Below are 56,347 nucleotides of genomic sequence, written 5' to 3' on the forward strand. Positions count from 1 at the left end.
ATCGCGGGGCCGTCGGGCCTGGTCATCTTCGGGGTCACCGGCGACCTGTCGCGCAAGAAGCTGATGCCGGCCATCTACGACCTGGCCAACCGCGGCCTGCTGCCGCCGGGCTTCTCGCTCGTCGGCTTCGCCCGCCGCGAGTGGGAGGACGAGGACTTCGCCAAGGAGGTCCACGACGCGGTCAAGCAGCACGCCCGCACCCCCTTCCGCGAGGAGGTCTGGCAGCAGCTCGCCAAGGGCATGCGCTTCGTGCAGGGCACCTTCGACGACGACGAGGCGTTCGAGCACCTGCGCAAGACCATCACCGAGCTGGACGAGGCGCAGGGTACCGGGGGCAACTTCGCCTTCTACCTGTCCGTCCCGCCCAGCGCCTTCCCGATCGTGGTGAAGCAGCTCAAGAAGCACGGGCTGGCCGACCCGCCGGCCGGCTCCTGGCGCCGCGCGGTGATCGAGAAGCCGTTCGGCCACGACCTGGCCAGCGCCCAGGAGTTGAACCGGATCGTCCACGAGGTCTTCCCCCGTGACGAGGTCTTCCGGATCGACCACTACCTCGGCAAGGAGACCGTCCAGAACATCCTGGCGCTCCGTTTCGCCAACTCGATGTTCGAGCCGATCTGGAACCGGTCCTACGTGGACCACGTGCAGATCACCATGGCCGAGGACATCGGCATCGGCGGCCGGGCCGGGTACTACGACGGCATCGGCTCCGCCCGTGACGTCATCCAGAACCACCTGCTCCAGCTGATGGCGCTCACCGCCATCGAGGAGCCGGCCTCCTTCCACCCCAAGGCGCTGGTGGCCGAGAAGCTCAAGGTGCTCAGCGCCGTCCGGCTCCCGGCCGAGCTGGGCGAGCACACCGTGCGCGGCCAGTACGCGGCCGGCTGGCAGGGCGGCGAGGAGGTGGTCGGCTACCTGGACGAGGACGGCATCAACCCCGAGTCCAAGACCGACACCTACGCCGCCATCAAGCTGGAGATCAACAACCGCCGCTGGGCCGGGGTGCCGTTCTACCTGCGCACCGGCAAGCGGCTGGGCCGCCGGGTCACCGAGATCGCGGTGGTCTTCCAGCGCGCCCCGTACCTGCCGTTCGACTCCTACGCGACCGAGGAGCTGGGGCAGAACGCCCTGGTCATCCGGGTCCAGCCGGACGAGGGCGTCACCGTGCGGTTCGGCTCCAAGGTGCCGGGCACCTCCTTCGAGGTCCGCGACGTCACGATGGACTTCGCCTACGGCGAGTCCTTCACCGAGTCCAGCCCGGAGGCGTACGAGCGGCTCATCCTGGACGTGCTGCTCGGTGACGCCAACCTGTTCCCGCGCCACCAGGAGGTCGAGCTCTCCTGGCAGATCCTCGACCCGATCGAGCAGTACTGGGACACCCACGGCAAGCCCGCCCAGTACCCCTCCGGCACCTGGGGCCCCGCTGAGGCGGACGAGATGCTCGCACGAGACGGCAGGAGCTGGCGCCGGCCATGAAGACCGACCTCACCAACACCACCTCCAGCAAGATCAACGCGGCCCTGATGGACGCCCGCCGGGAGAGCGGCTCCACCGCGGCCGGCATGGTCCTCACCCTGGTGATCGTGACCGACGAGGGCAGCGCGTACGACGCCCTCAAGGCCGCCAACGACGCCTCCCGCGAGCACCCCTCGCGCATCCTGGCCGTCATCAAGCGGGCCGGCCGCTCGCCGCGGGCCCGGGCCGAGACCAGGCTCGACGCGGAGATCCTGGTCGGCACCGACGCCGGCTCGGGCGAGACCGTCATCCTCCGGATGCACGGCGAACTCGCCTCGCACGCCCAGTCGGTGGTCCTCCCGCTGCTGCTGCCGGACGCCCCCGTGGTGCTCTGGTGGCCGGAGAACGCCCCGCTGCACCCCGCCCAGGACCCGCTCGGCGCGCTGGCCCAGCGTCGGATCACCGACGCCGTCACCGCCGAGTCCCCGGTCGGGCAGCTGGCCCAGCGGGCCGCCAGCTACACCCCCGGCGACACCGACCTGGCCTGGACCAGGATCACCGGCTGGCGCTCCATGCTGGCCGCCGCGCTGGACCAGCGGGTGGTCACCATCACCTCCGCCGTGGTCGAGGGCGAGTCGTACAACCCGAGCGTCGAGCTGCTCGGCCTCTGGCTGACGAACCGTCTGCGGGTGCCGGTGGAGCGGGTGGTGACGGCCGGTCCGGGCATCACCTCGGTGACCCTGCGGACCGAGGACGGCGACATCGTCCTGGACCGCCCGGACGGCCTGATGGGCACCCTGTCGATGCCCGGTGCGCCGGACCGTCAGGTCGCCCTCAAGCGGCGGGAGACGGCCGAGCTGATCGCCGAGGAGCTGCGCCGGCTCGACCCGGACGACATCTACGCGGCCGCCGTGAAGACGCCGATCGAGCGTCTGAAGGAGCCCAGGTCGGAGCAGGTGACGGCTGCTCCGGTCGTCGAGGCCGCCGTCGCCGCCCCGGCCCGGGTCACCGCCCGGGTCGAGGAGACGGCCGCGGCCCCGGAGGTCACTGCGGCCCCGGAGGTCTCGGAGGCGCCGAAGGCCCCGGCCCGCAAGGCCCCGGCCAAGAAGGCGGCCACCACCGCCAAGGCCCCGGCCAAGAAGGCCACCCCGGCCAAGGCCCCGGCCGCCAAGAAGGCCACCACCCGGAAGAAGGCCGGCTCGTGAGCACGGCCTCCACTCCCCAACTGGTGGTCCACGGCGACAAGGAGCTGATGGCCCAGGCCGCCGCGGCCCGGCTGATCACCCGGATCGTGGACGCCCAGGCCGCCCGCGGCACCGCCTCGGTGGTGCTCACCGGCGGCCGCAACGGCAACGCGCTGCTGGCCGCCATCGCCGCCTCCCCGGCCCGGGACGCGGTGGACTGGGCCCGGCTGGACATCTGGTGGGGCGACGAGCGCTACCTCCCCGCCGGTGACCCGGAGCGCAACGCCACCCAGGCCCGGGCCGAGCTGCTGGACTCCCTGCCGCTCGACCCGGCCCGGGTGCACGAGATGCCCGCCTCGGACGGCCCGGACGGTTCGGACGTCGAGTCCGCCGCCGAGCGGTACGCCGAGGAGCTGGCGAAGGCCGCCGGGCGCGGCCCGGTGCCGGAGTTCGACGTGCTGCTGCTCGGCGTCGGCCCGGACACCCACGTCGCCTCGCTGTTCCCCGAGCACCCCGGTGTGCGGGAGACCGAGCTGACCGTGGTCGGGGTCCGGGGCGCGCCCAAGCCCCCGCCCACCCGGGTCTCGCTGACCCTGCCCGCCATCCGCTCGGCCCGCGAGGTCTGGCTGCTGGCGGCCGGCGAGGACAAGGCCGGGGCCGTCGCCCTGGCCCTCTCCGGCCCGGGCGAGCTGCTGGCCCCGGCCTCGGCCGCCCAGGGCACCGTCCGCACCCTCTGGCTGCTGGACCGGGCGGCGGCGGCGAAGATCCCGCCGCAGCTGTACCCCCCGGCCTCGGCCTGATCCTGAGTACGCGTCAGGGCCCGGCTTCCGAAGGGAAGCCGGGCCCTGACGCGTACGCGCTGTGGTTGACGCCCGGTCAGACCGGGGGGATCAGATCTCGCCTCGGAGCTTGGCCAGCGCCTCGGCCAGGATGGCCTCGCCGTCGGCGTCGGTGCGACGCTCCCGGACGTAGGCGAGGTGGGTCTTGTAGGGCTCGTTCCGCGAGGGCGCGGGCGGGTTGTGCTCGTCCTGACCCGCCGGGAAGCCGCACCGCGGGCAGTCCCAGGTGTCCGGGATGACCGCCTCGGCGGCGAAGCTCGGCTTGGTCTCGTGCTTGTTCGCGCACCAGAAGGAGATCCGGTTGCGGGGGGCGGACTCGCCGCGCTCCGCCTCGCCCATCGGGCCGGCGCCGACTCTGCTACCACGAATGGCGTTGCCACTTGCCACGGTCTGACTCCCTGCGAAGGCTTACTGGTGCGTTGCGATCTAGGCCGCTGCCCGGGATAAGGAGCTGGAACGCCCACGCCCGGTGGCGAAGTCGTCCTAGTGTAAGCAGCGGTTAAGGATCTGTCCGCACCGCTCCCGGCTCTTCACCGCTTTCGAGCATAAGCCGCGATCCGACGCCACGTCAGGAGTCCGGCAGTACCCGCAGGACCCGAAGTACGGTGTCAGCTCTTGTACTTGAGCACCAGGCCGAGCACCACGATGCTGGCGAACCAGCCGAGGCCGACGATGATGGTGATCCGGTCGAGGTTGCGCTCGGCCACCGCGGAGCCGCCGCCGGTGGACATCGCGCCGCCACCGAACATGTCGGAGAGACCGCCGCCCTTCCCCTTGTGCAGCAGCACCAGGAGGATCATCAGCAGGCTGAAGACGATCAGGCTAATCGTGAACCCGAGAACCACAGCGGGACCAATCTCTCGTATCTTCGGCGAAGGGGCCGGGCCGCCCGAAGCGGTCCCGGCCCCAAAGCCTACGTTGCCGGTGGGGCGTTAGCCTACTGCCTGGTCACGGTAGCGCACGATCTTGACGAACTCGTCGGCGTCCAGCGAGGCACCGCCGATCAGCGCACCGTCCACGTCGGGCTTGGCCATCAGGCCGGCCGCGCTGGACGACTTCACCGAACCGCCGTACAGCACACGGACCTTGCCGGCCAGCTCGGCCGAGTACAGCTCGCCCATGCGGACCCGGATCGCCGCGCAGACCTCCTGCGCGTCCTCCGGGGTGGCCACCTCGCCGGTGCCGATCGCCCAGACCGGCTCGTACGCGACCACGACGGACTCGGCGTCAGAGGCCGGGACGCCGTCCAGCGCACCGTCCAGCTGGGCCAGGGTGTACTCGACGTGGGTGCCGGCCTTGCGGATGTCCAGTGGCTCGCCGACGCACAGGATCGGGGTGATCCCGTTCCGGTAGGCGGCCTTGACCTTGGCGTTGACGATCTCCTCGTTCTCGCCGTGGTACTGGCGGCGCTCCGAGTGGCCGATGGCCACGTAGGCGCACTTGAGCTTGGAGAGCATCGGGCCGGAGACCTCGCCGGTGTACGCACCGGAGTCGTGCGCCGAGAGGTCCTGGGCGCCGTACTTGAGCTTCAGCTTGTCGCCGTCCACCAGGGTCTGCACGGAGCGCAGGTCGGTGAAGGGCACCAGGACGGCGACCTCGACGGCCTCGTAGTCCTTGTCGGCCAGCGAGAACGCCAGCGCCTGGGTGTGGCGGATGGCCTCGAAGTGGTCGAGGTTCATCTTCCAGTTGCCCGCCATCAGCGGGAGACGGTCCGTCATGTGTCAGTCCTCCAGGGCGGCGAGACCGGGGAGGGTCTTGCCCTCCAGGTACTCGAGGCTGGCGCCACCGCCGGTCGAAATGTGCCCGAACTCGTTCTCGTCGAAGCCCAGGATGCGGACGGCGGCGGCGGAGTCGCCACCACCGACCACGGTGAACGCGTCACTGTCCAGCAGCGCCTGCGCGACGGCCTTGGTGCCCTCGGCGAAGGCCGGGTGCTCGAAGACGCCGACCGGGCCGTTCCAGAACACGGTCTTCGCGTCGGCCAGCTTCTCGGCGAACAGCTGCTGGGTCTTCGGGCCGATGTCCAGGCCCTCCTTGTCGGCGGGGATCTTGTCCGCGTCGACGATCTCGAAGTCCTCGACCGGGGCGTGCGTCTTGGTGTCCGGGAAGCTGGCGGAGATCGCCACGTCGACCGGGATCACGAACTCGACGCCGTTGGCCTTGCCCCGCTCCAGGTACTCCAGGACGGTCGGGATCTGGTCCTTCTGCAGCAGCGAGATGCCGACCTCGTGGCCCAGTGCCGCGAGGAAGGTGTACGCCATGCCGCCGCCGATCAGGATGCGGTCGGCCTTGCCCAGCAGGTTGTCGATGACGCCGACCTTGTCGGAGACCTTGGAGCCGCCGAGCACCACCACGTACGGGCGCTCCACCTCGTCGGTCAGGCGCTTGAGCACGCCGACCTCGGTGGCGATCAGGTCGCCGACCGCGTGCGGCAGGCGCTTGGGCAGGTCGTAGACCGAGGCGTGCTTGCGGTGCACCGCACCGAAGCCGTCGCCCACGTAGAGGTCGGCCAGCGCGGCGAGTTCGTCGGCGAAGGCGCCGCGCTCGGCGTCGTCCTTCGCGGTCTCGCCGGCGTTGAAGCGCAGGTTCTCCAGCAGCGTGACCTCGCCGTCGGCCAGGGCGGCGACGGTGGCCTTCGCGCTCTCGCCCACGGTGTCGGTGGCGAAGGCCACCGGCCGGCCGAGGATCTCACCGAGGCGCACGGCGACCGGGGCGAGCGAGAACTGCGGGTCGGGCTCGCCCTTGGGGCGGCCCAGGTGGGAAGCGACGATCACCTTGGCACCGGCCGCGACCAGCTTGGCGATGGTCGGGGCGACGGCGCGGATGCGGCCGTCGTCGGTGATGGCACCGTTGGACAGCGGCACGTTCAGGTCGGCGCGGACGAACACCCGCTGGCCGTTGACCTGGAGGTCTTCGATCTTCTTCACGGTGGACGGATCTCCTGGGAAGAGGAGGTGGAAGCGGCACGACGGCGGACCGCTCGGCAGTGGCTACCCGGGGGTCCCGACCCGGGTGTGGGACAGAGCAGGGACCCGAACGCCAGGCGTCCGGGCCCTTGCTCACATCACATCAGCTTCCGCTGGATCAGAGCTGGCCACCGACGAGGGTGGTGAGGTTGACCAGGCGGTTCGAGTAACCCCACTCGTTGTCGTACCAGCCGAAGACCTTGACCTGGTTGCCCTGGACCATGGTCATCAGCGAGTCGAAGATCGTGGAGAACGGCGAGTTCACGATGTCGGAGGAGACGATCGGGTCCTCGGTGTACTGCAGGATGCCCTTGAGGGAGCCCTCGGAGGCCTTCTGGAAGGCCTCGTTGACCTCCTCGACGGTGACCTCGCGCTCGAGGGTGACCACCAGGTCGGTGATCGAGCCGGTCGGGACCGGGACGCGCAGCGAGGTGCCGTCCAGCTTGCCCTTCAGCTCGGGCAGGACCAGGGCGGTGGCCTTGGCGGCACCCGTCGAGGTCGGGATGATGTTGATGGACGCGGCGCGCGCACGACGCAGGTCCTTGTGCGGGAAGTCCAGGGTGACCTGGTCGTTGGTGAACGCGTGCACCGTGGTCATCAGGCCCTTGACGATGCCGAAGTTCTCCTGGAGAACCTTGGCCATCGGCGCCACGCAGTTGGTGGTGCAGGAGGCGTTGGAGATGACGGTGTGGTTCGCCGCGTCGTACTTCTCGTCGTTGACGCCCATCACGATGGTGACGTCCTCGTCCGTCGCCGGCGCCGAGATGATGACCTTCTTCGCACCGGCGGTGACGTGCTTCTTTGCAGCGTCCGCCTTGGTGAAGATGCCGGTGGACTCGATGACGACGTCCACGCCCAGCTCACCCCAGGGGAGGTTGGCCGGGTCGCGCTCGGCGATCACCTTGAAGGTGTGGCCGTCGACGGTGATGCTGTCGGCGGTGTGCGACACCTCGGCCTGGAGGGTTCCGAGGATCGAGTCGTACTTGAGGAGGTGCGCCAGGGTCTTGGTGTCGGTCAGGTCGTTCACGCCGACGATCTCGATGTCCGCGCCCTGGGACTTAACCGCACGGAAGAAGTTGCGGCCGATGCGGCCGAATCCATTGATGCCTACCCGGATCGTCACGAACCGATCTCCTTAGTGGGTACGCCGGTCTCCCGACGCGATGGAAATGGGATGTCCCCGACCACCTATGACCCTACCCCTCCGGGGCCTGCCTGGGCACATCGCCTCACCGCCACGGGCCAGCCCTGACAGGCTTCCGGGACCTTCTCGGGGCCTACGTCCCGGCCCCGCAGGGCAGTTGGGCCCGGCCTCCGGGGCACCTGACGGGGCGTCGGGTGCCACGAAGGCCGGTGTCCACCATGTGGACACCGGCCGTTCGGTGAGTGGGCCGCTGAGGCTCCGTCAGTTCATCGCCATCTCGTCGGTGAGGCTGGCCTCGGTGCTCGGCAGGCCGAGCTCGGAGGCGCGCTTGTCGGCCATCGCCAGCAGCCGGCGGATCCGGCCGGCCACCGCGTCCTTGGTGAGCGGCGGGTCGGCGAGCGCGCCGAGCTCCTCCAGCGAGGCCTGCTTGTGCTGCATCCGCAGCTGGCCGGCGGCCGCCAGGTGCTCCGGCACCTCCTCGCCGAGGATCTCCAGCGCCCGCTGCACCCGGGCACCGGCCGCCACCGCGGCCCGGGCCGAGCGGCGCAGGTTGGCGTCGTCGAAGTTGGCCAGCCGGTTGGCGGTGGCCCGCACCTCGCGCCGCATCCGGCGCTCCTCCCAGGCCAGCACCGACTCGTGCGCGCCGAGCCGGGTGAGCAGCGCGCCGATCGCGTCGCCGTCCCGGATCACCACCCGGTCCACCCCGCGCACCTCGCGGGCCTTGGCCGGGATGCCCAGCCGGCGGGCCGCGCCGACCAGGGCCAGCGCCGCCTCGGAGCCGGGGCAGGTGATCTCCAGGGAGGAGGAGCGGCCCGGCTCGGTCAGCGAGCCGTGCGCCAGGAAGGCACCGCGCCAGGCGGCCTCCGCGTCACAGGTCGCGCCCGAGACCACCGCCGGGGGGAGCCCCCGGATCGGGCGCCCGCGCCCGTCCACCAGCCCGGTCTGCCGGGCCAGCAACTCACCGTCCTTCACCACCCGCACCACGTACCGGCTGCCGCGGCGCAGCCCGCCGGGGGCCATCACCACCAGGTCGGAGGAGTGCCCGAAGATCTCCAACAGGTCCTTGCGCAGCCTGCGGGCCGCAATGCCGGTGTCCAGCTCCGCCTCGATCACGATCCGGCCGCTCACGATGTGAAGCCCGCCCGCGAACCGGAGGATCGCCGAGACCTCTGCCTTGCGGCAGCAGGCCCGGGTGACGGGGAGCCGGCTGATTTCGTCCTTGACCGCTGCCGTCATCGCCATGGGCCGATCCTTCCATGTGTCCGGAAAATCCGGTCGTACGCAGCCGCCAACAGCTCCCGGTCGTGTCGCGGCGTCCCGTCCGCGGCGGCGACTTTGTCGAGCACCAGTGCGGCACCCATCCGTCCGGCGGCCTTCTCCAGTCCGGCCAGGTCCGCCTGGCCGAAGGCGCCACCGGTGACGGCGCGCTCGTCGACAAGGATCGCATCCACCGAGAGCCCCGGAGCGTGGTCCGCGAAGACCTCCAGGTGGCGCTGCGGGGTGAAGCCCTCGGTCTCGCCGGGCTGCGGGGCCAGGTTGAGGGTGAGCAGGCGGCGGGCCCGGGTGTCGGAGAGCGCCGCGGCCAGCTCGGGCACCAGCAGGTGGGGCAGCACGCTGGTGAACCAGGAGCCGGGGCCGAGCACCACCCAGTCCGCGTCCAGCACCGCCTTGACCGCCTCCGGGACGGCCGGGGGCTCCTCGGGCAGCAGACGGATGGACTCCACCGTGCCGGGGGTGACGGCCACGTGGGCCTGGCCCCGGACGGCGGTCATCCGGGCCGGGTGCGCCGGGTCGTGCCCGCGCACCTCGGCCTCGATGTCCAGCGGCACCGCCGACATGGGCAGCACCCGGCCCTGCACGTTGAGCAGCTTGCCGACCCAGTCCAGCGCGGCCACCGGATCGCCGAGCTTCTCCCAGAGGGCGACGATCAGCAGGTTGCCCACCGCGTGGCCGCCGAGCTCGCCGTCGCCGGTGAAGCGCTGCTGGATCACCTCGGACCAGGTCCGGCCCCACTCGTCGTCCCCGCAGAGCGCGGCCAGCGCCTTGCGCAGGTCGCCCGGCGGGAGCACGCCCAGCTCGGCCCGGAGCCGGCCGCTGGAGCCACCGTCGTCGGCGACGGTGACCACGGCGGTCAGCTCGGTGGTCAGCCGGCGCAGCGCGGAGAGCGAGGCGGACAACCCCTGGCCGCCGCCGAGCGCCGTGATCCTCGGCGCACGCCGCTGCCGCGCCGGTGCCTGCCCTGCCACCGAGTGCCCCACCACTGCCACGCCGACCCCAGTCCGTCGTTCCGCCATGCCTGTAGGAGCGACAGCGGGACCGGATCCGTCACTCCCCGGTGGTGAGAGCCCCGGTGGTCACTCCCTGCCCATGTCGCGGTGGACCAGCACCGTCTCGACGCCGTCCGCGATCAGACGCTTCGTCAGACGCTCGGACATCGCGACGCTGCGATGCTTCCCACCGGTGCAGCCTACGGCAAGGGTCATGTACCGCTTGCCCTCCCGGCGGTAGCCCTCCGTGACGATCTTGAGGAGCTCGGCGTAGCCGTTCAGGAACTCGTTCGACCCCGGCTGCTGGAAGACGTAGTCGGCCACGTCCGGGTCGGTGCCGGTGCGGGCCCGCAGCTCGGGGACCCAGTGCGGGTTCGGCAGGAAGCGGCAGTCCACCACCAGGTCGGCGTCGACCGGCAGGCCGTACTTGAAGCCGAAGGACATCACGGTGGCGCGCAGCTCGGGCTCGTCGTGGTCGGCGAACTGGGCGTCCAGCTTGGCCCGGAGCTGATGGACGTTCAGGTCGGAGGTGTCGATCACCAGGTCGGCCTCGCCGCGCAGCTCGCGCAGCAGGTCGCGCTCGCGCTCGATGCCGTCCACGATCCGCCCGTCGGCCTGCAGCGGGTGCGGGCGGCGGACCGACTCGAAGCGGCGCACCAGGGCGTCCTCGGAGGACTCCAGGAAGACCACCCGGAGGCGGACGCCGCGCTTCTCCAGCTCCTCCAGCGAGGTGAGCAGGTCGTCGAAGAACTTCCGCCCGCGGACGTCCACCACCACGCCGATCCGGGGCACCGCGCCCTGGGATCGCGCGCCGAGGTCGACCATGGTCGGGATGAGGGCCGGGGGGAGGTTGTCCACCACGAACCAGCCCAGGTCCTCCAGGCACTTGGCGGCGGTGCTCCGCCCCGCTCCGGACATGCCGGAGATGATCACCAGTTCCGGGGAGTTCTCTCCGCCACCCGTCTTCTGGGTGGTTCCCCCGTGGTCTGCCGCAGTCACTTCTGGTCCCCGCTCTCGGTACTTCCGTACTCGCTGCTGTCGTCGTCCATGCTGTCGTCAATGATCTCGCCGGTGGCGGTGTTCACCGCCGGAGCGGCCGGTGTACGGACGGCCAATGCCGCGACAACAGTCTCCGCCGTGTGCCGGCCGATGCCCGGCACCTCGCAGATCTCCGCCACGGTGGCGGCCCGCAGTTTCTTCAACGAGCCGAAGTGCTTGAGCAGCGCCTGGCGGCGAGTCTCGCCGAGGCCGGGGACGGAGTCCAGCTCCCCCGCCGTGAGCCGCTTGGCACGCTTGCCGCGCTGGTACGCGATGGCGAAACGGTGCGCCTCGTCGCGGACCCGCTGGAGCAGGTAGAGGCCCTCGCTGGAGCGCGGCAGCACCACCGGGTCGTCCTGGCCGGGCAGCCAGACCTCCTCCAGGCGCTTGGCCAGCCCGCAGACCGCCACGTCGTCGATGCCCAGCTCCTCCAACGCCCGCTGCGCGGCGGCCACCTGGGGCTGCCCGCCGTCGACCACCACCAGCTGCGGCGGGTAGGCGAAGCGCTTGGGGCGGCCGTCCTCGGTGCGCGGGCCGCTCGGCTCCTCGGCGTCCTCCTCGGGGACGGCCCACTCCCCCGTCTGCTCGCGCTCCTGGAGGTAGCGGCGGAACCGACGGGTGATCACCTCGTGCATCGAGCGGACGTCGTCCTGCCCCTCGAAGCCCTTGATCTGGAACCGCCGGTACTCGCCCTTGCGCACCAGGCCGTCCTCGAAGACCACCATCGAGGCGACCACGTCCTGGCCCTGGAGGTGGGAGATGTCGAAGCACTCGATCCGCAGCGGCACCGAGTCCAGCTCCAGCGCCTCGGAGATCTCCTGGAGCGCCCGGCTACGGGTCGTCAGGTCGGAGGCGCGCTTGGTCTTGTGCAGCACCAGCGACTGCTGGGCGTTCTTCTGCACGGTGGCCATCAGGTCCTTCTTGTCCCCGCGCTGCGGCACCCGCAGGTCCACCTGGGCGCCGCGCAGGCCGGTCAGCCACTCCTGCACCGGGCCGGCCGGCTCCGGCAGGGCCGGCACCAGCACCTCGCGCGGGACGGACTCCGCCCCGGAGCCGCCGCCGTAGAGCTGCTGGAGCGCGTGCTCCACCAGCCCGGCGGTGTCCACGTCCTCGACCTTGTCGGTGACCCAGCCGCGCTGGCCGCGGACCCGGCCGCCGCGGACGTGGAAGATCTGGACGGCCGCCTCCAGCTCGTCCTCGGCCAGCGCCAGCAGGTCGGCGTCGGTGCCGTCGCCGAGCACCACCGCGTTCTTCTCCATCGCGCGCCTGAGCGCGCCCAGGTCGTCGCGCAGCCGGGCGGCCTTCTCGTACTCCATCGCGGCGGCCGCCTGCTGCATCTCCTGCTCCAGCCGGCGCAGGTGGTTGCCCGTCCGGCCGGCCATGAAGTCGCAGAACTCCTCGGCCAGTTCGGCGTGGTCCTCGGCGGAGATCTTGCCGACGCAGGGCGCCGCGCACTTGCCGATGTAGCCGAGCAGGCAGGGGCGGCCGATCTGCCGGGCCCGCTTGAACACCCCGTTGGAACACGTCCGCACCGGGAAGACCCGGAGCATCAGGTCGACCGTCTCGCGGATCGCCCAGGCGTGCCCGTACGGACCGAAGTAGCGCACGCCCTTCTTGTGCGCCCCGCGCATCACCTGGACCCGCGGGTACTCGTCGTTCATGGTGACCGCGAGCTCCGGATAGCTCTTGTCGTCCCGGTACTTGACGTTGAACCGCGGGTCGAACTCCTTGATCCAGGAGTACTCCAGCTGCAGCGCCTCGACCTCGGTGGCCACCACCGTCCACTCCACCGAGGCGGCCGTGGTGACCATCGTCGCGGTGCGCGGGTGCAGGTTGGCCACGTCCTGGAAGTACGAGGAGAGCCGGGGCCGCAGGCTCTTGGCCTTCCCCACGTAGATGACCCGGCCGTGCCCGTCACGGAACTTGTAGACACCGGGCGAGGTCGGAATGGCCCCGGGAGCGGGCCGGTACGTGGAGGGGTCTGCCATAGTCCCCTACCGTACCGACCCGGACCGACACCCCGGGGCACTGTCCGTCAGCTAGTGCCGGGCCCGGCACTAGGCACCGATCGAGCTCAACACCTCCTGGGCGGCGCGGGCGCCCTCGGTGGCACCGCCCTCCATGTAGCCCTGGAAGTCGTAGGAGGTGTGCTCGCCGGCGAAGTGCAGGCGGCCCTGGGCGGTGCCCTCGTAGCCGGCGCAGGTGGTCAGGTAGCCGACCGGCCAGCAGGAGTAGGCGCCGAGGGTGGTGGGGTTGAGGTGCCAGGCGGAGAGGGTGGCCCTGCCGGTCCAGGCGGCCTTGGTGCCGGGCCAGAGGCGGTCGATCTGGGTGAGGCGGTCGGTGGCCATGGCCCGGGTGTAGGCGTTGGTGGCGTCGGTGAAGGGGGCGCCGGGGGTGAGCGAGCGGGCCGGGGTGCCGCCGTGGTACTGGACCAGGATGCCGCCGGGTCCGGGCTGACCCTTCGTCACGTCCCACGCCTGCTGGAAGGGCTGGTCGCTGAAGCACTCGCCGCCGGAGACCCCGGGCCACGGCCCGGTGCCGGTCCACGGGCGGCTGCCGGTCTGCATGTTGAGCTTGGTGCAGAAGCCCATGGTCATGTCGGTGAGCACCCGCCGCATCATCGGGTCCAGCCCGGCCCCGGTGAGGTCGACGCGCTGTTGGAGCACCGGCAGCGGCAGCGCCAGGACGGTGTGGTCGGCGGTGACGGCCTTGGTCCCGCCACCGTCGAGGCGGAAGGTGAGGGTCTGGCTGCCGTCGGCGTTGCGGGTGACGGCGAGCAGGGTGTGGCCGGGCTGCACGGTGCCGGCCGGGAGGGCGGCCCGGATCGCCTTCGGCACCTGGTCGTTGCCGCCGGTGACGTGGTAGCGCTCGTCGCTGCCGCCCCAGATGTTGAAGCTGCCGGGGTTGGCCTGCCAGGAGAGCATCAGCAGCAGGGCGTAGGAGGACTGGGCGGTGGTGTCGGCGCCGTACTCGACCGCGTAGGCGACGTCCAGCAGCGCGCCGAGCCGGCTGGAGGTGCCGCCGGGCACCCGGCTCTCGATCCAGTCCCGTACGGACATCCGGTCCAGGGCCACGGCGGCCTGGTTGTAGTCGGCCCAGGTCGGCCCGGAGCCGCCGGCCTGGATGTCGTTCTTGATGGTCTGCCAGATTCCCTTGAACTCGGCGTTGGCGGTCTCCCTCGGGTAGTAGCTCCCCTGGAACTGCAGGGTCTGCTCGCCGTCCGAGAAGTGCCGGATCGAGGTGGTGGCCAGGCCGAAGCGCTGGCAGAGCCGGAGCATCGTGTGGTGCCCGGTGTCGATCAACTCGGCGCCGTACTCGGAGACCTGGCCGCCGGCCCAGTCGCTCTTGGAGTACATCCGGCCGCCGACCCGGCCGGTCTCGGCCTCGTAGACGGTGGCCGCGATGCCCTTGTCGGCCAGGGTGAGGGCGGCGTTCAGGCCGGAGATGCCGGCGCCGACGACGGCGATCCGGGGCGGGGTGCCCTTGTACTTGGCGTCGGCGGTGGCGGCACGGGCCTTCGGGGCGGCGGCGACCCCGGCCACGCCGAGCCCGAGCGCGGCGGCGCGGGCCAGCAGGGCACGGCGGGACGGGCCGTCGGGCTCGGCCAGCGCCTCGTCGCGGAAGCCGGCGTACTCGTCGGCGGGCAGGCGCAGCCGGTCGGCGGCGGCCTGGTCGGCCAGGGCGGAGCGGAGCAGGCGGGTGTGGGGGGTGCGGGCCATGTGGGGGTTCCCTCCTGATGGGGAATCGGCCGGTGCAGGGGGTGGCCCGGCCGTGGGGGCGGCCCGGGCGGGTGGTGACGGCGGGTCGGACGGGGGGTCAGACGGTGACGGGCTCTTCCTCGGTGCGCTCCTGGGCGTCCTCGACCACCAGTCGGCCCATCAGCTCGTACTTGGCCGGGTGCCGGGCCCGCATGTACAGCGCGAGGCCCAGGCCGCCGAGGAAGACGGCGCCGACGATCCACGGGATCAGCTTGAAGAGCAGGGTCTGCGAGGCGGCCCCGGCGGCGGTGTCCAGGTTGGCCACCAGCAGGCCGATGGCGGCCAGCATGCCGAGCCCGCCGAGCAGCGGGGCGGTGAAGGTGCGGAACCAGTGCCGGCTCTCGGGGTGGTTGCGGCGGAAGTAGGCGATCACCGCGAAGGAGCAGAGCGTCTGCACCACCAGCAGGGCGAGCGTGCCGAGGATGGCCATCAGGGTGTACAGCCCGGCGTACGGGTCCTGCCCGGCGATCCAGAAGCCGCCGACCACGGCCAGCGCGATCCCGGTCTGGGTGAAGGAGGCGACGTACGGCGAGCCGTGCCGGGGGTGGGTGCGGCCCAGCGCCGGGTGCAGGAAGCCCTCGCGGCCGATCGCGTAGAGGTAGCGGGAGGCGCACTGGTGGAAGGCCATGCCGCAGGCGAAGGCGCTGGTCACCATCAGCCACTGGAACGCGGTGACGGCCCAACCGCCCAGGTAGGTACGGGCGGGAGCGAGGAAGAGGTCCAGCGGGCTGCTGCTGGTGGCCAGGCCGACGGCCGCGTCCGGGGTGTCGGCGGCCAGCACCATCCAGGTGACGAAGGTGTACAGCACGCCGAGCGCCAGCACCGCGACCAGGGTGGCGCGCGGGATGATCCGGCGCGGGTCGCGGGACTCCTCGCCGTACATCGCGGTGGACTCGAAGCCGATCCAGGACCAGAAGCAGAAGAACAGGCCGACACCCGCGTTCACCCCGGCGAAGGCACCGGTCGGGTCGAGGGTGCCGAGGTGCAGCCCGGACGGGCCGCCGCCGTGCAGCAGGATCGAGGCGGCCAGCAGCACCAGCATCACCACCTCGCCGACCAGGAACAGCCCGAGCAGCTTGGATGCCACCTCCAGGTCGAAGTAGGAGAGCAGCGCGGTGACCGCCAGCATCGCCAGCGCATAGACCTGCCACGGGAGTTCGACGCCGAACTGGGCCTCGACGGTCTGCTGCCCGAAGTAGGCGAAGATCCCGACGATGGAGGCCTCGAAGACCACGTAGGCCAGCACCGCGAGCAGCCCGGAGGCCATCCCGGCGATCCGGCCGAGCCCGTGCGAGACGAAGCCGTAGAACGCCCCGGCGGTGGTGATGTGCCGGGCCATCGCCACGTACCCGACGGTGAAGACGGTGAGCACCACCGTCACGAAGACGAAGCCGGCGGGGGCGTGCACGCCGTTCCCGCCACCGACCACCACCGGCAGGTTGCCGGTCATCGCGGTGATCGGCGCCGCGGTGGCCAGCGCCATGAAGACCACGCCCGCCAGACCCACCGAGTTGGCTCTGAGCCGCTGCACGGTGGGCGGCGCGCTCTGCTGTTCGACTGCGGACACGGTGAACTCCACTGGGAGGCGGGGGGAGATGGGCCCGCCCAGTGTGGTGGCGATCACAGCACCGGGGCTCCGGTCAGGTTGTAGCCGCCCTCATCAAAGGATTGACGGCCTGTCACCTGGACGGCTGGGCCACCCGTGCGCGTGGTTGACGCCGTCCGGGCGCCTCACGCCCCCGTCCGGTTCAGCAGGTCCGTCCCCAGCGGCGTGATCGTGTGCAGCACCGCGCCGCCCCGTCGCTGGGTGGTGATCAGGTTGGCGTTGCGCAGCACCGTCGCGTGCTGGCTGGCCGAGGCCGCCGAGACGTTGAGGCGGCGGGCCAGTTCGGTGGTGGTGCAGCCGTCCGTCACCACGTCCAGGGCGGCGGCCCGGGTGCGGCCGAGCAGGGCGGTGAGGGAGTGCCGGGCCGTCGGGTCCGGGCTGAAGATCCCGGCTCCGGTCAGCGGGTCCCGCACGGTGGGGAAGGCGAGCACGTGGGCGGCGTCCGGGTCCATGGTGTCGGTCAGCAGCACCGGCGGGTCCCCCAGGAAGACCATCGGCGCCAGCACCAGGCCGCGCCCGCCCAAGGGGATGTCCAGGTCCCTCGGGTAGGTGACCTCCAGCACGGGGGCGCGCCAGCGGATGACGGGGCTGCAGAAGGTGTCGAGCAGCTGCTCCACGCCGCCGTCCAGCAGGGTGCGGGCCAGGTCGGCCCGGACGGCGTCCAGGTGGGCGCGGATCCGGCCCCAGTACGGGCCGACGGTGGCGTCGTGGGTGGCCCGCAGCGAGTCGGCCAGCCGCTGACGGGCACTCAGGTCGCCCTCCAGCAGGGCGCGGACCCACCGCTGGTCGGCCTGCGGGGTGGCGACGTGCCCGAGTTCGAGCCGGACCAGCTCGTCCGGGGCGCCGAGCAGCCGCTCGATGCCGGCCTCCACCGAGGGGTCGCTGCCGGTGAGCGCCCCGAGGTCCAGCCGCGGCCCGGGCCCGTTGACCAGCGAGGCCAGTGGCCGCAGCTCCTCGGCCAGCTGCCCGCCGAACTGCCGCCGCCAGGGCCGGAACTGGGTACAGCTGGTGGCCCCGGTGAGCTTCGCCAGCCCGTGGAAGGTCTCCGCCAACGGGCCCATGGTGGGCGCCACCCGCACGCGCGCCAGGTCGTCCGCCGTCAGATGGATACGCAGCACCTTTAAGCCTCCCCCGAAACCCCTGGTCAGTACCCCCGCCGACCCCGCAGGATCTCCCTTGTCGCCGCTGCCCGGTACGGGGGTACGGACAGCGGAGCGGCCCGGTCACGCCGTCCTCCACCGGCGCGGCCGGGCCCCCACGCGCCCTCTGCCGCCGGCTACTTGGTGACCTGGAAGGCCCCGTCCTTGACCGCGACCTGGTACTGCGGGAGCGGGCTGGGCGCCGGACCGTCCTTGACCGCGCCGTCGGCGATCGCGAACTTGCTGTAGTGGCAGGGGCAGTTGACGGTGCCGTCCTTGACCTCGTCCACCACGCAGCCCGCGTGGGTGCACTTGGCGCTGAAGGCCTTGTACTGCCCCTCGACCGGCTGCGTGACCACGATCTTCTGCTCGCGGTAGACCTTCCCGCCGCCCACCGGCACGTCGGCCACCGCACCGACCTGCACCGGCCCGGCCGCCGCGGCCGGCTGCTCCGAGGAGGCCGCGGAGCCGCAGGCCGTCACGGCGCCCGCTCCCCCGGCGGCGAGCACCGCGCCGCAGAGCAGGGTGCGGCGGCTGGGCCCGGCGGACGTGGTCTCGGTCATCGGTGAAGCTCCCTCGGCGAAGTGGGCTCGGCCCGGCTCGGATCAGCTCGGATCGGCTCGGCCCGGCCCGGCTCGGATCAGCTCGGATCGGCTCGGCCCGGCCCGGCTCGGATCAGCTCGCCGAAGTCTATGCCGGGACGACGGAAGGGCCGCCCCGTGGGGCGGCCCTTCTCGTACCGCTGTGCCTACTTCTTCGCCGCGACCCGCTTCCGGGGAGCGGCGGCCTTCTTCGCCGTCTTGGTGGCCTGGGCCGGCACTGGGGCGGCCGGGAGCAGGATGTCCCGGAGGAACTTGCCGGTGTGACTGGCCGTCACGGCGGCCACCTCCTCCGGGGTGCCCTCGGCGACCACCATGCCGCCGCCGGATCCGCCCTCGGGGCCCATGTCGACCAGCCAGTCGGCGGTCTTGATGACGTCGAGGTTGTGCTCGATGACGATGACCGTGTTCCCCTTCTCCACCAGACCGTCGAGGACCTTGATCAGCTTGCTGATGTCCTCGAAGTGCAGGCCGGTGGTGGGCTCGTCCAGCACGTAGACCGTGCGGCCGGTGGAGCGCTTCTGCAGCTCGGAGGCGAGCTTGACGCGCTGCGCCTCACCGCCGGAGAGGGTCGGCGCGGACTGGCCGAGCCGGACGTAGCCGAGGCCGACGTCGTTCAGCGTGCGCAGGTGGCGGGCGATCGAGGGGACGGCCTCGAAGAAGTGCATGGCCTCCTCGATCGGCATGTCCAGCACCTCGGCGATGGACTTCCCCTTGTAGTGCACCTCCAGCGTCTCCCGGTTGTACCGGGCGCCGTGGCAGACCTCGCACGGCACGTAGACGTCGGGCAGGAAGTTCATCTCGATCTTGATGGTGCCGTCGCCGGAGCAGTGCTCGCAGCGGCCGCCCTTCACGTTGAAGGAGAACCGGCCCTGGAGGTAGCCCCGGACCTTGGCCTCCTGGGTCTCCGCGAACAGCTTGCGGACGTTGTCGAAGACGCCGGTGTAGGTGGCCGGGTTGGACCGCGGGGTGCGGCCGATCGGCGACTGGTCGACGTGCACCACCTTGTCCACCAGCTCGGTGCCGGTGATCCGGGTGTGCCGGCCGGGGACGCTGCGCGCCCCGTTCAGCTCCCGGGCGAGGTGGGTGTAGAGGATGTCGTTGACCAGGGTGGACTTGCCGGAGCCGGAGACGCCGGTGATCGCGGTGAAGGTGCCGAGCGGGAAGCCGACCGTGACGTCCTGGAGGTTGTGCTCGCGGGCACCGTGCACCACCAGCTGGCGCTTCTTGTCCCGCGGGCGGCGGACCACCGGGGTCGGGATGGAGCGGCGGCCGGACAGGTACTGCCCGGTGATCGACTCCTCGTTCTCCAGCAGCTCCTTCATCGAGCCGGAGTGCACCACCTTGCCGCCGTGCTCACCGGCGCCGGGGCCGATGTCGACCACCCAGTCGGCGGTCTTGATGGTGTCCTCGTCGTGCTCGACGACGATCAGCGTGTTCCCGATGTCGCGGAGGCGGACCAGGGTCTCGATCAGGCGGTGGTTGTCCCGCTGGTGGAGGCCGATGGAGGGCTCGTCCAGCACGTAGAGCACGCCGACCAGGCCGGAGCCGATCTGGGTGGCCAGCCGGATGCGCTGGGCCTCGCCGCCGGAGAGGGTGCCGGCCGCGCGGTTGAGCGAGAGGTAGTCCAGGCCGACGTCGACCAGGAAGCGGAGCCGCTCGTTGACCTCCTTGAGCACCCGCTCGGCGATCTGCTTGTCCCGGGCGTTGAGCTTCATGCCGCCGAGGAACTCGGCGCAGTCGGCGATCGACATCCCGGAGACGTCCGCGATCGACTTGTCGAGGATGGTGACCGCCAGGATCACCGGCTTGAGCCGGGTGCCGTGGCAGGACGGGCAGGGCACCTCGCGCATGTAGCCCTCGAAGCGCTCGCGGCTGCTGTCGCTCTCCGACTCGGAGTGACGGCGCGTCACGAACGGGATCGCGCCCTCGAACGGCGCGGTGTACGAACGCTCGCGCCCGTAGCGGTTGTTGTACCGGACCTCGACCTGGGTCTTGTGGCCGTACAGCAGCGCCTTCTTGGCCCGCTGCGGCAGCCCGGCCCACGGCAGGTCGGTGCGGAAGCCGAGCTCGCCGGCCAGCGCGTCGGTGAGCCGGGAGAAGTACTCCTTGGTGTGGCCCTGGGACCACGGGTGGATCGCGCCCTCGTCGAGCGACTTCTCGTCGTCCGGGACGACCAGCTCCGGGTCGACCTCCATCCGGCTGCCCAGGCCCGAGCAGTCCGGGCAGGCGCCGAACGGCGAGTTGAAGGAGAACGAGCGGGGCTCCAGCTCCTCGAACGACACGTCGTCGTACGGGCAGTAGAGGTGCTCGGAGTACATCCGCTCGCGCTCCGGGTCGTCCTCCGCGAGGTCGACGAAGTCGAGCACCACCATGCCGCCGCCGAGCCGCAGCGCCGTCTCCACCGAGTCGGTGAGCCGGCGCTTGGCGGTGGACTTCACGGTGAGGCGGTCGACGACCACCTCGATGGTGTGCTTCTCCTGCTTCTTGAGCGTCGGCGGCTCGGTGAGCTGGACGGTGGCGCCGTCCACCCGGGCGCGGGCGTAGCCCTTGGACTGCAGGTCGGCGAAGAGGTCGACGAACTCGCCCTTGCGCTCCCGGACCACCGGGCTGAGCACCTGGAAGCGGGTGCCCTCGGGCAGCTCCAGCACCCGGTCGACGATGGCCTGCGGGGACTGCTTGGCGATCGGGCGCGAGCAGTGCGGGCAGTGCGGCTTGCCGATCCGGGCGAACAGCAGGCGGAGGTAGTCGTACACCTCGGTGATGGTGCCGACGGTGGAGCGCGGATTCCGGTTGGTGGACTTCTGGTCGATCGAGACGGCCGGGGAGAGGCCCTCGATGAAGTCCACGTCGGGCTTGTCCATCTGGCCCAGGAACTGGCGGGCGTAGGAGGACAGCGACTCGACGTAGCGGCGCTGGCCCTCCGCGAAGATCGTGTCGAAGGCCAGCGAGGACTTGCCGGAGCCGGAGAGGCCGGTGAAGACGATGAGTGAGTCGCGCGGGAGGTCGAGCGAGACGTTCTTGAGGTTGTGCTCGCGAGCACCGCGGACGATGAGGCGGTCGGCCACTGCTTCTGGCGCCTTTCTCCGAGGGAGGGTGGCTGGGAAGGGCTGCGTGGCCCACTGCTGGGGACCAACAAGCGCAATCGGGTGAATTCTTCCAGTGTGCGCCCGTCAGCCTACTAGCTCATGCGTTCGAATAACGACCGTGTCCAGCCAGGTCCACCCGAACGAGTGACGACCGGGCCGGGCCCAGGATCCGAGTCTGCGGAAAACCCGCTGCTCAAGCCCGTGGCCGCCGGTAGCGTCCACCGTGTCAACGAGGCGCAGCCCCTCCGGGCAACGCCCGCGACCACCGGAACCGGGAGTCCTCACACCACCATGACCGACACCACTGACAACGCCGACGCCGCTGCCGCCGCCGCCCGCGCGGCCGCCGACCTCAGGACCGTCGAGGCGTCCACCGCGACCCTGCTCCGGGTCGCCGCCGAACTCGGCCCCGAGCAGGTCCGGGAGCCCTCCGCCCTGCCGGACTGGACCAGGGGCCACGTCCTGACCCACCTCGCCCGCAACGCCGACTCACTGGTCAACCTGCTGGACACCGCCTCCACCGGCCGCGACATCCCGCAGTACGCCAGCCCCGAGGCCCGGGACCTGGACATCGAGGCCGGCGCCCCGCGCCCGCTGGCCGAGCAGTGGGACGACCTGCGGGCCAGCCACCGGCGCTTCACCGAGGCCGCCGCCCGGCTCGCCGAGCAGGACTGGAGCACCCCGCTCAAGCACCGCTCCGGCTACCTCTTCCCGGCCCAGGAGCTGCCCTGGAAGCGCCTGATGGAGGTCGAGTACCACCTGGTCGACCTCGCCGCCGGCTACACCCCGGCGGACTGGCCGCTCACCTTCGCCTCCGGCGAACTGCCCCGCCTGGCACGGCAGTTCGAGAACTCCGGCAGCCTGCCCGCCCTCCGGCTGACCGCCACCGACACCGGAGCGGCGGCCACCGTGGCCGGCGCCGGCGAGCCGCCGGTCACCGTCGAGGGCCCGCTGCGCGACCTGGTCGCCTGGCTCTCCGGACGCGGCGACGGTTCGACGTTGTCCGCCTCCGCCCCGCTGCCCACCGTCCCGCCGATGAGCTGATACCGCATGATGGTGCATCAGTTGGCGACCGAGGAGCGAGGAGCGGTAGCAGGATGACGTACCACGGAGCAGTGAAGGTCGGCGGCCCGCCGGACGTGCGGGAGCTGGCCCACCTGATCATCACCAAGGTCGCGGTCGGCCCCCACGACAACAACGCCTACCTTCTGCGCTGCCGGGCCACCGACGAGCAGTTGCTGATCGACGCGGCGGCCGACGCCGAGGTCCTGCTGGAGTCCGTCGGCCCCCAGCTGGCCACCGTCGTCACCACCCACCGCCACCACGACCACTGGGGCGCCCTGGCCGCCGTGGCCGAGGCCACCGGCGCCCGCACCGCGGCCGGCCGGATCGACACCAAGGCCATCGACGTCCCCACCGCCCTCCCCCTCGACGACGGCGACGTCCTCCGCGTGGGCCAGGTCGAACTGACCGTCCGCCAGCTCACCGGCCACACCCCCGGCGCCATCGTCCTCGTCTACGACGACCCCCAGGGCCACCCCCACGTCTTCACCGGCGACTGCCTCTTCCCCGGCGGCGTCGGCAACACCTGGGGCGACCCGGCCGCCTTCGACACCCTCTACCGCGACGTCACCGAGAAGCTCTTCGACGTCCTCCCCGACGAGACCTGGATCTACCCCGGCCACGGCGGCGACACCACCCTCGGCACCGAACGCCCCCACCTCCCGGAGTGGCGCACCCGCGGCTGGTGACACCCGGCCGGGCCGCCCCGCGCGGGGCGGCCCGGCCCACCGTCCACCCGGCTAGGCGGAGACCGGTCCGGCCTCGACGCCCGAGATCCGGCCGAGCGCGTCGAAGGTGACCACCGCCGTGCCACCGCCCGGTAGCTGGGCGGTGATCCGGTCGGCCTCCTCCCTCGCCCGGACCCCGTGCAGGGCGAACCAGCCGTTGACCACCCGCCGCGGCGAGCGGGCGAAGAGCTGCGCGCCGGTGAGCAGGTGGCGCGGCATGGCGACCGGGTCGAATCCCGCCGGCCGGAGCTGCGGGTCCTGCGGCACGAAGTAGACCCGCGTCCCGGGGCCGGCCTCCTGGCCGATGTAGCCGGGCGCGCCGAGCACCGCCGCGCCGAGGAAGGCCAGCGACTCCGCGGCCAGGCGCGGATCGGCGAAACCGCCCAGGTCCACGCCCTCGTGCTCCAGCTCCGCGATGCCGTGGTGGCGGCCGAACTCGGCGATCCGGGCACTGGCCTCGACCACCGCGCCACCCCGCAGCCCGGGGTTGGCCCAGCCCCACAGCCAGGTCCGCCCGTCCGTGTCGTAGCTGCCCAGCAGCCCGACCCTCAGGGTCCGGCCGCCGGACTCGTAGCGGCACTCGTCGAGGTCCGCCGTCCAGGGTCCGGCCGGGACGGCCTCGCCGATCCGTTCGAGCTGCTGGGCGCCCCACGCCGCGTGGTACTCGGCGGCGTCCAGGAAGGCGTCGGAGAAGGCAGTGATCATCCGGGCAGCCTAAGGGCCGTCGGCCGCGGACACGGAGCAGGGCCCCGGCCTGAGGTGGGTTGGCCGGGGCCCTGCCGTTCATGGGGTGGTGGAGCGTCAGGCGTCGATCTCGTCCTTGGACTCCGCCCGCTCGGCGTTCTCCTGCTTCCGGGAGGCCATCAGCGAGGTGATGGTGGTGATCACCAGGACGCCGCAGATGACGCCGAGGGAGACCGGGATGCTGATCTCGGGGACGTGGACGCCGCTCTCGTGCAGGGCGTGCAGCACCAGCTTGACGCCGATGAAGCCGAGGATCACCGAGAGGCCGTAGCTCAGGTGGACCAGCTTCTTGAGCAGCCCGCCGATCAGGAAGTACAGCTGGCGCAGGCCCATCAGGGCGAAGGCGTTGGCGGTGAAGACGATGTACGGGTCCTGGGTCAGGCCGAAGATGGCCGGGATCGAGTCCAGGGCGAACAGGACGTCGGTGGTGCCGATCGCGAGCATCACGATCAGCATCGGCGTCATCAGCCGCTTGCCGTTCTCACGGATCGTCAGCTTGGTGCCGTGGTACTTGTCGGTCGAGGGGAAGCGCTTCTCGATCGACTTGAGCAGGCGGTTCTCCTCGAACTCCTCGTCCTCGTCGGGACCCATGGCGTCCTTGACCAGCTTGTACGCGGTCCAGACGAGGAAGGCGCCGAAGATGTAGAAGACCCAGGAGAACTCGGAGACCAGGGCGGCGCCGCCGGCGATGAAGACCGCCCGGAGCACCAGCGCGATGATCACGCCGACCATCAGCACGCGCTGCTGGTAGATCCTGGGCACCGCGAACTTGCCCATGATCAGGATGAAGACGAAGAGATTGTCGACGCTCAACGACTTCTCGGTGATGTACCCGGCGAAGAACTCGCCCGCCGGCTTCGAGCCGCCGTACCACCAGAGGAAGGCGCCGAACAGGACCGCCAGCACGACCCAGACGGTGGTCCAGATCCCGGCCTCCTTGATGGAGACCTCGTGCGGCTTTCGGCCACCGATGAAGAAGTCGGCCACGACCAGGGCGACCAGCACCCCGATCGTCCCGACCCAGAGACCCACGGAAACGTCCACTTAGCTGCTCCTCCGGCAGGTAGGCGAGAGACAGTCATCGTCACTGCCGGAGGTCTCTTCCGCCCGTCGGCCGGCTCCGCCTGGCCCACGGACCAGCGCCCCGGGCCACCGACTTCGGCGACCGTGATGACGGGGACACTGCGGGGGAATACTCCCCTCCGTTCCACCGAGACTAACAGAAAACCCAAGAGAAGGTAAAGAAGGTAAAGAGCTCCCCCTGACGGCCCGTCAGAGGAACGGCTCGATGGCCGGCAGCATGTCCTGGAAAGTGCGCGCCTTGGCCGGAGCGCCGATCGCCTGCATGCCCCAGCCGCCGCTGCCGTCCCGGTAGACCTTGGCCATGATCTGGCCGGTGTGCGGGCCGCCGCCGGTCAGCTCGTACCGGGCCAGCTCCTGGCCGGTGGACTCGTCCACCAGGCGGCAGTGCGCCTGCTGCACCTCGGCGAAGCTCTGGCCGGTGTAGGAGGAGACGGTGAAGATCACCTGGGTGATGTGCACCGGGACCTGGGCGAGGTCCACCAGGATCGACTCGTCGTCCTCCGAGCCGACCCCGCCGACCAGGTTGTCCCCGGTGTGGCGGACGGAGCCGTCGTTGCTCACCAGGTGGTGGAAGAAGACCACGTCGGACGGGGTTCGCTCGGCGTACAGCAGCGCGGAGGCGTCCAGGTCGATCTGACGGGTGCGGCTGCCGAACAGTCCGCGCTTGGGTGCGGCCTTCCACCCCAGGCCCATCCGGACCACCGTCAGCGACTCGCCCGAGCTCTTCTGCAGGGTCACCCGTTGGCCCTTGGCCAGGTTCACCGACACGGCAATGCCCTCTCTCATCGGCCCGGCCCACCCACCGGACCGGTGCAACGGCGGAACACCCTTGCCGTCCCCCGGCCGAGGCCCCCTGCGTGGGCACGGAGCCCACGGCTCCCCAACCCTATGGCCTGCGGGCATCCGCCCCGTGCAAGGGGAGTACCCCGTGGCGCCACCGCCGACGCGGAGCTGCCACGGGGTACGGGCATCTGGCGGCCACCGCCCCCCGTCCCTACCATCGCGGGGAGCGGGAGCGGGAGCGGGAGCAGGACCGAGGGGGCGCGCATGCGGGAGCGGGGACCGGCCGCGGCCGCGGTCCGGGTACTGGTCGAGTCCGCCGCCGGGGGCGGAGCGGCGACGGGGGCCGAGGCCCAGGTGATCGCGCTGGTGCGGGAACGGCTCGGCCGGTCTGAGCCCGGCAGCGCGGCGCTGCTGCGGCTCGACACCGAGCGGAGCGCCGAGGCCGAGGCGGTCGCCGCGGCGGCGCTGGCCAGCGAGATGGCCGCGGACGCCGTGTTCGGTCAGCTGATCCGGACCGCGCTGGACGGCCGGGCGCCCCGTCCGGCCGGAGTTCCTCCCGTGCCGCCACCGCCACCGCCGCCGTACCCCCCGTCCCCACCGTCGACGGGCCACCCCTGGCCCGTCGGTCCGGCCGCTGCCCGGCCCCGGCCGGACCCCCGCCGGGTCGCCGCCGTGTGGCTGCTCGGCATCCCCCAGGTGCTGGTGGCCTTCATCGCCGGGAACCTGGCCGCCGGACTGGGCGCGCCCTCCCCGCTGGTCGGGGCCGTCTTCACCGCCTCGGCGGTGCTGCTCGCCCTCGGCATCAGGATCGGTGCCGCCGCCCTGCGCCGGACACCCGGCCCGATGCTGATGGTGGGCGTCGCGGTCGACGCGCTGCTGATGGTGCGCGTGTTCCTCCGGGTCATCGGGATCTGACCCACCGACCGCGACGCCCGACCGCGACGCCCGACCGCGACACCGGGGCGCTACGCCATGCCGGCCTCGCGCATCTGTCGGAGCTCCTTCTTCAGCTCGCCGATCTCGTCGCGCAGCCGGGCCGCCAGCTCGAACTGGAGGTCGGTGGCGGCGGCGTGCATGCGGTCGGTGAACTGCTGGATGAGGTCGGCGAGTTCGGCGGCCGGGAGGCTCTTGGCGGGCTTGCGGTCGGCGCCCAGGGCGGGGACCGGGGCCTTGCCCTTGCCGCCCTGGCGGTAGCCGGTGGAGAGCAACTCCTCGGTGTCCAGGTCCTCGCGGTTGAGGGTGTCCAGGATGTCGCCGATCTTCTTGCGGAGCGGCTGCGGGTCGATGCCGTGCTCGGTGTTGTAGGCCTGCTGGACCTCGCGGCGGCGGTTGGTCTCCTCGATCGCCAGCTCCATCGAGGGGGTGATCCGGTCCGCGTACATGTGGACCTGGCCGGAGACGTTACGGGCGGCGCGGCCGATGGTCTGGATCAGCGAGGTGCCGGAGCGCAGGAAGCCCTCCTTGTCGGCGTCCAGGATGGCCACCAGGGAGACCTCGGGGAGGTCGAGGCCCTCGCGGAGCAGGTTGATGCCGACCAGGACGTCGAACTTTCCGGCCCGCAGCTCGCGGAGCAGCTCGACCCGGCGCAGGGTGTCGACGTCGCTGTGCAGGTACTCGACCCGGATGTCGAGACCGAGCAGGTAGTCCGTCAGGTCCTCGGACATCTTCTTGGTGAGGGTGGTGACCAGGACCCGCTCGTCCTTCTCGATCCGCTTGCGGATCTCGTGCACCAGGTCGTCGATCTGACCCTCCGTCGGCTTGACGATCACCTCGGGGTCGATCAGGCCGGTCGGGCGGATGATCTGCTGCACCGCGCCGTCGCCCCGGGCCAGCTCGTACTTGCCGGGGGTGGCCGAGAGGTAGACCGTCTGCCCGATCCGCTCCTGGAACTCCTCCCACTTGAGCGGGCGGTTGTCCAGCGCGGAGGGCAGCCGGAAGCCGTGGTCGACCAGCGAGCGCTTGCGGGAGGCGTCGCCCTCGTACATCGCGCCGATCTGCGGGACCGTCACGTGCGACTCGTCGATGACCAGCAGGAAGTCGTCGGGGAAGTAGTCCAGCAGCGTGTTCGGCGGGGAGCCGGGCTCGCGGCCGTCGAAGTGCATCGAGTAGTTCTCGATGCCGGAGCAGCTGCCGATCTGACGGAGCATCTCGATGTCGTAGGTGGTGCGCATGCGCAGCCGCTGGGCCTCCAGCAGCTTGCCCTGCTTCTCCAGGACGGCGAGCCGCTCCTCCAGCTCCTTCTCGATGTCGTTCACCGCGCGCTCCAGGCGCTCGGGGCCGGCCACGTAGTGCGAGGCGGGGAAGACGTACATCGACTCGTTCTGGCTGATGATCTCGCCGGTGAGCGGGTGCAGCGTGTAGAGCGCCTCGATCTCGTCGCCGAACATCTCGATCCGCAGCGCCAGCTCCTCGTAGACCGGGAAGATCTCGATGGTGTCGCCGCGGACCCGGAAGGTGCCGCGGGCGAACGCGAGGTCGTTCCGGGTGTACTGCATCTCGACGAAGCGGCGCAGCAGCGCGTCCCGGTCGACCTCCTCGCCGACGTGCAGCTGGGCCATCCGGTCCACGTACTCCTGCGGCGTGCCGAGGCCGTAGATGCAGGAGACCGAGGCGACCACGATCACGTCGCGGCGGGTGAGCAGCGAGTTGGTCGCCGAGTGGCGCAGGCGCTCGACCTCCTCGTTGATCGAGGAGTCCTTCTCGATGTAGGTGTCCGTCTGCGGGACGTAGGCCTCGGGCTGGTAGTAGTCGTAGTACGAGACGAAGTACTCGACCGCGTTGTTCGGCAGCAGCTCGCGGAACTCGTTGGCCAGCTGGGCGGCGAGCGTCTTGTTCGGCGCCATCACCAGGGTGGGGCGCTGGAGCTTCTCGATCATCCACGCGGTGGTCGCGGACTTGCCGGTGCCGGTGGCACCGAGCAGCACGATGTCCTTCTCTCCCGCACGGACGCGGCGCTCCAGCTCGGCGATGGCCGCCGGCTGGTCACCGTTGGGCTGGTAGGGGCTGACGACCTCGAAGGGCGCCACGGAACGCTCGATCTTCGTGATGGGACGCACGCCACCACGGTACGGCCAGCCACCGACAATCCCGGAGCGCCCCTGGTCAGGACTCGGCGGCGAGGGACAGGCCCACTGCGTTGCGGACCAGCAGCCGGCCGGCGTGCCGGAAGGAGCGGGGGTGCGAGTCGACCTCGTGGATCCGCAGGCGGCGCAACACCACCGTGGCGGCGGTCATCCGGACACCCTGGGAGCTGACGTCCGGTCAGGCCATCCAGAAGAAGACCGCCGTCATCCGCTTCTCCTCCAGGGTGGTGCCCCAGTACTCGGTGGCGGTGTGGATGAGGTTGGCGGTGTAGAGCAACAGGCGGTTGTGGCGGTGCGGGACGGCGAGGTCCTCGGTGAAGGAGTCGGCCGGGACGTAGCGGGTTCCGAGGGCGTCGACCAGGCTGTTGTGCGGGGCGGTCACCTGGTTCCCGCCGAGGCGGCCGCCGGGGAGGCTCTGGCGGTGGAAGCTGGTGCCGCAGCGGGCGGGCACGGTGGGGTTGAGGTAGAGCACGGCGGCGTACCGGCAGAGCGCGCGGGAGTCGGTGTGCGGCCGGGGCTCGCTCTCCCCCGCGCCGACCACCTGGACGCAGTTGTGGTTGAAGGTGCCGCCCTCGGCCTCGCTCAGCGCCCAGATCCGGGAGGCGCCGGTGGCCCTGCGGACCTTGGCCTCGACCAGGGCCAGCTCGTCCGGCAGCAGGGCCGGCATGGAGCGCAGACCGGGCCAGGCCTCGGGCTTGTGCGGGTAGCCCTCCTCCCACTCCTCGACGGCCAGGCAGCGGGCGCGGACCTCGTCCGCGTTGGGCAGCACGTCGTCCAGGACCCAGTAGTCGCGGCCCTTGGTGGGCTTGCGGTACGGGAGGACGGGCAGCACGGGTTGGCCGGGCGCGGGCCGGCGCAGCTGAGGGGGCATACGGCCGACCCTAGGAGCGGGTCCGCCCACGCTTCTCCCGCAGAGTGGTCAACTCTTGGCCACGGACCGTCAACTTTTGGTCTGGTCCCGTTCGTTCACGACCGACGGCCGGATGGTCCGCTCGGCGCACCCGGGTCGTACGCGGATTCCCCACTCCCTAAGCTGGCCGCGATGAACGCCGACCGCCGCACCCTGCTGCGCTCCGCCGCAGGCCTGGCCACCGCCGCCGCCCTCGGGACCCTGTCCGCCTGCTCGGGCTCCGAGCCCCTGGCGGCCGAGGGCCCGGCCTCACCGCCGCCCGCGCCGTCGGCCACCCCTTCGCCCTCACCCTCCGTGACGGCCACGCCCTCCCCCGCCGCCAGCCGGCCGCCGGTCGCCCCGGCCTTCGCCCCGCTGGCACCGGGCACCCCGGTGGAGGTCGTGAACGGGCCGCGCAACCGCTCCGAGGTCGCCCTGACCTTCCACGGCGAGGGCGACCCGGCCCAGGCCACCGCCCTGCTCGAACGGGCCGAACAGCACGGCGTGAAGCTCACCGTGCTGGCCGTCGGCCGCTGGCTGGACCAGCAGCCCCAGATGGCCGAACGGATACTCCGGGGCGGCCACGAACTCGGCAACCACACCCAGAACCACCGGGACCTCAACGCGCTGACGCCGGATCAGGTGCACGCCGAGATCGCCGAGTGCGCGGAGCGGCTGCGCCGGCTGACCGGCTCGATCGGGCGGTGGTTCCGGCCCTCGGCGGCGCAGTACGCCAGCGCGGTGGTCCGGGAACAGGCCCGGCTGGTCGGCTACGAGCACTGCCTGTCCTTCGACGTGGACCCGCACGACTACACCGACCCGGGCGCCGACCTGCTCCAACGGCGGCTGCTCCGCTCCGTCCGCGGCGGCTCCGTCGTCGCCCTCCACATGGGCCACCAGGGCACCGTCGACGCCCTCCCCGGCCTCCTCGACGGCCTCCACCACCTCGGCCTCCAGCCGGTGACGGCCAGTCAGCTCTGCGCCTGACGCTCCGCGGGGGCGGCCCTGGGCAGGTGGGCCACCAGGCAGCGACCCAGGGGCGCGAGGAACTGCGCGCAGGGGAACGGCAGCACGTGCAACCGGCTCGCCTGCCCCGATCCAACGCTGGGCCGCCTTCCGGACTCGCGCAGGTCCCCGCGCCCCCGGAGGCGTAGCCACCTACGCGGCGCTGTCGCGGGCCAGCGCGACGAGGCGGGAGATCGCCCGGAGGTACTTCTTGCGGTAGCCGCCGCGCAGCAGCTCCTCCGGGAAGACCTGGTCGAACGGCAGGCCGGAGGCCGTGATCGGCAGCTCGCGGTCGTACATCCGGTCGGCGAGGACCACCAGCCGCAGGGCGGTGGACTGGTCGTCGACCTGGTGCACGCCGCGCAGGAAGACCGCCTGGACGTCGTCGAGCAGCGCGCCGTAGCGGCTGGGGTGGACGGCCTTCAGGTGCTCCAGCAGCGCGTCGAAGTCGTCCAGCGCCGCGCCCTCGGTCTCCGCGGCACGCGCGGAGACGGCCTCGTCGGTGTAGGGCGGCGGGGCGTCCGGGAGGCCGCGGTGGCGGTAGTCCTGGCCGTCGATCCGCAGCGGGCGGAAGTGCGAGGAGAGGCCCTGGATCTCGCGGAGGAAGTCCGCGGCGGCGAAGCGGCCCTCGCCGAGCTTCTCAGGCAGGGTGTTGGAGGTGGCGCAGAGCTTGACGCCGTTCTCGACCAGGCGGCTGAGCAGGGTGGAGACCAGCACCGTGTCGCCCGGGTCGTCGAGCTCGAACTCGTCGATGCAGAGCAGCCGGTGGCTCGACAGGGTCTGCACCGCGGTCTGGAAGCCGAGCGCGCCGACCAGGTTGGTCAGCTCGACGAAGGTGCCGAAAGCTTTCGGCCCGGGGGTGGCGTGCCAGAGCGAGGCGAGCAGGTGGGTCTTGCCGACGCCGTAGCCGCCGTCGAGGTAGACGCCGGCCGGGCCGGTGGGCGCGGGGGCGGAGCGGCGGAACCAGCTCTTCTTCGCGGGGGCGCTCGCGGCCTGGATGCCCGCGGCGAACTCCTCCAGGACCTGGACGGCCTCGTACTGGCTGGGCTGCGTCGGGTCCGGGTCGTAGCTGCCGAAGCTGACGCCGGCGAAGCGCGGCGGCGGCACCATCTCGGCGACCAGGCGCTCGGCTGGGACGACCGGCCGGCGGGAGGTGAGCGCGATCGGGGTGGCGGTCGGCTCGGCGGTCGGAGCGGCGGTCGCTATGGCATCGGGGCGGGAGGCTGCGGGCACGTTAGTAGAGGGTACCGGCCGTGGAAGACTCGACCTCATGCAGCAGCTGATCAGTCCGAACGGCGTCAGGTACGCGGACCTCCACTCGCTGGAGGCGCTCGCCGAGGTCTACGCGTACCCCGACCAGGTGAACCACGGCCGCCCCTGGCTGCGGGCGAACATGGTCTCCGGCCTGGACGGCGGGGCGAGGCTGGAGGGGCTCTCCGAGGGGCTGTCCGGGGACGCCGACAAGCGGATCTTCGGGGTGCTGCGGGCGCTCAGCGACGTGGTGCTGGTGGGGGCCGAGACGGTCCGCTCCGAGGGGTACCGGCCGGCCCGGGCGCGCAAGGAGTTCGCGGCGGCCCGGGCAGCGGCCGGACAGGCGCCCGCCCCGGTGATCGCGATCGTCAGCCGGAGCCTGGGCCTGGCACTCTCCGCCCCGCTGTTCACCGAGCCACTGGTCCGCACGGTGGTGATCACCACCGAGGACTCCCCCGCCGAGGCCCGCGAGGCGGTGGCGGAGGTGGCCGACCTGATCGTGGCCGGGAAGGGCGACGTGGACCTGACGCTGGCTCAGCGGGAGCTGGCCGACCGGGGCTGGACCAGGCAGCTCACCGAGGGCGGTCCCCGGCTGCTCGGTCAGCTCACCGCGGCGGGGTTGGTGGACGAACTCTGCCTCTCGCTGGCCCCCCTGCTCACCGGCGGCGACGCGCCACGAATCCTCCACAATGCGGAAATGTCTGACACGCAGTCGATGCGACTGCTCTCATTGATCGAGGAGAAAGGTTTCCTCTTCAGCCGCTACCTGCGACTGGAAGGCCCCGCCCCCACCCCACTGTGATCCGAATCGCACCGTGGCCCATGTGGCGCGTGTGCAGCGTGAGGAAAGCATCCTCCGGGCACTATGGGAGTCGGGAAGGGACACCGCCCGGGGGCCTGCACCTGCGAAGGGACGCACGTGTTCAAGACCGTACTGATGATCGAAAAGGCGCTCTCCGACGCCGACGTGGAGCTGGTGACCACGCTCCACGGCGAGGAGGAGGTCTCCTTCGTCGTCCTGATCCAGCCGCGCGGCAAGCAGGGCGAACTGCTCCGCGCCCTCGACGACGTGGCCCTGGGCCATCTCGACAAGGCGGTGCACGAGCGGGACGAGGAGGAGGCCCCCACCCTGGCGGGCGAATCGCTCCAGCACAGCCTGCGCCACCTCCAGCGGGCCGGGGCCGAGGCGGTCGGCGAGGTGGTAGAGGAGGATCCGCTGGACCGGCTGCGCGAGGTGGTCGAGGAGCACGTGGCGGACGAGGTGCTGGTCCTGACGTCGCCTCACTTCGTGGAGGAGTTCTTCCACCGCGACTGGGCCTCGCAGGCCCGGCACAAGGTGGGCGTGCCGGTGCTCAAGCTGTTCGCCAGCGACTCCTGAGGCCGGACCGGACGCCCCTTGAGTTAGGGCAGAATCGTCCTTGCCCCTGACAGCACCGAGGTACGACGGAGCACTCCTTGAACGACGCCGCGCACGACCTGCACGCCCCGCACTTCATCGGCATCGGTGGCGCGGGGATGTCCGGCCTGGCGAAGATCCTCGCGGTGCGCGGCGCCCGGGTCTCCGGCAGCGATTCCAAGGACTCCGAGACCGTGCGGGCGCTGCGCGCGCTCGGCGCCTCGGTGGCGGTCGGCCACGCGGCCGAGAACCTGCCCGCCGGGGTGAGCAGCGTGGTGGTCTCCAGCGCGATCCGGGCCGACAACCCGGAGCTGGCGGCCGCCCGTGAGCGCGGCATCCCGGTGGTGCACCGCTCCGACGCGCTGGCCGCCCTGATGGGCGGCCGCCGCGCGCTGGCGGTGGCCGGCACCCACGGCAAGACCACCACCACCTCGATGCTCGCGGTCTCGCTCGGCGAGCTCGGCCTGGAGCCCTCGTACGCGATCGGCGGCGACCTGGACGCCCCGGGCTCCAACGCCCACCACGGCGCCGGCGAGATCTTCGTCGCCGAGGCCGACGAGAGCGACCGCAGCTTCCACAAGTACGCCCCCGAGGTCGCGATCGTCCTCAACGTGGAGCTGGACCACCACGCCAACTACGCCTCGATGGACGAGATCCACGAGTCCTTCGAGACCTTCGTCGGCCGGATCGTGCCCGGCGGCACCCTGGTGGTCTCGGCCGACCAGGAGGGCGCCCGCGAGCTCACCGGCCGGGTCCGCGGCCGCGACGGCCTGCGGGTGGTCACCTACGGCGAGTCCGAGCAGGCCGACGTCCGGGTGCTGGCCGTCAAGGCGCACGGCATGACCAGCGAGGTGACGGTCCGTCTGGACGGCACCGAGCTGACCTTCACCGTCTCCGTCCCCGGCCGCCACTACGCGCACAACGCGGTGGCCGCGCTGGCCGCCGGCGTCGCCCTCGGCGTCCCGGCCGCCGACCTGGCCAAGGCGCTCGGCGCCTACACCGGCGTCAAGCGCCGCCTCCAGCTCAAGGGCGAGGCCGGCGGAGTGCAGGTGATCGACTCCTACGCCCACCACCCGACCGAGATGACCGCCGACCTGGAGGCGATCCGGGAGGCCGCCGAGGGGCGGGTGCTGGTGGTCTTCCAGCCGCACCTGTTCTCCCGCACCCAGCAGCTCTCCGAGGAGATGGGACAGGCGCTGGCGCTGGCCGACGCCTCCGTCGTCCTCGACATCTACCCCGCCCGCGAGGACCCGGTCCCCGGCGTCACCAGCGAGCTGATCATCGACGCGGCCCGCCGGGCCGGGGCCGACGTCCGGGCCGAGCACGTCTTCGCGGACGCTCCCGCCGTGCTCGCCTCGCTGGCGCGGCCGGGCGACCTGGTGCTCACCATGGGCGCGGGCGACGTGACCGACCTCGGGCCGGAGATCGTCTCCCGGCTCGCCGGTGTTGCACCCTCTGCCTGACACCTGAGGAGGTCCCGCGATGGGCTACGAGATCGAGAAGACCGACGCCGAGTGGCGCGAGCAGCTCAGCCCCGAGGAGTACCACGTGCTCCGCGAGGCCGGCACCGAGCGCCCGTTCGTCGGCGAGTACACCGACACCAAGACGGTCGGCGTGTACGCCTGCCGCGCCTGCGGCAGCGAACTGTTCAGCAGCGAGACCAAGTTCGACAGCCACTGCGGCTGGCCCTCGTACTTCGCCCCGCTGGCCGAGGACCGCGTCCAGTACATCGAGGACACCACGATGGGCATGAAGCGCGTCGAGGTCCGCTGCGCCACCTGCGGCGGCCACCTCGGCCACGTCTTCGAGGGCGAGGGCTACGGCACCCCGACCGACCAGCGCTACTGCATCAACAGCATCTCGCTGACCCTCCGCCCCGCGGAGTAGCCGAGCGCGCACCGGAACCCCTGCGGGGAGCTCGTACACCGACGCTCCCCGCAGGGGTTCCGGCATGCCAGACTTGATCGTTCGGGTCGGCGGGGAGGGGACGGGAATGGCCAGGCGAGGCGGCTCCGGGATGTTGGCGATGATCGCGGAGGCGCAGCGGCAGCAGGCCCGCCGGCAGGAGGAGCAGCGGCGGGCGGCGCTGGCCACGCAGCGGCGGTACGAGCGGGAGCAGCGCGAGGCGCAGCGGGCCGCCGCGCAGGGGGAGCGGGAGGCGCTGAAGGCGTACCAGCAGGGGCGGGAGGCGGACGCCGCGCGGCGGACGGCCGAGCTGGACGAGCAGGTGGCCGGGCTGCGCGGGGTGCTGGCGCAGGGGCTGGCGGGGCGGGCGTTCCGGCTGACGGACGCCCAGGGGGCGTTCCGGCCGCCGCCGTTCGATCCGGGGCAGCTGGGGCGGCCGGTGCCGATGCCGGATCAGAACCACTACCTGGTACCGCCGTTGACGGGGCCGCAGGCCTTCAACCCGGCGGCCCGCGCGCAGTGGGACGCGCAGGCCGCGAACGCCCGGGCCCGGTTCGAGTACGACTGGCACGCCGCCCAGCGGGCCGAGGGCGAGCGGCTGCACCACCTGGCCGGGTACCGGGCGCAGTACGAGGCCTGGGTGGCGGAGAACCACCGGCTCGCCGCCGACCGGGCGGGCCAGGCGGCGCGGCTGGCAACGGAGTTGGAGACCGGCTCGCCGGAGGCGGTGGCGGACCTGTTCGAGACCGCGCTGCGCAGCCGTGCGGACTGGCCGGAGGGCTTCCCGCAGGAGTGCGAGGTGGCCTGGGACGCCGGGGCTCGCCAGCTGGTGGTGGACTGGGAGCTGCCGGGCTTCGAGGTGGTCCCGGCGGTGGCCCGGGTGCGGTACGTGAAGGGCGAGGACCGGGAGTCCGAGACGGCCCGGTCGGCCACCGAACGGAAGGCGCTCTACCGGGAGTTGCTGGCGCAGTGCGTGCTGCGGGTGCTGGCCGAGGTGTTCGGGGCCGACCAGCGCGGGCTGCTGGCCTCGGTGGTGGTGAACGGCTACGTGGAGGGGACCGATCCGGCCAGCGGCCGGGAGGAGCCCCGGTACCTGGCCGCGCTGACGGTCCGCCAGGAGGACTTCCGGGCGGTCGCGCTGGACCGGGTGGAGCCGCTGGACTGCCTGCTGGACGGGCTGCGCGGGCGGCTGTCGGCCAAGCCGGAGAAGCTGGAGCAGGTGCGCACCGAGCGGGTGGCCGGGCAGGTCGGCACGTACCAGGGGCCGCCCGCCGGGGAGGCCGGCCCGGACCTGTTCACGATGGACCCGCTGGACTTCGAGAAGCTGGTCGCCGAGCTGTTCCGGCGGCGGGGCTTCACCACCCGGACCACCGCGCGCAGCGGGGACCAGGGCGTGGACGTGGTCGTCGAGGACCCGGATCCGGTGACCGGCGGGCTGATCGTGATCCAGGCCAAGCGCTACCGCCGCACGGTGGACCCGACGGCCGTCCGGGACCTGGACGCGACCCGGGTCCACCACGGGGCGAAGAAGGGGATCCTGGTCACCACGGCCGGGTTCGGCCCGGACTCGTACCGCTGGGTGGAGGGCAAGCCGCTGACCCTGGTGGACGGGCCGATGCTGCTCGCGCTGCTGCACCAGCACGGCCTGCCCGGCCGCCTCGGCGGTGACGAGCCGCCGGGGCCGGCGATCCCGCCCCGCCCGGCGCACCCGCCGGTGCCCGCGGCCTCCGAGGACGCCACCCAGGTGCTGCCCCGGGAGGAGCTGACCAGGGTGATGCCGCCGCCGCGGGCGGCCGTGCTGACCCCGGGTCAGAACGTGCCGCTGCCCGCCGCCGGGCTGTCCGAGCTCTCGGTGCGGTTCGCCTCCACCGGCGCGGAGGCGGACCTGACGCTGCTGCTGCTCACCGAGGACGGCACCGTCCGCACCGACGAGGACTTCGTCTTCTACCACCAGCCCACCGCCGAGGACGGCGCGGTGACGCTCCGCCAGAAGGAGCGGCGGGCCGGCGGCCTGCTGAGCGAGACGGCGCTGGTCCGGCTGCCGGGCCTGCCGGCGGCGGTGCACCGGGTCGCGGTCTCGGTGAACATGGACGCCGACTCCACCGCCACCTGCGCCGAGCTGGGCCGGGCCGAGCTGGAGGTGCGGGCGGCGGACGGCAGCTCCTGGTCCTTCGAGCCGCCGGCCGACCCGGGCGTCTCGGCGATGCTGGTCGCCGAGTTCTACCGCCACCGGGGCGGGTGGAAGCTGCGCGCCGTGGGGCAGGGCTGGTCCGACGGACTGGCCGGACTGGCCCGGGCCCACGGCGTGGACGTCGGCTGAGCGGGGCTCAGATCTCCTCGGTCCGGAGGTCCTTGGTTCAGAGGTCCTTGGTGTAGAGCCACTCACCGGCGCAACGGCGGTAGCCGAGCCAGTCGTTGACGGCCAGCATCGGCGCGTTGGTCGCGTCGTTGTTGGTGTACGCGTCGGTGAGGCCGGCCGCCAGGGCGCGGTGCAGCGAGTCGGTCTTGGCCAGCTTGGCCAGGCCCCGGCCGCGGTGGGTGGCCAGCACGGTGGTGAAGCTGGACCAGTAGCGGGCGCCGGTGCTGTGCACGGCGCTGAAGCCGACCGGGCGGCCGTCCGCGAGCACCACGGTGGTGAGGCCGAGGTTCAGGTCCGGCGCGCGCCAGACCTCCTCCAGCCACTCCTCGTAGCCGATGTCGGAGAAGTCCACGTCCCCCGGCTCGTCCTCGGTGCCCGCCACGTCCACCTCGAAGAGCGGGCGCGGGTCGTCCCGGTAGTCGGCGGCGGTGCGCAGCTCGACGCCCTCGGGCAGCGGCGGCACCGGGCGGGCCAGGGTGCGCAGGTCGAGGTGGGCGAAGTACACCGAGCGGCCCTGCTGGTAGCCGTGCTTCTCGGCGAAGGCGGTGGAGGCCTCCTCGTCGTCGGCCCAGGCGCGGATCTGCCGCGCCCCGTGCTCGGCGAGGTGCTGCTCGGCGACCGCGAGCATCGCGGTGGCCACGCCCCGGCGCCGGGCCTCGGGGTTGACGCTCAGGTTGGCGAAGCCCTGGCCCTTGGTGGCGGAGTGGGCGTGCAGGCCGACCCGGCCGGAGGCCACCACCTCGCCGTCCAGCTCGGCGACCAGCAGGCGGTAGTGCTGCTCCGGGGCGGCGCTGTCGACCAGGTGGCGGACCGCCTTCGGGGACATCAGGAGGTGCGGGCGGCCGGCGCTGTAGGAGGCGGCGGCCGCCTCGGCGTCGGAGGGGCGGAAGTCACGGATGATCATCGTCATAGGGCGCCGACGCTATCCTGCTGGTCACCGGGGGTCCACTGAAATTCCCCCCGGCGGCGGAAAGCTCAAGTTCAGCTCTGAGAATGCCGGGCGCGGGTTGGCAGCGGCCCCGGGGGGATACATCCTCAGGCAGCGGGACGGCGCGCGAAGAAGCCGCCGGACCGACCGAATCCACAACGCCGCCGGTTCTCGGCGCGGCCCTCCGAAGGGGGCGGATCACAGATGACTTCCACCACGGCAGCGCTCCCCCGGCTCGGGGTCGGCGTGGGCTGGCGGCCCGAGATCGACACGGTGGTCGAGCGGCTGCCCGGCCTGGACTGGGTCGAGGTGGTGGCGGAGAACCTCTGCCCGGACGAGCTCCGGGCCGGGGAGCTGCCACCCTCCCTGACGGCACTGCGCGAGCGCGGCGTCCGGGTGGTGCCGCACGGCGTGGCACTGGGCCTGGGCGGGGCGGACCTGCCGGACCGCGCCCGGCTGGAGCGGCTGGCGCTGACCGCCGAGGCGCTCGGCTCACCGCTGGTCACCGAGCACCTGGCGTTCGTCCGGGCCGGTGGCCGGGAGGCCGGGCACCTGCTGCCGGTGCCGCGCTCCCGGGACGCGCTGCGGGTGATCGCGGAGAACGTCCGGATCGCCCAGCAGGAGCTTCCGGTGCCGCTGGCGCTGGAGAACATCGCGGCCCATCTGGCTTGGCCGGACGACGAGTTGAGCGAGGGTGAGTTCCTGGCCGAGCTGGTCGAGCGGACCGGGGTGCGGCTGCTGGTCGACGTGGCCAACCTGCACACCAACCGGGTCAACCTGGGCCTGGACGTGGCCGCCGAGCTCGACCGGCTGCCGCTGGAGGCGCTGGCCTACGTGCACGTGGCGGGCGGGATCGAGCGGGACGGGGTCTGGCACGACACCCACGCCCACCCGGTGACCGCCCCGGTGCTGGAGGTGCTGGCCGAGCTGCGGGCCCGGGCGGTACCGCCGGGCGTGCTGCTGGAGCGGGACGAGAACTTCCCGCCGCCCGCCGAGCTGGCGGGTGAACTCGACGCGATCCGTAGGGTGTTGGAGGGGGAACCACACCATGTCTGAGCACTACGAGTACCTGGTCAGGCCCGAGGTCGCACCGGCACCCGGGGGCACCCCGGAGCCGGACACCGATCCGGCGCTGGTGCTGGCCCGGGCCGAACTCGCCCGGAAGCAGGCCGCGTTGCTGGACGCGTTGCTGGCCGGGGCACCCGTGCCGCCCGGTTTCGACCAGGGCCAGGTCCGCACCCAGGCCCGCGGCCTGCTGCACAAGCGGCGGGACACGGTGGCCCGGGTGGAGCCGGAGCTGGAGCGGGCGCTCGGCCACGAGTACGGCCGGCTCTTCCTCCGGTACGCCGAGGGCCGCCCGATGACCGGCGGCTACCGGGCCGACGCCCGGGCCTTCGCGGAGTGGGCGCTGGCCGCCGAACCGCGGGCCGCCTGGCGGCCCGCCCTGGAACGCCTGCTCCGGCCCACCGGGCCGTCCCGCCGCCGCTGGTGGCGTTGAGCAACTCCCTTGCCCCGCACGGGCATCGGTAAGAACAGCAGGACCCGGCCGGCCCCACACCCGGCCCTCGCAGCCCGCCGCCCCGAGTGCGGCCGCTGCCCGTCACACGCTCCACTTCACGTACGGGGGACCTCACCATGTGGCACACCGAGTTCGGCATCGCCGCCGCAGCCCAGCTGCTCGCGGGGTGCAACGCCCAGATCGCCCTGCGCCGGATGCGCCGGGTGCCGCAGCCCATGGGCCTGCCCGGCCGGGGCCAGCCGCTGCTGGACGCCGCCTTCCTGGCCGGTGGCCCGGCCCGGGTGGTCGACACCGTGATCGTCCGGATGCAGCAGGAGGGACGGCTGATCGTCTCCCGCGCCGGCAAGGTCACGGTCACCGACCGGAACGCCCGGGACGCGGTCGAGGCCGTCCTGATCACCGTGGCCGGCTCCTCCGGCCGCACCGACCTCTCGACCGTGCGCCGCGAGCTGGCCCGTAGCGAGCACGTCCAGCGGATCGGCGACGGACTGGCCGCCCGCGGCCTGATGCGGCGGCCCGACCTGTTCCGGAAGGCGATGTCCGCGCGGCGGCTGTTCTGGTTCGTCCAGCTGCTGGTGATCGGCCTCGGGGTGCTGGCCGCGATCGACTGGTTCGGGCTCTCGGCGGCCGAGCAGGTCGACCGCGTCGCGCCGTTCTTCCCCTTCCTCGCCGTGCTGATGATGGGTCTGTTCTGGGTGGTCGCCAGCAAGCCGGAGCGGGCCAGGATCACCCCGGCCGGGGTCCGCCAGCTGGAGCTGATCCGCACCGGCAGCCCCTGGCAGCCGCACGACGCCGCATTCGCCGGGGCAGCCGTGCTGCTCGGCGCGGTCGCGGTGGAGGGCCTGGACTCGCTGGAGGACGCGCAGCTGCGGCAGGCCCTGGCGGCCCAGCAGGTGATGACCAGGACCTCGTCCACCTCCTCGGGCTCCTCCTCCGACTCCGGTGCCTACGTCTGGTGCTCCGGCTCCACCCCGGACTCCTCCTCGTCCAGCTGCGGCTCGTCCTCCTCCAGCTGCGGGTCCTCCTCCAGCAGCTGCGGCTCCTCCTCGTCCTCCAGCTGCGGATCCTCCTCCGGCAGCAGCTGTGGGAGCAGCAGCAGCTGCGGTGGCGGCGGCGGATGCGGCGGTAGCTGAGATGGCCGGGCCGCTGCCGTACGCCGAACTGCTGGCCGCCACCGCCCTGGTGGCGGCCACCGGCCTGCGGGCCACCCTGGCCGGGCTCCGGCTGGCGCGCCGGCGCGCTCCGGTCCGGCGGATGAAGGAACTCTCCGAGCTGGAGCTGGCCCACCTGGCCGGCGGGCCCGGCCTGGTGGCCGACACGGTGATCATCCGGATGCGGGACGACGGACGGCTGGTGATCTCCCGGGACGGACAGCTCACCCTGGTCCGCCGGCACTCGGCGGACCCGGTCGAGGCCGAGCTGGTCCGGCAGGCCGGGCCGCGCGGACGGGCCCACGCGGCCCCCGTGCGGAAGGCCCTGACGGCCAGTTGGGCGGTGCGGCGGGTCGGCGCCCGGCTGGTCGAGCGCGGCCTGCTGCACGACCCCCGGCCGCTGCGGGCCGCCCTCCGGGCCCGGCGGGCACTGTCGGCCGTGCTGGCCCTGACCGCCCTGCTCGGGGTGGCCGCCTGGGTCCGGCTGCTGGTGGTCCACCACCCCGTACTGCCCACCCTGGGCGGCTTCGCCCTGCTGCTCGCCCTCGGCGCCCTCTGGCGCCGGGCCACCGCCCCGGGCCCGTCCGCGCTCACCCCCTCGGGACGCTCCCTGCTGGAGCGGCTGCGCGGCCTCGCCGGCCCGGCCGTGGCGGCCGGCGGCGCGGGGATGGGGGCCACTCAGCTCGGTTACGCGGTGGGCGAGTTGATGCTCTACGACTGGTACACGGCCGATCCCCCCACCGACTCCTCGGGCACCGCGGACGGCTCGTGGTCGGACCACGGCGCCGGCCACGGCTCCTGGGCGGACGCGGGCTCCTGGTCCGACCACGGCGGCGGCCACGACGCCTCGGGCGGCTCGTGGGGCGGTGACCACTCCTCGGGTGCGGGCTACGGCGGCGGCGACTGACGGAACGTCACCATCCGTTCGTGAAGGGTGAACCGGGATCCCCCGGACCCTTGCCACCCTATGGTTTGTGATGCAAACCTGATGGCATGGCAGACTCCGCGGCGCCCTCGAACGGCGCCCCACACGACGTCCTCGCCGCCCTCGGCGACCTCACCCGGCGCGTCCGGGCCGCCCAGCGCGGCACCTGGTTCCCGCTCCTCCTGCTCGGGCTGCTGGTGCTCGGCGGGACCGTGACCGACCGCCTCACCCAGACCGTGCGGACCGTGCCCTGCGCGCCGGACGGCGCCGGGCCCGGTGGTGACTGCACCCTGGTCTCCCAGGGCTCGCCCGCCTACTGGCTGGCCGGGCTCGCCCTCGCCTACACCGCCACTGCCTTCTTCTACGCCCGCCGGGCCCGTCGACGCGGTGTCGGCACCCCCGTCCTGCCGTACGTCCTCACCGGAGCCGCCCTGCTCGCGCTGGTCGGCGCCACCGAGCTCTGGAGCACCCGGCACGGGATCCCGGCCCCCGGCGGGACGGTCGACCTCTGGGGGCTGCGCCTCGCCCCCGGCTCCGGCGCGGCCGAGCTGCTCGTCCGGCTCACCGGGACCGCCGTCACCATCGGGCTCCCCCTGCTGGTGCTCTGCCGGGTGGAGCGCAGCCGCGCCCTGCTGCTGTTCACCGCGGTCTACCTGGCCGTCGAGCTGGCGCCGCCGGACACCGGCTGGGCCGGCATCGCGGCCACCTCCCCGTGGGCCTCCGTCCCCCGGTTCGCCGTCCCGGGGCTGCTCCTGCTGCTCGGCGCACTCGGCTTCGGTCTGGCCGAACGGCGCCGCGGGCCGGGCACCGCGTGACCGACCGCGCCGAGCAGCACCCCGTCACCGCCCTGGACGACGTCGTGCACCAGCGCGTCCGCCTGGGCATCCTCACCGTCGCCCACCAGGCCCGCCGGGTCGAGTTCGGCTTCCTGCGCACCGCGCTCGGCCTCACCGCCGGCAACCTCAGCCAGCACCTGACCGTGCTGGAGAAGGCCGGGCTGGTCGAGATCGAGAAGGGCTACGAGGGCCGGCGGGGCCGCACCTGGCTCAGCCTCACCCCCGCCGGCACCCGCGCCCTCCAGGACGAGGTCACCCAGCTCAAACGCCTGATCCAGCAGATCGAGCACGGCGGCCCCGGGGCGCGGCCATGAGACCGCTCACCACTGACGGGCCGTCATCACACAGCGGTGACCTGCGGTTGCTCCGTGCAGGCGGTGTGCGCGGGTGGTGAAACCGACGCAGTGTCACAGTTCGGTATCGCGATCCGGAAACCCGTTCCGCCGGCGGCGGGGCGAGGTCTAGAACGAGAACCATGTGGTTGCTCCTGCTCCTCCCCGCCCTGCTCGCGGCCGTGCTCTCCTGCCTGCGGCTGGTCAGGGCCGCAGCCACCGCGGACTCACTGGCCGGGCCCGCCCGGCCGCACACCGCCGAGCCCCCCGGGATCGGCCTGTACGAGACCGCGTACCTGGCCGGCGGCCCGACCAGGGTGGTGGAGCTCGCCCTGGTGCTGATGGCCGCGCGCGGACGGCTGCACCTGGCGCACACCGGCTGGACCTCGGTGGCCGACCCGCACGGACGGACCAGACTGGAGCGGGCCCTGATCGAGGAGATCGGCCCGGAGGGACAGTGCCCGACCGGGAGGCTGCGCGGCGGGCTGGCCCGCCACCCGGCGGTGCTGGAGATCGGCGGCCGGCTGGTGCAGGCCGGCCTGGCCACCCCGGCGGTGGTGCGGGAGAGCACCACGCTGGCGGTGCGTCAGGTGCGGCAGGCGCTGGTGCTCTCGGTGGTGCTGCTGGGCGGCGCGCTGGCGCTGTCCGCGCCCGGGACCGGGGACGCCGGCTCGGCGGTGGCCTGGTTCTCGCTACCGCTGATCCTCACCAGCGGCACCCTGCTGATGGCCCGGGTCGACGTCCACCCGTACACCCGCTGGGCCACCCCGGCCGGGCAGGGCGTGCTGGACGCGGTGCACATCCCGCGCCAGGCGCTGGGCGCCACCTCCACCGACGACGCGGTGCTCACCGCCGTCGCGGTGGTCGGCCCGGCCGCCCTGCCGGACGCCCGGCTGCGGGCGGCGCTGCGGTACTGACGGTACGTCGGAGGGGCCCCGGGGTGCCCGGGGCCCCTCCGGCATGCCGTGCGGCTCAGGCCAGACCGTTGAGCAGCTCCGCGATCGGCTTGCGGCGCCCGGTGTAGAACGGCACCTCCTCGCGGACGTGCAGCCGGGCCCGGGACGGGCGCAGGTCGCGCATCAGGTCCACGATCCGGTGCAGCTCGTCCGCCTCGAAGGCGAGCAGCCACTCGTAGTCGCCGAGGGCGAAGGAGGCCACCGTGTTGGCCCGGACGTCCGGGTAGCCACGGGCCATCTTGCCGTGCTCGGCGAGCATGCCCCGGCGCTCCTCGTCGGGCAGCAGGTACCACTCGTAGGAGCGGACGAACGGGTACACGCAGACGTACTCGCGCGGCTGCTCGTCGGCCAGGAAGGCCGGGATGTGCGACTTGTTGAACTCGGCCGGGCGGTGCAGCGCCATGTTCGACCAGACCGGCTCCAGGTGGCGGCCCAGGCCGGTGCGGCGGAAGCGGTTGTACGCCTCCTGGAGGTCGTCCGAGCTCTCCGCGTGCCACCAGATCATCAGGTCCGCGTCGGCGCGCAGGCCGGAGACGTCGTAACTGCCGCGCACCGTCACGTCCTTGGCGTCGAGCTGGTCGAACAGCTCCTGCACCTCGGTGGCCAGCGCGGCGCGGTCGTCCGGCAGCTCGCTCTTGAGCTTGAACACCGACCACATGGTGTAGCGGATGACCTGGTTGAGGTCGCGGGCCTTCTTCTTCACGGGCTGTTCGGTCGACTCACTCATGCGCCCATTCTCCCTTCCCTGACGGTCGCCCCGGCGCCCGGGGTCAACATCTCGTTGACGGCGCGGCGGGCACTGGCGATGCAGGCCGGGATGCCGACGCCGTCGTAGGCCGCACCGCAGACGGACAGGCCGCCGAGGCCCGCCACCGCGCTGCGGATCCGGGCCACCCGGTCCAGGTGCCCCACCGGATACTGCGGCAGCCCGCCGCGCCAGCGGGTCACCGCCGTGTCGTACGGGCGGGCCCGCAGGCCCACCGCCTCGGCCAGGTCGGCCAGCGAACGGGCCACCAGCTCCTCGTCGGGCAGGTCCAGCGCCGCCTCCTCGCGGTGCCGGCCCAGCGAGGTGCGCAGCAGGAACTCCTCCGGGGCCGAACGCTCCAGCCAGCCCCACTTGTTGGAGGAGAAGGTCGAGGCCTTGATCCGGCGGCCGTCCACCGGCGGCACCAGGAATCCGCTGCCGGTCAGCCTCCCGGTCTCCAGATCGGCACGGCGGAACGCCATGGTGACCAGGGCCATGCCCGCGTACTCGACCTGCGCCAGCTCGGCCGCCGCCGCCGGCAGCTCGGCCGCCAGCAGCTTCGCCGCGACCGGTGCCGGGACGGCCAGCACCACCTTGTCGGCGTGCAGCACCTCGCCGTTGCTGACGATCCGCCAGCCCTCCGGGGTGCGGCGCAGCTCCTCCACCGGGCTGTCGGTGCGCAGCTCGGCACCGTTCCTCCGGGCCGCCTCCGCGACCGCCACCGGCAGCGTGCCGAGCCCGCCGCGCAGCCCCTGGAAGACCGGGCCGCCGCTGCTCGGACGGGACGTCAGCTCGCGCACCCCCTCGGCCAGCGGGCCGCCGCGCTGGGCGATCGGCAGCAGGGCCGGGACGGCGGCGCGCAGCGAGATCTCGTCGGCGTGCCCGGCGTAGACCCCGCCGAGCAGCGGCTCCACCAGCCGGTCCACCACCTCGCGGCCCAGCTTGGCCGCCACGTACTCCCCGATCGAGACGTCCGCCCCGACCTCCCCCGCCTCGCCGTCCTCCCCGGCCCGGCGCAGACCCTCGGCGGTCAGCACCCCGGACTCGCCCAGCGCCTTCAGATCCCCCGGCACACCCATCAACTGCCCGGCGGGCAGCGGCCGCAGCTCCCCCCTGGTCCAGATCCCCGCCTTCGCCGTACTCGGCGGCTCCAACTCCCCCGCCAGCCCGACCTCCCGAGCCAGCTCCACCGCCTCCGGCCGCCTGGCCAGCATCGACTCGGCCCCGAGGTCCACCCGGACCCCGCCGACCTCCCCCCCGTACAACTTCCCGCCGAACCGCCCGCCCGCCTCCAACAACGTGACCCGAGCCGCCCCACTCGCCAACCACGCCGCCGTCAGCCCGGCGATCCCACCACCGACCACCACGACCCGAAGCTCTGCCATGCCCGCATCCTCGCAGAGCCCACCCAAAACCGATCAATCAGGGCGTCGCCCGGACAGCAGCACCATCGGCTGTCACATTCCGGCGGGCTGCGTCGTCCCCCTCCCGTAGATCGCTTCGACGGAGGAGACGACGATGGCTGACGTGGTGCTGGTGACCGGGGCGAGTGGGGTGCTCGGGCGCGAGGTGGTGGCTCGGCTCAAGGACCGTGGGGTGGCGGTGCGGGGGTTGAGCCGGCGGGCCAGGGACGGGGAGGGGTGGGTGGTGGGGGACCTGGCGACGGGGGAAGGGGTGGCAGCGGCGGTCGAGGGGGTGCGGGTGGTGGTGCACTGCGCGAGCGACGTGCGGCACCCGAAGAACGACCTGCCCGGGTGGCGGCACCTGTTGGCGGCGGCGCGGGCGGCCGGGGTGGAGCACGTGGTCAACATCTCGATCGTCGGGGTGGACCGGATCCCGTACCCGTACTACCGGATCAAGTGGCAGGGCGAGCGGCTGCTGGAGGAGAGCGGCCTCGGCTGGACCAACCTGCGGGCCACCCAGTTCCCGTCGCTGCTGACCATGGCCTTCGGGGTGCTGGCCAAGCTGCCGGTCATGCTCGTCCCGAGCGGGACCGTCTGCCAGCCGGTGGACCAGGGCGAAGTGGCCGAGCGGCTGGTCGAGTTGGCGCTGGGGGCACCGGCCGGCCGGGTGCCGGACCTGGGCGGGCCGCAGGTGCTGGGGGCCCGGGAGCTGGCGGAGGGCTGGCTGCGGGCGACCGGGCGGCGCAAGCGGGTGGTGGAGGTGCGGCTGCCGGGGAAGGCTGCGGCCGCGTACCGGGCGGGCGAGCACACCACCCCGCACGCGGACGGCGTCCGCACCTGGGCCGAGTACCTGGCGGCCCGGTCCCCGTCCTGACCTCAACGAGACTTTTCCGTAACGCAGTTGCGATCACCGAAGCGGATCCCGGCGGGACCCGGTCACGTCCAAGGCGTACAGGACGAAGACCGGGAGGGGTAGCAGGGATGACGGAACGTCAGCACGGCGGCAGACGGGCGGCACTGGCGGTGGCGGGGGCGGCCACGGCGGCGGTGGTGCTGCTGGGCGGGTGCAGCGCCTCGACCAGCAGTGACGGCAAGGCGAGTGCGGCGGACATGGCCGCACCGGCGGCGCCCGCCGCACCGGGCACCGCGGAGAAGCCGGCCGGCGCCCCCGCCGACAGCAAGCCGGGCGCCGGCGGAGCGTCGGCCGCCCCGAGCGCCGGGGCGACCGGACAGGGCCAGGAGGCGCAGGCCCCCCGGCTGATCGCCTACACCGCCCAACTCACGCTCCGCACCAAGGAGATGGGCAAGGTCCTGGACGAGGCGCGCACCATGGCCACGTCCGGCGGCGGCTACGTGGCCGGGGAGCAACTGGGCGGCGGCAAGTCGTCCGACGGCACGCCGACCGACGCCCGGCTGACCCTCAAGGTGCCCTCGGCCGCGTACCAGCAGACGCTGGACCGGCTGGCCGGGCTGGGCGAGGTGCTCTCGCGGAGCAGCCAGGCCGACGACCTCACCCAGCAGGTGGTGGACGTGGAGAGCCGGCTCAAGATCCAGCAGGCCAGCGTGGACCGGGTGCGCCGGCTGATGGCGGAGGCCAAGTCGCTGGCCGAGATCGTCTCGCTGGAGAGCGAACTCAACCGCCGCGAAGCCGATTTGGAGTCGCTCCAGCGGCGGCAGCAGGAGCTGTCGGCCCGCACCTCGCTCTCCACCATCACGCTCCAGCTCGTCACGCCGGCGACGGCCGCGGTGCCGGTGCGGGAGAAGAAGGAGGAGAAGGGCTTCTGGGGCAGCGTCGGCGGCGCGCTGGGCGGCGGCTGGGACGCGCTGGTGGCGGTGGTGAAGGGCCTGCTGATGGTGCTGGCCGCGCTGGCGCCGTTCCTGCTGGTGCTGGGGCCGCTCGGCTACCTGGCCTGGCGGCTGCGCCGACGGCCGGCCGCACAGGAGCAGCCGGAGCAGGGCGAGCCGGAACAAGAGCAGGAGCAGGATCAGGAGCCGGACAAGGAGTGAGCTCCCGCCTGACGGCCCGTCACGGGGATCGGGCCGTCAGGCGGGTCACACCGTACGGAGCGTCAGCGCGCGCTGGCCTCGTGCACGAAGGCGACCAGGCGGGAGAGCGCGTCCGGGTCCATGCTCGGCATCACGCCGTGGCCCAGGTTGAAGATGTGGCCGGTGTCGCCGCCGATCGCCTGGGCGGCGTCCAACACCTCGCGGGCCTTGGTCTCCACCACGGAGGTCGGGGCGTAGAGGACGGCCGGGTCGAGGTTGCCCTGGAGCGCCTTGCCGGGGCCGACCCGCTCGGCGGCCACGTTCAGCGGCACCCGCCAGTCGACGCCGACCACGTCCGCGCCGGCCTGGCCGAGCAGGCCGAGCAGCTCGCCGGTGCCGACGCCGAAGTGGATCCGCGGCACGCCGTAGCCGGCCACCGCGTCGAACACCTTGGTGCTGGCCGGCATCACCGAGCGGCGGTAGTCCGCCGGGGCCAGCGCGCCGACCCAGGAGTCGAAGAGCTGGACGGCCGAGGCGCCCGCCTCGATCTGGATCTTGAGGAAGGCGGAGGTGATGTCGGCGAGGCGGTCGACCAGCCCGGCCCACAGCTCCGGGGCGCCGTACATCATGGCCTTGGTCTTCTCGTGGCTCTTCGACGGGCCGCCCTCGACCAGGTAGCTGGCCAGGGTGAACGGCGCACCGGCGAAGCCGATCAGCGGGGTCGAGCCCAGCTCGTCCACCAGCAGGCCGACCGCCTCGGTGATGTACGGCATGTCGTCCGGCTCCAGCGGGCGCAGCCGCTCCAGGTCCGCGGCGGTGCGGATCGGGTCCGCGATCACCGGGCCGACGCCGGGCTTGATGTCCACGTCGATGCCGACCGCCTTGAGCGGCACCACGATGTCGCTGAAGAAGATCGCCGCGTCCACCTTGTGCCGGCGCACCGGCTGGAGGGTGATCTCCTTGACCAGCTCGGGCCGCATGCAGGAGTCGAGCATCGGGATGCCCTCGCGCACCTTCAGGTACTCGGGCAGCGAGCGCCCGGCCTGGCGCATGAACCAGACCGGCGTGTGCGGCACCGGTTCGCGGCGGGCGGCGCGGAGGAAGGCGGAGTCGTACGCGGCGCCTCGGTGCGCGGCGGCCTGACCGGACTGGGCAGCGGTTGTCTCACTCACACCCCGCATCTTCGCACGCTGCCCGGCACCGCCCGTCCGCCGGAGGTCGTCGGTTCGTACGAATCGGACAGGCCGGACTTCTCACCAGGTGTCAGCTGACGAACAGTCCGACAACCGTCACGCCACACCGGCCGAAATGACTCGGCTTCCGGGCCCGCCCGACCTAGGCTCTCGGTCATGGCAGCGGTCGGCGGGCACCCAGCGCAGGGTGGCGGTACAGGCAAGGAGTCGGCTCCGGTGGAGTTCCGCGCTGCGGTGGAGGCCCTCGCGGGCGCGCGGCTGCGTCCCGAGGTGCAGCTCTCCCCCGCCCCGGCACCGAAGCGGATGGCCCCGTTCGCGTACGCGCTGACCGCGACCGTCGAGGTGGACGGCGAGGAGCTGGCCGACGGCCGGCTGGTGCTGCTGTACGACCCGGCCGGACAGGAGGCCTGGCGCGGCGAGTTCCGCCTCGTCTCGCTGACCAGGGCCGAGCTCGAACCCGAGATGGCCGACGACCCGATGCTCTCCGAGGTCGGCTGGGCCTGGCTGACCGACGCGCTTCACGCCCACGGTGCCGCCCACGCCGAGGCCGGCGGCACCGTGACCCGGGGCATCTCCCAGTACTTCGGCGCGCTCGCCGACCGGGAGACCTCCACCGAGATCGAGGTCCGGGCCTCCTGGACCCCGGCCGACGGCCGCCTCGAACGGCACCTCGCCGCCTGGGCCGACCTGCTCTGCGGCTGCGCCGGCCTGCCTCCGGCCTCCCCCGCGCCGCTGCCGCTTCCCGACGCCCCGTCACTCGGCGGAGTGGTCCCGATGCCCGCCCGGCGACGCCCGCGCTCCCACTGACGGTTGACCGTCCGCTTCGCCGCGCGCTACCACCCCCAGGGCTGACGCAGCGTGAATCACACGGCGCTTGCCGTCAATTGACCGTCCGAATCCGCCCGGACAGGTCCCGAACATGACGCGTTCTGTGCGATTTCAGGGCATGTCGCATCAGTCACCTGCGCGATTTGTCCGTATTGTTACTCACTAGATCGTGATCTTTCGCTAAAGCCGGGCACGGTTGATGCCGAAGGTGTCTGTGACCCTTTCCAAACGCGGAACACTCCGAGCGCCCCCATCGGCCAGAGGCGGCGACGAGGAGCTGGCGTCCGCCACTCCCCCAGGAGGCACGGTGTCGGTCCTTCTCGAACACCCCGCAAGCGTGGTCGCCTACCGTCCGACCAAGCCCACCGCCATGGTGGTCATCGCCGACCCCCGCGTCCGGAACACCGTCACCCGGCACCTCTGGGCGCTCGGTGTCCGTGACGTCATCGAGGTCTCCTCGATCGCCGAGGCCCGCCCCCGGGTCTCCACCCCCCGCGACATCTGCGTCGCCGACGTCCACCTCCCCGACGGCTCCGGCCTCACCATCCTCGCCGAGACCCGAGCGGCGGGCTGGCCGAACGGCCTGGCCCTCTCCGCCGCGGACGACATCGGCGCGGTCCGCTCCGCCCTCGCGGGCGGCGTGAAGGGGTACGTGGTCACCGGCACCCGCACCAACCTCGCCATGCCGGGCCGTCCCGGGCTGCCGATCGGCGCCGGCGGGCTGGCCGGGCGGATGCGGCGGCCGGGCATGCCCGGGATGCCGGGCTCGGCGGGTGCCCCGCACGGGGCTCCGGGGGCTCCCGGTGCGCCCGGCGTGCAGCCGACCACCTACCGGGAGCTGTCCGGGCGCGAGGTCGAGGTGCTCCGGCTCGTCGCCGAGGGCCAGTCCAACAAGGCGATCGGCGTCGCCATGGGCCTGTCCGCCCTCACCGTGAAGAGCCACCTGGCCCGGATCGCCCGCAAGCTGGGCACCGGCGACCGGGCCGGCATGGTCGCCGTCGCCCTCCGCACCGGCATCATCCACTGACGACCCGTCACCCCATCACCCCAGTTCGGGGCCCGGAGGAACGTTTCCCCTCCGGGCCCCTTTCGTTATCCAGGGGAGGGCACCCCGCAGGGGCGCGAGGCTCTGCCGATCTGCGGCTCGGCCGCGGGGCGCGAATCGGAAGGCGAACCACCGGCAACTGAGGCTCCGTCAGCCAGTTGCAGGTGCTGCCGTTCCCCTGCGCGCAGTTCGTCGCACCCCTGGTGGAACCACTTGGCTGGTCCGGGGACCTCCCGGGATCCGGAGGGCGTCGTACCCTTGGTGGGTGACCGACGCCGTAGCCACCCCAGAAGAGACAGCCCCGGTCCCGCTCCTCGAACCGAGGGAGGGGCTCCCACCCGTGGTGGCCGACGAGACCGCGCTCGCCGCGACCGTCGCCGCCTTCGCGGCGGGCACCGGCCCGGTCGCCGTCGACGCCGAGCGGGCCTCCGGCTACCGCTACGGTCAGCGCGCGTACCTGATCCAGCTCCGCCGCGCGGGCTCGGGCACGGCACTGATCGACCCGATCGCCTGCCCCGACCTCTCCGAGCTCGGCGAGGCCCTCGCCGACACCGAGTGGGTCGTGCACGCCGCCACCCAGGACCTGCCCTGCCTGGCCGAGGTCGGCATGAAGCCGAAGGTGCTGTTCGACACCGAGCTGGCCGGCCGGATCGCCGGGTTCCCCCGGGTCGGCCTCGGCCCGATGACGGAGAGCGTGCTCGGGCTGTCGCTGGCCAAGGAGCACTCGGCGGTGGACTGGTCCACCCGCCCGCTGCCCGAGCCGTGGCTGCGGTACGCCGCTCTGGACGTCGAGGTGCTGGTCGAGCTGCGCGACGCACTCGAACAGGAGCTGGACGGCCAGGGCAAGCTCGGCTGGGCCCGCGAGGAGTTCGCCGCGATCGCCGCCGCGCCGCGGCCCGCCCCCCGCACCGACCCGTGGCGCCGCACCTCCCAGCTGCACAAGGTCCGCCGCCGCCGCCAGCTGGCCGCCGTCCGCGAGCTCTGGCTGGCCCGCGACCAGGCCGCCCGGGACCGGGACGTCTCGCCCGGGCGGGTGCTCTCCGACGCGGCGATCGTCAACGCCGCGCTCGCCATGCCGCTGAACGCTCCGGCGCTGCAGGCCGTCCAGGGCTTCGGGCCCCGGGTGAACCGCCGTCAGCTGGAGCTCTGGCTGGCCGCGTTGCAGCGGGCCCGGGAGATCCCGGAGAACGAGCTGCCGCCGGCGACGGCTCCGCACGACGGGCCGCCGCCGCCGCGCGCCTGGGCCGAGAAGGACCCGCTGGCCGCCGCGCGGCTCTCCGCGGCGCGGGCCGCCATCACGGCGCTGGCCGAGCAGCACCACCTGCCGGCCGAGAACCTGATCACGCCCGACCTGGTCCGCCGCGTCTCCTGGGAGCCGCCGGTCCCGGCCGACGCCGACTCGGTGATCGCCGCCTTCCGCCGCCTCGGCGCCCGCAAGTGGCAGACCGAGGCCATCGGCGCAGCCGTCGCCAAGGCCTTCGCCGAAGCCAAGGTCCCCACTCCCGAGGCCTAGGCAACGCGCCCCCCCGGGGGCGCGAGGAACTGCGCGAACCGGAAGGCGACCCACCGGCAACTGACCCACCGTCAGCCAGTTGCACGTGCTGCCTTCCCACCCCGCGCACTTCCTCGCGCCCCTGCGGGGCGCTCCCTGGCGGGCACGGTGCGGCTGGTGACCGAGGACACATGCCGTGGGGCTATGGGCAAGGTAGTTACCGGCGGGTAGCATGGCGGTGAAGCAGCGCCGCTCCCGTCGTGGGTTGAGGACTGCACCCACTGTCGTGTCCCCTGGAGGAGAGCCCCGTGCCTCGTACCTCGAGGGACGTCGTCTTCGTCGATGGCGTCCGCACCCCGTTCGGCAAGGCCGGCCCGAAGGGCATCTACCACGAGACCCGCGCCGACGACCTGGTCGTCAAGTGCATCCGTGAGCTGGTGCGCCGCAACCCGAACCTGCCGACCGAGCGGATCGACGAGGTCGCCATCGCGGCCACGACCCAGATCGGCGACCAGGGCCTGACCATCGGCCGGACCGCCGCGCTGCTGGCCGGTCTGCCGAAGTCCGTCCCGGGCTACGCGATCGACCGGATGTGCGCCGGTGCGCTGACCGCCGTCACCACCACCGCGGGCGGCATCGCCTTCGGCGCGTACGACATCGTCGTCGCCGGTGGCGTGGAGCACATGGGCCGGCACCCGATGGGCGAGGGCGTGGACCCGAACCCGCGCTTCGTCTCGGAGAAGCTGGTCGACGAGTCCGCCCTCTTCATGGGGATGACCGCGGAGAACCTGCACGACCGGTTCCCGCACATCACCAAGGAGCGCTGCGACGCCTACGCCGTCCGCTCCCAGGAGAAGGCCGCCAAGGCGTACGTCAACGGCGACATCCAGCCGGACCTGGTGCCGATCGCGGTCCGCAACACCAACGCCGAGGTCGGCGAGACCGGTTGGGGCCTGGCCACCACCGACGAGCCGATGCGTCCGGGCACCACGCTGGAGAGCCTGGCCGGTCTGAAGACCCCGTTCCGTCCGCACGGCAACATCACCGCGGGCAACTCGGCCGGTCTGAACGACGGTGCCACCGCCTCCCTGCTGGCGGCCGAGGACGTCGCCGAGGAGCTCGGCCTGCCGGTCAAGATGCGCATGGTGAGCTTCGCCTGGGCGGGCGTCGAGCCCGAGGTGATGGGCATCGGTCCCGTCCCGGCGACCGAGAAGGCGCTGGCCAAGGCCGGTCTGACGATCGATGACATCCAGGCCTTCGAGGTCAACGAGGCCTTCGCCGTCCAGGTGCTGGCCTTCCTGGACCACTACGGCATCGCGGACGACGACGAGCGGGTCAACCCGTACGGCGGCGCCATCGCGTTCGGCCACCCGCTGGCCTCCTCGGGCGTGCGCCTGATGAACCAGCTGGCCCGCCGCTTCGAGCAGCGCCCGGACGTCCGGTACGGCCTGACCACCATGTGCATCGGCTTCGGCATGGGCGGCACCATCATCTGGGAGAACCCGCACTTCGAGGGTGGTAAGTGACCATGAGCACCACTGAGCTGCTGAAGCGCGCCGCCGAGCTGTTCCCCGGCGAGGTCGTCACCACCGCGCACGTGCGCCACCTGGAACTGCCGTACGGCGCCGGGCGGATCGCGCTGATCACCCTGGACAACGGCTTCGACCACACCAAGCCGACCACCTTCGGCCCGGGCTCGCTGGCCAAGCTGTCCGAGGCGCTGGACCAGGTCGAGGCGGAGGCCGCCGAGGGTTCGGTCAAGGCCGTCGCGATCACCGGCAAGCCGTTCATCTTCGCGGTCGGCGCCGACCTCAAGGGTGTCGAGGTGCTCAAGGAGCACAGCGACGCGCTGGCCATCGGCAAGGGCGGCCACGACGTCTTCAAGCGGATCGCCGCGCTGCCGGTCCCGACCTTCGCGTTCTACAACGGCGCGGCCATGGGCGGCGGCGTGGAGGTCGGCCTGCACGCCACCTACCGCACCGTCAGCTCGGGCCTCCCGGCCTTCTCGCTGCCCGAGGTCTTCCTCGGCCTGGTCCCCGGCTGGGGCGGCTGCACCCTGCTGCCGAACCTGATCGGCCCGCAGAAGGCCGTCAAGGTCATCGTCGAGAACTCGATGGCGCAGAACAAGCAGCTCAAGGGCAAGGAGGTGTTCGAGCTCGGCATCGCGGACGCGATCTTCGAGCCGGCCGACTTCCTGGAGCAGTCCCTGGGCTGGGCCGCCAAGGTCCTCAACGGCGACGTGGTCGTCGAGCGCGAGGAGTTCGACCGGGGCAAGGCGTGGGACGACGCCGTCACCTGGGGCCGCTGGGTCGCCGACGCCAAGGTGAGCGGCGCCGCGCCGGCCGCCTACAAGGCGCTGGACATCATCCAGCAGGTCAAGGACCAGGACCTGCAGGCCGGCTTCGACGCCGAGGACGCCGCGCTGGCCGACCTGATCATGAGCGGCGAGCTGCGCAGCGGCCTGTACGCCTTCAACCTGGTGCAGCGCCGGGCCAAGCGCCCGTTCGGTGCCCCGGACAAGTCGCTGGCCCGCCCGGTCTCCAAGATCGGTGTCGTCGGCGCCGGTCTGATGGCCTCTCAGCTGGCCCTGCTGTTCGCCCGCCGGATGGAGGTGCCGGTCGTGCTGACCGACATCGACCAGGAGCGGATCGACAAGGGCGTCGGCTACGTCCACGCCGAGATCGACAAGCTGCTCGGCAAGGGCCGGATCGGCAGCGACAAGGCCAACAAGCTCAAGGGCCTGGTCAGCGGTCACCTGGACAAGGCCGTGGCGTTCGGCGACGCGGACTTCGTGATCGAGGCCGTGTTCGAGGAGATGGGCGTCAAGCAGAACGTGCTGGCGGAGCTGGAGGCGGTGGTCTCGCCGACCACCATCCTGGCCACCAACACCTCCTCGCTCTCGGTCTCCGAGATGGCCTCCAAGCTCCAGCACCCGGAGCGCGTGGTCGGCTTCCACTTCTTCAACCCGGTCGCGATCCTCCCGCTGCTGGAGATCGTCCGGGCCGAGAAGACCGACGACGGCTCGCTGGCCACCGCCTTCGCGGTCGCCAAGAAGCTGAAGAAGACCGCGGTGCTGACCAAGGACGCCCCGGCGTTCGTGGTGAACCGCATCCTGACCCGCTTCATGGGCGAGATCCAGGGCATCATCGACGAGGGCACCTCGTTCGAGACCGTCGAGGCGGCCGTCAAGCCGCTCGGCCTGCCGATGTCCCCGATCGCGCTGCTCGAGCTGGTCGGCCCGGCCATCGCGCTGCACGTGTCGGAGACCCTGCACGGCGCCTTCCCGGAGCGGTTCTCGGTCTCCGAGAACCTCGGCAAGGTGGTCAAGGCCGGCAAGCGCGGCTTCTACGTCTGGGAGGACGGCAAGCAGGTCCTCGACCCCGAGGTGCTGGCGCTGCTGACCTTCGGCGACTCGGTGCTGACGGAGGAGCAGGTGCGCGCCCGCGCCCTGGAGGCCGTCGCGCAGGAGATCGGCCTGATGCTGGACGAGGGCGTCGTCGGCGAGGCGCAGGACATCGACCTGTGCATGATCACCGGCGCCGGCTGGCCGTTCCACCTGGGCGGGATCACCCCGTACCTGGACCGCGAGGGCGTCTCCGAGCGGGTCAACGGCAAGAAGTTCCTGGCCCCCGGCCTGGC

At 72.5% G+C, this 56,347-nt stretch carries 49 protein-coding genes and 1 pseudogene (2 of these 50 only partly in view); 25 read left to right on the forward strand and 25 right to left on the reverse strand.

Going from position 1 to position 56,347, the window contains the following annotated elements:
* The 3 genes in view from zwf to pgl are tightly spaced (at most 47 nt apart) and all read left to right on the forward strand, a layout consistent with a single transcriptional unit that may run on beyond the window.
* Positions 1–1,473, forward strand: partial view of a glucose-6-phosphate dehydrogenase gene (gene zwf, locus ACZ6ZR_RS06105; RefSeq protein ID WP_465640067.1) — the 3' portion only. 87 nt of this gene lie to the left of the window's left edge; the window shows 1,473 of its 1,560 coding nt (coding positions 88–1,560); its start codon lies off the left edge, out of view; the stop codon is at positions 1,471–1,473.
* On the forward strand, positions 1,470–2,657 hold the full coding sequence (gene opcA, locus ACZ6ZR_RS06110) for a glucose-6-phosphate dehydrogenase assembly protein OpcA (RefSeq protein WP_465639821.1): 1,188 nt from the start codon (positions 1,470–1,472) through the stop codon (positions 2,655–2,657). Before zwf ends, opcA begins: the two co-directional genes overlap by 4 nt.
* A gap of 47 nt (positions 2,658–2,704) precedes the next feature.
* Positions 2,705–3,436 (forward strand): 6-phosphogluconolactonase, encoded by a 732-nt coding sequence (gene pgl / locus ACZ6ZR_RS06115; protein ID WP_465640069.1) that lies wholly within the window; start codon positions 2,705–2,707, stop codon positions 3,434–3,436.
* A 90-nt stretch (positions 3,437–3,526) separates the two neighbouring features.
* On the opposite strand, the gene ACZ6ZR_RS06120 is transcribed toward pgl, so the two are convergent.
* The 14 genes from ACZ6ZR_RS06120 to uvrA form a co-directional block, all read right to left on the reverse strand.
* A complete protein-coding gene (locus tag ACZ6ZR_RS06120; RefSeq protein ID WP_082598926.1) occupies positions 3,527–3,862 on the reverse strand; it encodes an RNA polymerase-binding protein RbpA in 336 nt (111 codons plus the stop codon).
* A 221-nt stretch (positions 3,863–4,083) separates the two neighbouring features.
* Positions 4,084–4,320, reverse strand: a complete 237-nt coding sequence (gene secG, locus ACZ6ZR_RS06125) for a preprotein translocase subunit SecG (RefSeq protein ID WP_402300681.1) — start codon at positions 4,318–4,320, stop codon at positions 4,084–4,086.
* An 87-nt stretch (positions 4,321–4,407) separates the two neighbouring features.
* Positions 4,408–5,193 (reverse strand): triose-phosphate isomerase, encoded by a 786-nt coding sequence (gene tpiA, locus ACZ6ZR_RS06130; RefSeq protein WP_465639823.1) that lies wholly within the window; start codon positions 5,191–5,193, stop codon positions 4,408–4,410.
* A 3-nt stretch (positions 5,194–5,196) separates the two neighbouring features.
* Positions 5,197–6,402, reverse strand: a complete 1,206-nt coding sequence (locus ACZ6ZR_RS06135) for a phosphoglycerate kinase (RefSeq protein ID WP_465639825.1) — start codon at positions 6,400–6,402, stop codon at positions 5,197–5,199.
* A gap of 157 nt (positions 6,403–6,559) precedes the next feature.
* Complete coding sequence (gene gap / locus ACZ6ZR_RS06140; RefSeq protein WP_465639827.1) at positions 6,560–7,564, reverse strand: type I glyceraldehyde-3-phosphate dehydrogenase; 1,005 nt, start codon at positions 7,562–7,564, stop codon at positions 6,560–6,562.
* 282 nt (positions 7,565–7,846) lie between these two features.
* Positions 7,847–8,827, reverse strand: a complete 981-nt coding sequence (gene whiA, locus ACZ6ZR_RS06145; protein ID WP_345288653.1) for a DNA-binding protein WhiA — start codon at positions 8,825–8,827, stop codon at positions 7,847–7,849.
* Positions 8,818–9,879 (reverse strand): gluconeogenesis factor YvcK family protein, encoded by a 1,062-nt coding sequence (locus ACZ6ZR_RS06150; protein WP_465639828.1) that lies wholly within the window; start codon positions 9,877–9,879, stop codon positions 8,818–8,820. Before ACZ6ZR_RS06150 ends, whiA begins: the two co-directional genes overlap by 10 nt.
* Before the next feature lie 60 nt (positions 9,880–9,939).
* Complete coding sequence (rapZ, locus tag ACZ6ZR_RS06155) at positions 9,940–10,770, reverse strand: RNase adapter RapZ (RefSeq protein ID WP_452171359.1); 831 nt, start codon at positions 10,768–10,770, stop codon at positions 9,940–9,942.
* Positions 10,771–10,847: 77 nt separating this feature from the next.
* Entirely contained in the window at positions 10,848–12,878 is a 2,031-nt protein-coding gene (gene uvrC / locus ACZ6ZR_RS06160) for an excinuclease ABC subunit UvrC (protein WP_465639830.1), read from the reverse strand.
* A gap of 69 nt (positions 12,879–12,947) precedes the next feature.
* Complete coding sequence (locus ACZ6ZR_RS06165) at positions 12,948–14,609, reverse strand: flavin monoamine oxidase family protein (protein ID WP_465639832.1); 1,662 nt, start codon at positions 14,607–14,609, stop codon at positions 12,948–12,950.
* A gap of 97 nt (positions 14,610–14,706) precedes the next feature.
* Positions 14,707–16,131: an APC family permease gene (locus ACZ6ZR_RS06170; RefSeq protein WP_465640071.1), complete on the reverse strand. Its 1,425-nt coding sequence runs from the start codon at positions 16,129–16,131 to the stop codon at positions 14,707–14,709.
* A gap of 248 nt (positions 16,132–16,379) precedes the next feature.
* Entirely contained in the window at positions 16,380–17,372 is a 993-nt protein-coding gene (locus ACZ6ZR_RS06175) for an ArsR/SmtB family transcription factor (protein ID WP_465639834.1), read from the reverse strand.
* Positions 17,373–17,530: 158 nt separating this feature from the next.
* On the reverse strand, positions 17,531–17,956 hold the full coding sequence (locus ACZ6ZR_RS06180; RefSeq protein WP_465639836.1) for a Rieske (2Fe-2S) protein: 426 nt from the start codon (positions 17,954–17,956) through the stop codon (positions 17,531–17,533).
* Between the two features lie 185 nt (positions 17,957–18,141).
* Positions 18,142–21,060, reverse strand: coding sequence for an excinuclease ABC subunit UvrA (uvrA, locus tag ACZ6ZR_RS06185; protein ID WP_465639838.1), 2,919 nt, complete (start codon positions 21,058–21,060; stop codon positions 18,142–18,144).
* A gap of 312 nt (positions 21,061–21,372) precedes the next feature.
* Here uvrA and ACZ6ZR_RS06190 point away from each other — a divergent pair, with 312 nt between their 5' ends.
* The gene (locus ACZ6ZR_RS06190; protein WP_465639840.1) at positions 21,373–22,125 is read left to right on the forward strand and encodes a maleylpyruvate isomerase family mycothiol-dependent enzyme; all 753 of its coding nucleotides are present in this window, start codon (positions 21,373–21,375) and stop codon (positions 22,123–22,125) included.
* Between the two features lie 53 nt (positions 22,126–22,178).
* A complete protein-coding gene (locus ACZ6ZR_RS06195; protein ID WP_465639842.1) occupies positions 22,179–22,832 on the forward strand; it encodes an MBL fold metallo-hydrolase in 654 nt (217 codons plus the stop codon).
* Positions 22,833–22,883: 51 nt separating this feature from the next.
* Here the strand turns inward: ACZ6ZR_RS06195 and ACZ6ZR_RS06200 are convergent, their stop codons facing one another.
* From ACZ6ZR_RS06200 to ACZ6ZR_RS06210, 3 genes are all read right to left on the reverse strand, one after another.
* On the reverse strand, positions 22,884–23,576 hold the full coding sequence (locus tag ACZ6ZR_RS06200) for a DUF6882 domain-containing protein (protein WP_465639844.1): 693 nt from the start codon (positions 23,574–23,576) through the stop codon (positions 22,884–22,886).
* Positions 23,577–23,672: 96 nt separating this feature from the next.
* Positions 23,673–24,659: a TerC family protein gene (locus tag ACZ6ZR_RS06205; RefSeq protein WP_465639846.1), complete on the reverse strand. Its 987-nt coding sequence runs from the start codon at positions 24,657–24,659 to the stop codon at positions 23,673–23,675.
* A 228-nt stretch (positions 24,660–24,887) separates the two neighbouring features.
* A complete protein-coding gene (locus ACZ6ZR_RS06210; protein WP_465639848.1) occupies positions 24,888–25,466 on the reverse strand; it encodes a TerD family protein in 579 nt (192 codons plus the stop codon).
* A 279-nt stretch (positions 25,467–25,745) separates the two neighbouring features.
* Between ACZ6ZR_RS06210 and ACZ6ZR_RS06215 the strand changes: the two genes are divergently transcribed.
* Complete coding sequence (locus ACZ6ZR_RS06215) at positions 25,746–26,396, forward strand: hypothetical protein (RefSeq protein ID WP_465639850.1); 651 nt, start codon at positions 25,746–25,748, stop codon at positions 26,394–26,396.
* Positions 26,397–26,446: 50 nt separating this feature from the next.
* Here ACZ6ZR_RS06215 and uvrB read toward each other — a convergent pair whose 3' ends face one another.
* Genes uvrB through ACZ6ZR_RS06230 form a run of 3 tightly spaced genes read right to left on the reverse strand, consistent with a single transcriptional unit; the run spans position 26,447 to position 29,435 of the window.
* Positions 26,447–28,537 (reverse strand): excinuclease ABC subunit UvrB, encoded by a 2,091-nt coding sequence (gene uvrB / locus ACZ6ZR_RS06220; protein ID WP_465639862.1) that lies wholly within the window; start codon positions 28,535–28,537, stop codon positions 26,447–26,449.
* Positions 28,538–28,583: 46 nt separating this feature from the next.
* Positions 28,584–28,715, reverse strand: a complete 132-nt coding sequence (locus tag ACZ6ZR_RS06225; protein WP_465639864.1) for a hypothetical protein — start codon at positions 28,713–28,715, stop codon at positions 28,584–28,586.
* 27 nt (positions 28,716–28,742) lie between these two features.
* On the reverse strand, positions 28,743–29,435 hold the full coding sequence (locus tag ACZ6ZR_RS06230; protein ID WP_465639866.1) for a DUF6445 family protein: 693 nt from the start codon (positions 29,433–29,435) through the stop codon (positions 28,743–28,745).
* Positions 29,436–29,606: 171 nt separating this feature from the next.
* Between ACZ6ZR_RS06230 and ACZ6ZR_RS06235 the strand changes: the two genes are divergently transcribed.
* Complete coding sequence (locus tag ACZ6ZR_RS06235) at positions 29,607–30,440, forward strand: polysaccharide deacetylase family protein (protein WP_465639868.1); 834 nt, start codon at positions 29,607–29,609, stop codon at positions 30,438–30,440.
* A 171-nt stretch (positions 30,441–30,611) separates the two neighbouring features.
* Here the strand turns inward: ACZ6ZR_RS06235 and zapE are convergent, their stop codons facing one another.
* Positions 30,612–31,730 (reverse strand): cell division protein ZapE, encoded by a 1,119-nt coding sequence (gene zapE, locus ACZ6ZR_RS06240; RefSeq protein WP_465639870.1) that lies wholly within the window; start codon positions 31,728–31,730, stop codon positions 30,612–30,614.
* Here zapE and ACZ6ZR_RS06245 point away from each other — a divergent pair.
* The 5 genes from ACZ6ZR_RS06245 to ACZ6ZR_RS06265 all read left to right on the forward strand — a co-directional run bounded on the left by ACZ6ZR_RS06245 (position 31,729) and on the right by ACZ6ZR_RS06265 (position 37,330).
* Positions 31,729–32,511 (forward strand): pyrimidine reductase family protein, encoded by a 783-nt coding sequence (locus ACZ6ZR_RS06245; protein ID WP_465639872.1) that lies wholly within the window; start codon positions 31,729–31,731, stop codon positions 32,509–32,511. The genes zapE and ACZ6ZR_RS06245 overlap by 2 nt on opposite strands.
* Positions 32,512–32,628: 117 nt before the next feature.
* Entirely contained in the window at positions 32,629–33,087 is a 459-nt protein-coding gene (locus ACZ6ZR_RS06250) for an indole-3-glycerol phosphate synthase (RefSeq protein WP_465639874.1), read from the forward strand.
* Positions 33,088–33,164: 77 nt separating this feature from the next.
* On the forward strand, positions 33,165–34,568 hold the full coding sequence (murC, locus tag ACZ6ZR_RS06255) for a UDP-N-acetylmuramate--L-alanine ligase (protein WP_465639876.1): 1,404 nt from the start codon (positions 33,165–33,167) through the stop codon (positions 34,566–34,568).
* 19 nt (positions 34,569–34,587) lie between these two features.
* Positions 34,588–34,992 carry a peptide-methionine (R)-S-oxide reductase MsrB gene (msrB, locus tag ACZ6ZR_RS06260; RefSeq protein ID WP_465639878.1) on the forward strand — a complete coding sequence of 135 codons (405 nt, stop codon included), beginning with the start codon at positions 34,588–34,590 and terminating at the stop codon, positions 34,990–34,992.
* A gap of 106 nt (positions 34,993–35,098) precedes the next feature.
* Positions 35,099–37,330, forward strand: coding sequence for a restriction endonuclease (locus tag ACZ6ZR_RS06265; RefSeq protein ID WP_465639880.1), 2,232 nt, complete (start codon positions 35,099–35,101; stop codon positions 37,328–37,330).
* 37 nt (positions 37,331–37,367) lie between these two features.
* Here ACZ6ZR_RS06265 and ACZ6ZR_RS06270 read toward each other — a convergent pair whose 3' ends face one another.
* Positions 37,368–38,279 carry a GNAT family N-acetyltransferase gene (locus tag ACZ6ZR_RS06270; RefSeq protein ID WP_465639882.1) on the reverse strand — a complete coding sequence of 304 codons (912 nt, stop codon included), beginning with the start codon at positions 38,277–38,279 and terminating at the stop codon, positions 37,368–37,370.
* A 222-nt stretch (positions 38,280–38,501) separates the two neighbouring features.
* Between ACZ6ZR_RS06270 and ACZ6ZR_RS06275 the strand changes: the two are divergent.
* From ACZ6ZR_RS06275 to ACZ6ZR_RS06300, 6 genes and pseudogenes are all read left to right on the forward strand, one after another.
* Positions 38,502–39,795 (forward strand): annotated as a pseudogene (locus tag ACZ6ZR_RS06275) (MbnB/TglH/ChrH family RiPP precursor modification enzyme).
* 137 nt (positions 39,796–39,932) lie between these two features.
* Positions 39,933–40,949, forward strand: a complete 1,017-nt coding sequence (locus ACZ6ZR_RS06280; RefSeq protein ID WP_465639884.1) for a TIGR04222 domain-containing membrane protein — start codon at positions 39,933–39,935, stop codon at positions 40,947–40,949.
* A 1-nt stretch (position 40,950) separates the two neighbouring features.
* On the forward strand, positions 40,951–41,874 hold the full coding sequence (locus tag ACZ6ZR_RS06285) for a TIGR04222 domain-containing membrane protein (protein WP_465639886.1): 924 nt from the start codon (positions 40,951–40,953) through the stop codon (positions 41,872–41,874).
* 86 nt (positions 41,875–41,960) lie between these two features.
* Positions 41,961–42,707: a hypothetical protein gene (locus tag ACZ6ZR_RS06290; protein ID WP_465639888.1), complete on the forward strand. Its 747-nt coding sequence runs from the start codon at positions 41,961–41,963 to the stop codon at positions 42,705–42,707.
* The gene (locus tag ACZ6ZR_RS06295) at positions 42,704–43,042 is read left to right on the forward strand and encodes a winged helix-turn-helix domain-containing protein (protein ID WP_465639890.1); all 339 of its coding nucleotides are present in this window, start codon (positions 42,704–42,706) and stop codon (positions 43,040–43,042) included. Before ACZ6ZR_RS06290 ends, ACZ6ZR_RS06295 begins: the two co-directional genes overlap by 4 nt.
* Before the next feature lie 161 nt (positions 43,043–43,203).
* The gene (locus tag ACZ6ZR_RS06300; RefSeq protein ID WP_465639892.1) at positions 43,204–43,977 is read left to right on the forward strand and encodes a TIGR04222 domain-containing membrane protein; all 774 of its coding nucleotides are present in this window, start codon (positions 43,204–43,206) and stop codon (positions 43,975–43,977) included.
* A 55-nt stretch (positions 43,978–44,032) separates the two neighbouring features.
* Here ACZ6ZR_RS06300 and hemQ read toward each other — a convergent pair whose 3' ends face one another.
* Both hemQ and hemG read right to left on the reverse strand, forming a co-directional pair.
* Positions 44,033–44,743: a hydrogen peroxide-dependent heme synthase gene (gene hemQ / locus ACZ6ZR_RS06305; RefSeq protein ID WP_465639894.1), complete on the reverse strand. Its 711-nt coding sequence runs from the start codon at positions 44,741–44,743 to the stop codon at positions 44,033–44,035.
* Positions 44,740–46,146, reverse strand: a complete 1,407-nt coding sequence (gene hemG, locus ACZ6ZR_RS06310; RefSeq protein WP_465639896.1) for a protoporphyrinogen oxidase — start codon at positions 46,144–46,146, stop codon at positions 44,740–44,742. The genes hemQ and hemG overlap by 4 nt, the downstream gene beginning before the upstream one ends.
* Before the next feature lie 133 nt (positions 46,147–46,279).
* On the opposite strand from hemG, the gene ACZ6ZR_RS06315 reads away from it, so the two are divergent.
* Complete coding sequence (locus ACZ6ZR_RS06315) at positions 46,280–47,038, forward strand: SDR family oxidoreductase (protein WP_465639898.1); 759 nt, start codon at positions 46,280–46,282, stop codon at positions 47,036–47,038.
* Positions 47,039–47,145: 107 nt separating this feature from the next.
* Positions 47,146–48,171 carry a DUF4349 domain-containing protein gene (locus tag ACZ6ZR_RS06320; protein WP_465639900.1) on the forward strand — a complete coding sequence of 342 codons (1,026 nt, stop codon included), beginning with the start codon at positions 47,146–47,148 and terminating at the stop codon, positions 48,169–48,171.
* Between the two features lie 62 nt (positions 48,172–48,233).
* Here ACZ6ZR_RS06320 and hemE read toward each other — a convergent pair whose 3' ends face one another.
* On the reverse strand, positions 48,234–49,322 hold the full coding sequence (hemE, locus tag ACZ6ZR_RS06325; protein WP_465639902.1) for a uroporphyrinogen decarboxylase: 1,089 nt from the start codon (positions 49,320–49,322) through the stop codon (positions 48,234–48,236).
* 177 nt (positions 49,323–49,499) lie between these two features.
* Here hemE and ACZ6ZR_RS06330 point away from each other — a divergent pair, with 177 nt between their 5' ends.
* The 5 genes from ACZ6ZR_RS06330 to ACZ6ZR_RS06350 form a co-directional block, all read left to right on the forward strand.
* Positions 49,500–50,150, forward strand: a complete 651-nt coding sequence (locus ACZ6ZR_RS06330; protein ID WP_465639904.1) for a DUF3000 domain-containing protein — start codon at positions 49,500–49,502, stop codon at positions 50,148–50,150.
* A gap of 328 nt (positions 50,151–50,478) precedes the next feature.
* Positions 50,479–51,198, forward strand: a complete 720-nt coding sequence (locus ACZ6ZR_RS06335) for a LuxR C-terminal-related transcriptional regulator (RefSeq protein WP_465639906.1) — start codon at positions 50,479–50,481, stop codon at positions 51,196–51,198.
* Positions 51,199–51,481: 283 nt separating this feature from the next.
* Complete coding sequence (locus tag ACZ6ZR_RS06340) at positions 51,482–52,729, forward strand: HRDC domain-containing protein (protein WP_465639908.1); 1,248 nt, start codon at positions 51,482–51,484, stop codon at positions 52,727–52,729.
* Positions 52,730–53,016: 287 nt separating this feature from the next.
* Entirely contained in the window at positions 53,017–54,234 is a 1,218-nt protein-coding gene (locus tag ACZ6ZR_RS06345; protein ID WP_465639910.1) for a thiolase family protein, read from the forward strand.
* Between the two features lie 2 nt (positions 54,235–54,236).
* A protein-coding gene (locus tag ACZ6ZR_RS06350) for a 3-hydroxyacyl-CoA dehydrogenase NAD-binding domain-containing protein (RefSeq protein WP_465639912.1) crosses the window boundary here: on the forward strand, positions 54,237–56,347 show its 5' portion. It continues 16 nt past the right edge of the window; the window shows 2,111 of its 2,127 coding nt (coding positions 1–2,111); it begins with the start codon at positions 54,237–54,239; the stop codon falls past the right edge of the window.

The sequence above is a fragment of the Kitasatospora sp. NPDC088742 genome (assembly GCF_055584905.1).

What these genes read in the sequence shown, in the direction of transcription:
- opcA (WP_465639821.1), top strand. Translation starts at nt 1,470, where the DNA reads ATGAAGACCGACCTCACCAACACCACCTCCAGCAAGATCAACGCGGCC.
- pgl (WP_465640069.1), top strand. Translation starts at nt 2,705, where the DNA reads ATGGCCCAGGCCGCCGCGGCCCGGCTGATCACCCGGATCGTGGACGCC.
- tpiA (WP_465639823.1), bottom strand. Translation starts at nt 5,193, where the DNA reads ATGACGGACCGTCTCCCGCTGATGGCGGGCAACTGGAAGATGAACCTC.
- whiA (WP_345288653.1), bottom strand. Translation starts at nt 8,827, where the DNA reads ATGGCGATGACGGCAGCGGTCAAGGACGAAATCAGCCGGCTCCCCGTC.
- ACZ6ZR_RS06150 (WP_465639828.1), bottom strand. Translation starts at nt 9,879, where the DNA reads ATGGCGGAACGACGGACTGGGGTCGGCGTGGCAGTGGTGGGGCACTCG.
- rapZ (WP_452171359.1), bottom strand. Translation starts at nt 10,770, where the DNA reads ATGTCCGGAGCGGGGCGGAGCACCGCCGCCAAGTGCCTGGAGGACCTG.
- uvrC (WP_465639830.1), bottom strand. Translation starts at nt 12,878, where the DNA reads ATGGCAGACCCCTCCACGTACCGGCCCGCTCCCGGGGCCATTCCGACC.
- ACZ6ZR_RS06165 (WP_465639832.1), bottom strand. Translation starts at nt 14,609, where the DNA reads ATGGCCCGCACCCCCCACACCCGCCTGCTCCGCTCCGCCCTGGCCGAC.
- ACZ6ZR_RS06170 (WP_465640071.1), bottom strand. Translation starts at nt 16,131, where the DNA reads ATGGCGCTGGCCACCGCGGCGCCGATCACCGCGATGACCGGCAACCTG.
- ACZ6ZR_RS06180 (WP_465639836.1), bottom strand. Translation starts at nt 17,956, where the DNA reads ATGACCGAGACCACGTCCGCCGGGCCCAGCCGCCGCACCCTGCTCTGC.
- ACZ6ZR_RS06190 (WP_465639840.1), top strand. Translation starts at nt 21,373, where the DNA reads ATGACCGACACCACTGACAACGCCGACGCCGCTGCCGCCGCCGCCCGC.
- ACZ6ZR_RS06195 (WP_465639842.1), top strand. Translation starts at nt 22,179, where the DNA reads ATGACGTACCACGGAGCAGTGAAGGTCGGCGGCCCGCCGGACGTGCGG.
- ACZ6ZR_RS06200 (WP_465639844.1), bottom strand. Translation starts at nt 23,576, where the DNA reads ATGATCACTGCCTTCTCCGACGCCTTCCTGGACGCCGCCGAGTACCAC.
- ACZ6ZR_RS06215 (WP_465639850.1), top strand. Translation starts at nt 25,746, where the DNA reads ATGCGGGAGCGGGGACCGGCCGCGGCCGCGGTCCGGGTACTGGTCGAG.
- ACZ6ZR_RS06225 (WP_465639864.1), bottom strand. Translation starts at nt 28,715, where the DNA reads ATGACCGCCGCCACGGTGGTGTTGCGCCGCCTGCGGATCCACGAGGTC.
- ACZ6ZR_RS06230 (WP_465639866.1), bottom strand. Translation starts at nt 29,435, where the DNA reads ATGCCCCCTCAGCTGCGCCGGCCCGCGCCCGGCCAACCCGTGCTGCCC.
- ACZ6ZR_RS06235 (WP_465639868.1), top strand. Translation starts at nt 29,607, where the DNA reads ATGAACGCCGACCGCCGCACCCTGCTGCGCTCCGCCGCAGGCCTGGCC.
- ACZ6ZR_RS06245 (WP_465639872.1), top strand. Translation starts at nt 31,729, where the DNA reads ATGCAGCAGCTGATCAGTCCGAACGGCGTCAGGTACGCGGACCTCCAC.
- zapE (WP_465639870.1), bottom strand. Translation starts at nt 31,730, where the DNA reads ATGAGGTCGAGTCTTCCACGGCCGGTACCCTCTACTAACGTGCCCGCA.
- msrB (WP_465639878.1), top strand. Translation starts at nt 34,588, where the DNA reads ATGGGCTACGAGATCGAGAAGACCGACGCCGAGTGGCGCGAGCAGCTC.
- ACZ6ZR_RS06265 (WP_465639880.1), top strand. Translation starts at nt 35,099, where the DNA reads ATGGCCAGGCGAGGCGGCTCCGGGATGTTGGCGATGATCGCGGAGGCG.
- ACZ6ZR_RS06270 (WP_465639882.1), bottom strand. Translation starts at nt 38,279, where the DNA reads ATGACGATGATCATCCGTGACTTCCGCCCCTCCGACGCCGAGGCGGCC.
- ACZ6ZR_RS06280 (WP_465639884.1), top strand. Translation starts at nt 39,933, where the DNA reads ATGTGGCACACCGAGTTCGGCATCGCCGCCGCAGCCCAGCTGCTCGCG.
- ACZ6ZR_RS06285 (WP_465639886.1), top strand. Translation starts at nt 40,951, where the DNA reads ATGGCCGGGCCGCTGCCGTACGCCGAACTGCTGGCCGCCACCGCCCTG.
- ACZ6ZR_RS06290 (WP_465639888.1), top strand. Translation starts at nt 41,961, where the DNA reads ATGGCAGACTCCGCGGCGCCCTCGAACGGCGCCCCACACGACGTCCTC.
- ACZ6ZR_RS06300 (WP_465639892.1), top strand. Translation starts at nt 43,204, where the DNA reads ATGTGGTTGCTCCTGCTCCTCCCCGCCCTGCTCGCGGCCGTGCTCTCC.
- hemQ (WP_465639894.1), bottom strand. Translation starts at nt 44,743, where the DNA reads ATGAGTGAGTCGACCGAACAGCCCGTGAAGAAGAAGGCCCGCGACCTC.
- hemG (WP_465639896.1), bottom strand. Translation starts at nt 46,146, where the DNA reads ATGGCAGAGCTTCGGGTCGTGGTGGTCGGTGGTGGGATCGCCGGGCTG.
- ACZ6ZR_RS06315 (WP_465639898.1), top strand. Translation starts at nt 46,280, where the DNA reads ATGGCTGACGTGGTGCTGGTGACCGGGGCGAGTGGGGTGCTCGGGCGC.
- ACZ6ZR_RS06320 (WP_465639900.1), top strand. Translation starts at nt 47,146, where the DNA reads ATGACGGAACGTCAGCACGGCGGCAGACGGGCGGCACTGGCGGTGGCG.
- ACZ6ZR_RS06330 (WP_465639904.1), top strand. Translation starts at nt 49,500, where the DNA reads ATGGCAGCGGTCGGCGGGCACCCAGCGCAGGGTGGCGGTACAGGCAAG.